Origin of the sequence: Enterococcus sp. DIV2379, assembly GCF_050542965.1 — a bacterium.
GTDB lineage: Bacteria > Bacillota > Bacilli > Lactobacillales > Enterococcaceae > Enterococcus_D > Enterococcus_D entomosocium.
The window spans coordinates 1,117,501-1,175,171 of record NZ_CP172938.1; the positions used below are offsets into that span (position 1 = coordinate 1,117,501).

Sequence of the window (57,671 nt, forward strand, 5' to 3'; positions counted from 1 at the left end):
CTTCACTTCTGTTGTCTGCTCGGTATGGTTTAAGAAAAAGACGAGTGTATAGCCAGCACCTTTGCGACAGGTAACGGAGATTTCAGTAGGAGCAGCCAAGAAGTGCTGGGCATGAGTCGTTAATTTGTGATTTTCCAGAATGGTCGCTAAAAATGTAGTTAGTCCTTCAAGAGACAATTCTGTTCCCACGTAATACGCATACCCATCGTCGATCCGGTTCATGGTAATGGCGGGCTTATCGGTCAAATAACCGGATTGGAAGGTTGCCAAAGCTTTCGCACCTTTTAGATGAATGACTTCCTCCCATAGAGAATTGTCGTTCCGATGACCTTGAAAGTCAATCTGATGCTGGGTAGCTGCTTTCATTGGGTAAAACTCTTCTACAATGATCCCTAATGTGTCTCTAAACAAGCCTGGATAGCCCCCAAGATAGACTTGGTCATTTTCATTGACGATCCCACTAAAGAAATTGGTCAAGAAGATACCGCCTTGTTGCACGTAATCATGGATCTTCTTACCGAATGCTTCGGGTGCTGAATAGAGATTTGGGGCGATCACTAAAGGATAGCCATCTAGGGATTCGGAAGGATGGACAAAGTCTACGCTCAAATTTAACGCCCTTAGCGCGGCATACAGGCTGCGTAACTGATGAATGTACTTTAAGGTTCTTGGTTTGGCATCCAATTCCAGCGCCCACCAATTTTCCCAGTCGAAGACAACCGCGACATCAGCCAAGAAGCGCGTCCCAACGATTTCGGATAGTTGCGAAAATTCGTTGCCTAATTGTGCACATTCACGAAAGATACGGCTTGACTGAGGATCTCCGTGAGGCACCATCGCACTATGAAATTTTTCCGCACCGCCACGAGACTGTCGCCATTGGAAGAACATGATACCATCAGCACCATGAGCTAGCGATTCATAACTCCAAAGACGCAACTGGTTGGGTGTCTTGGCCCCGTTGATTTGTCGCCAATTAACAGCGCTTGTGGCTTGCTCCATGATCAAGAATGGCTTTTTCTTCAAACTGCGGGTTAAATCGTTAGCAAGAAATTGCGGGTAAGGGATTTTTTCAAAGGGATTCGGGTACGAATTCCAGCTGACCACATCTATTTCAGGTGCCCATTTAAATCCATCTACGTATTTGTGTAAGCCCATAAGATTGGTCATATAAGGAATTTCATGGGAATATTTTGCGATCGCCGCCTTTTCAATTTGATAAAGTTCCAGATTCATGTCGGAAAGAAACCGACGGTAGTCTAATTGCTGTGCAGGATTTTTGAAGGTTGGCATTGCCTCTGGTAAGAAAATTTCCTCCCAGCTGCCATAGGATTGACTCCAAAACTTCGTTGACCAAGCATCATTCAATCCAGCGATGGTCAGATATTTCTCTGCTAACCATGTCTGAAATCTTTTCCGACAATGATCGCAATAACACTCGTGGATGTGACAGGTATATTCATTATTGATATGCCACATGACCAGCCCTGGATGATTAGCATAACGGTTTGCGACTGCTTCAGACAAATCGGCGGCATATTGACGATAGATAGGGGAAGTCGGACAGTAGTGCTGGCGCGCACCATGAACCAGTCGATTGCCATGAATGGTCACAGGCAGCATCTCAGGGTGTTTTTGAACAAGCCAAGCGGGAGGAGAAGCTGTTCCATTGGCTAGGTCGATCATGATATTGTTTTCATATAAAAGATCCATCAACCAGTCCAGAAAGTCAAAATCATAGGTGGATTCATCTGGCTGCAGATTGACCCAGCCAAAAATATTGATACTTACATAGTTCACACCTGCTTCTTTCATTAAGCGCATATCTTCAAGAATGACTTCTTTAGACCATTGTTCAGGATTGTAGTCGGCACCATAGTAAAGCTGACGTTGCGTTTTCATCAAATCGCTCCTTTATAGACGTTTCTTTAGTATCAAGATACTTGAATCATATCAAATATTCATCTGTTTGATAGCGATATCATTTGAAAATCATGAAATGATCCAAAAAAACAAAGATAGTTCAATCTGGTTTCGCAACTAGGGCTATAGTCCGCCAGTTCTTTTGCCTTGCTGTTTTTTTAACAAAAATATACAATTGAAAAAGGCGGTAAATTAAAACATCTAAAATTTATCTCTCTAAGTAGTTGTTTTTTTATTAATAGTTTCTTTATAAAAAAATGCATGTTTATAACCAACAGATCAAAAAAACTATTAAACATTAGCAGAAGATTACTATGAGTCAAAGAAATGAATAATTATGTGTCGAGGAGTCATAAACGAGGAATGACATAAGTTATTCCACAAAAAATGCGAAAAAGGAGAGACACGTCCATGAACCAGCCAATACAGATCTTTTCTGAGATTGCGCCCTTAAAGCGGGTGCTGTTGCATCGTCCAGGAGCAGAATTGGAAAACTTGATGCCGGATTATCTTGATCGCTTGTTGTTCGATGATATTCCTTTTCTAGACCAAGCACAAAAAGAGCATGATTTTTTTGCCGAGACGTTAAGAAACAGAGGGGTGGAAGTCCTTTATTTGGAAGATCTTGCTGCAGAGACATTGTCGACGACCGGTGCCAAAGAAGCTTTTTTAGAAGATTATTTAAATGAGACAACGATCCTTGATGAAGAGATTCGCAACGAAGTGCGCAATTTTTTCCTGTCGATCAAAGATAATCGCTCCTTTATCGATCATACGATGGCGGGCTTGAAAAAAAGTGAGGTAGAAATTCCAAGAGCTAGCAAGTTAACGGCGATCGTTGAAACGGAATATCCTTTTTTGATCGATCCAATGCCAAACTTGTATTTCACGAGAGATCCGTTTGCTACGATTGGTCATAGCGTTTCCTTGAATCGAATGTATTCTGCAACGAGAAGACGAGAAACCCTCTACGGAAAACAAATTTTTACGCACCACCCGATGTTTTCCCGCAATGAGACGAACTTTTTGTATCATCGGGACGAAACGACGCGGATGGAAGGCGGCGATCAGCTGATTTTATCTGATAAAATCGTGGCGATCGGTATCTCTCAACGAACCGAGGTTGCTTCTATCGAAAAAATTGCCGAAACGATTTTTGCTACAGAACCGAGTTTTGAACATATCTTGGCATTTAATATTGGTGAAGAACGAAAATTTATGCACTTAGATACGGTCTTTACGATGGTGGATCATGATAAGTTCACGATCCATCCAGAAATCGAGGGAGAACTTTCGCTGTATTCAATCACTAAACACAAGGACGGTGTGCGAGTATATGAGGAAAAAGATACGTTGGAAAACATTCTTTGCCGTTATTTAGATTTGCCTGAAGTACACTTGATTCGCTGTGGTGGTGACGACTTAGCGGCAGCAGCCAGAGAACAATGGAATGATGGTTCCAATACATTGGCGATCGCCCCAGGGGAAGTCGTGGTCTATGACCGCAATACCATCACCAACGGGTTGTTAAAAGAGGCAGGCGTCAAGTTGAATGAGATCTCAGGAAGTGAATTGGTTCGCGGACGTGGAGGTCCACGCTGTATGAGTATGCCATTTATTCGTGAGTAGGACGAATCTTTGTTATTTTAATTACGGATTTTTGCTTTGAAATTATGAAAGTTAAGAAATAGAAGAGAGAAAAATAAAAGAAAGATTTGAAACGGCATTCTGTTTCTAATCTTTCTTTTTTGTCATCATTTAACCCCCTATAAATTGAAAAGGATTTCTTTTTGTGAAAATGTGTAATTTTTGTGACTTTTATATGTAAAGACTATAAAAAAACGCTAGGAACCTTGTTCTATCGCTAAATTTATGGTACGGTTATATTAGAAAACGGAAATAGGTGAAGGTATTTGCCACTTATTGATTTTTGACACCCTACGATCAGCGAATGCCATATGCTTGATTTGTAGTGGTTTTTTTTGCGGAAAAAAAGGGAAAGCAGGTGAGAAAATGGCAGTAGATGCAATTCGATTATTACAAGAAGCAGAGCAATTTGCTGAAAATAAAAACCAAGAAGCGGAAGCAGAAAAAAAACAATTGGCACAAGAACGCGAAGAACGGTTGAAGGCGTTTAAAAAAGAGTTGGCAGAAAAAGAAGCCCAACAAAAAGAAGCAATCAATCAAAAAATCGCAGCTGAGTTAACACAGTCAAAAGAACCGCTCATGGCTAAAACGAAAGCAGAAGTGGAAACACTACGAACGATCCCTAATGAGTTAAAGGAAGAAGCATTGGCAATAATAATAAATAAGGTTGTGACATAAATGGCAATTGCAAAAATGCAAAAGTTCAGTCTGTTGACCTTTTACGATCAGAAAGAAGCTGTTTTAGAGCAGCTGCAAGACTTTCAGGGCGTAGAACTGCTTTCTTCGGAGAAATACTACGATTCTGAAGAAACGACGGGTGTTTTGACACCGGTTCGCGAGGAACAGTCTGAAGAAGAAATGGAGAACCAGTTTGGTCAAGTCAACTGGAGCTTAAATTTTTTAGAAGAATATGTACCCAAAAAAGGAATGCTGGCACAACTGCGGCAACCAATCAAAAAATATACCCTTCAAGAATTGGCTGAAACAGCCCACACCTATCCCTGGCAAGAATTATGCCAGACCCTTCGTAAACAAGACAAACGTCTTCGCTTGATCGATCAAGAAAAACGCGATGTATTAGCACAAGAAGCAGAGCTGTCGATTTGGAAGTATTTTAAAGAGCGTCCAGCGGTTTTAAAGGAATTAAAAAAATCAGGTGGCTTGCTAGGTTCGATTCCCACTTCTGAAATGGCTGACTTTACGACGAACAGTGAGAAGCTGCCGCTCGTCTATGTGGAAACTGTTTATCAATCACAAACAACCACTTATTTACTGGTCCTTTTCCACAAAGATGTAAAAGAAAAAGTAACTTCACTTCTTAAAAAAGTAGCCTTTGAGCAATACATCTACCCTTATGAGGGCATCCCAGAAGAAGATCTGCAAACGATGAAAGAAAAATCCCAACGTTTAATTGATGAAGAAAAAGAGATCAAAGCCTCTCTTCGTGCAATGACAAACGAGCAAGAAACTTTGCGGATCGTTGCCGAGTATTTAGATGGAGCAATCACCCGCTTAAAAAGCAATAAGATGCTTTTACGTTCTACTCATGCGGTCTCGCTTTCTGGCTGGGTTCCTGTTGATGGAACGGCCGAATTAGAAAAACGCATCAAAAAAGGAACCTCGGATAACTATTACCTCGAATACCAAGAAGTGACGGAAAAAGAGATTAGTAATGTGCCGATTTTATTAGAAAACGCACGTTGGATCAAACCTTTTGAAGGACTTGTTCGGATGTACAGCTTGCCGCAATATGACGAGTTAGATCCGACACCATTTATGGCGCCTTTTTATATGGTGGCATTCGGGATGATGGTTGCCGATTTTGGCTATGGTTTGCTTTTGTTTCTGGCGACGTTTCTTGGGAAAAAGCTGTTCCACCTCAGCAAAGGGCTGGAACAAAACTTGACCCTCTTTCAGTTATGCTCGATCCCCACGATTATTTGGGGCTTGATCTATGGCAACTTCTTCGGATTTGAATTCTCATTCCAACTGTTGTCTGCCCAGGATGATGTCAACCAGATCTTAGTCTTATCCGTGATCTTTGGGTACATCCAGATCATGTTTGGTTTGGCGCTGAAATTCTATATTCTATGGAAGAAAAAAGACCAGAAACTGGCTGCGATGTTCCAAGCCGGTTCATGGATCGTCTTTTTGATCAGTGTGGCTTTTGTTGCCGCAGGAATGCTGCTTTTACCTGACACACCGTTACAAATGATTGGGATCGTAATGATCGCTGCCAGTCTATTAGCAGTGGCCATCGGAGGCAGTTTAGAAGGTAAAACCTTAGCAGGAAAAATCGGTTCTGGATTGTACGGATTGATGGATGTGACCAATTATGTTGGTGACTTGATCAGTTACACCCGTCTGATGGCGTTAGGGGTTGCCGGCGGAAGTATCGCCTCAGCCTTCAACTTGATCATCAGCTACCTGCCGCCAGCAGCCCGGTTTACGGTTGGTATCTTATTATTTGTGGCATTGCATGGCCTAAATATTTTCTTAAGTTACCTTAGTGCGTATGTTCATGGTATCCGTTTGCAGTATTTAGAGTATTTTGGAAAATTCTTTACGGGGGGCGGACGTGCCTTTGACCCCTTCAAATCAAATGAAAACTATGTAGAGATCATCTCAGAAGAGAAGTTACAGGAGGACAATAATGGAAAATTGGATTAGTTTCTTTTACGAAAATGGTGGAATTGTTTTTGCAGCTTTAGGTGTAGCGACCGCAACGATTTGCGGCGGTATCGGATCAACGATTGGTGTTGGGATGACCAGTGAAGCAGCGTCAGGCTTGATCTCAGAGCAGCCAGAGAAATTCGGACAAGCGTTGATCTTAGAGTTGCTGTCTAGTACTCAGGGGTTATACGGGTTCGTAATTTCCTTCATGATCTTTGGTCAAATCAGCGGTTCGCTCTCATTCGATCGCGGATTGTACTTGTTTATTGCTTCATTGCCAATCGCATTAACAGCGATCGTAGCCGGAAAATGGCAAGGACGTGCCGCAAGTGCTGCGATGCAGATTTTAGCCAAAAAACCAGAACATGTGACCAAAGGAATTATCTTGGTAGCGATGATGGAAACGTATTGTATTTTAGGGTTCGTTATTTCCTTCTTGCTTGTCTTGAATTAAGAGGAGGGAAAAGTGAATGTCTGATATTACACGTTTAACTGACAAAATAACCGCTGATGCGGAAAAGAAATACCAGCTGCAAATCAAAGAAGCGAAAAAAGAAAGTGAAAATCAAGAAAACTTGAAGCGAACGCAATTAGAAAAAGAGCTTAGTGAGCGGTTAGCTTTTTATGAAAAAGAAAAACGTGCGGCGATGTATTTGGAAATCTCAGATGTGCATATTCAATCAAGAAACAAGGTCTTGGCAGCAAAGCAGTCGGTCTTAGATGAGCTGTTTACTGAGGCTTTGACCCGTTTAAATACGATGGATCAAGCAGCATTTTATGCGTTTATCGCTAATGGCTTGGCGAATGCAAGGTTAACTGGTGAGGTTGAGTTGCTTTTAGGTGAGAAGACCCGCCATTTAGTGGATGAGGAGCTCCTCGCTAAATTGCAGGCATCTGCCCCAGATGTTCAGCTGAAACTGGTAAATAAAACGATCCCTCGTAAGGGTGGCTTTTTGTTGCGACAAGAAGCGATCGAGTTGAATTTTACTTTTGATGCGCTACTAGAAGCCAACAAAGAAGAGTTAAGCAATACGTTACTGCAATTGATTTTTGAACAGTAAGCAGGTGCAAACAGATGAATGACATCAAATACAATACCTTAAATACGAGAATTCGGACGTATGAATCGCAATTATTCGATCGCAGCCGCTATGAGCGGATGCTCTCGGCTGCTAGCGCAGAAGAAATCTACGGTATGTTGCAAGAAACGGTTTATGGTGACTTCATCAACGAGGATGATCGTGTACACGACTTTGAACATGTGTTGATGGCGGAGTTGAAACGGGTATACGACACGATGTATCAGCTGACACCGGAAAAAGCGATCGTTGATTTCTTTGCTTTGAAATATGACTATCAAAATCTGAAAGTCTTGGTAAAAGCGGCGTACATGCAAGAAGATTTTTCTGAATACCTTGTCCCAATTGGTACCCAGCCGCTTTCCGTCCTTAAGGATCTGGTCAAGACCAGAAAAAGCAATCTTGTTGCCAAAGAGATGGTTGATTGTGTGGAAGAAGTCTTCTCTTATATTGAGAACTACCATGAGGTCCAATCGATCGACATCATCTTTGATAACCACTATTGGGAACAATTGTGGACGATTGGCAAAGAATACGACGACGATCTGCTGCAAAGCTTGATTCGTCGACAAATCGATATTTTCAACATTTCAACAACGTTGCGCAGTTACGCGATGAAACGCAAGCGCGGCTTTATCAGCGCAGTTTTAGCCGATCATGGAAACCTACCTGCAAAAGAATTGTTAGCTGAGATCACGACTTCCCTTGAGGCATTTGTGGCATATTTGCAAGGGACTCCTTATAAAGAACTGATCAATCACAGCTATGAAGAGTTGGTAGAGAAGAAGACCTTGAATACCTTTGATATACGCAAAGACAATTTTCTAATGGCGAAGCTCAAAGAACATAAAATTGTTCCTTTTGGCCCTTCAGCATTGGCAGGGTACTTGTACGCCAAGGAAATTGAAAGCAAGAACTTGCGTATTCTCCTGATTGGGAAAATCAATAAGGTGCCGGAAGAGATTTTAAGAAGTCGGGTGCGTGATAGTTATGCATAAAAAAATAGCAATGATGGGTGGTAAGAACTCGATCTTGCCTTTCAAAGGGCTAGGGATCGACATCTTTCCAGTCAGCGATTTGGATGAAGCCGCCCAACAACTAGAAGAAATGGCTGAAGCCTATGGGGTAATCTTTTTGACTGAGCGACTGATCGAACAATTAGAACCGATCGTTCGCCGCTATGAAGAAGCACCGACACCAGCGATCATTCCGATTCCAAGTAGTACGGGTAGTTTAGGGATCGGCATGGCACGAATTCAGCAAAATGTGGAAAAAGCGGTAGGAATGAATATATTAGATTCATAACAGACAAGTCAGCCAGCTAGGAGGAATAAATGTGGCATTTGGCACAATTGAAAAAGTATCGGGACCACTGGTCACCGCCTCAGGATTAAGTGGCGCAAAAATCCACGAAATCTGCAAAGTCAGTGACAAGGGCCTTATCGGTGAGATCATTGAGATCAAAAAAGGGCTGGTTTCGATCCAAGTATACGAAGAAACAGCGGGAATCGGACCAGGCGAGCCCGTGGAAACGACAGGCGCACCATTGTCTGTCGAACTAGCACCAGGTTTGTTGACTCAGATGTTTGATGGGATCCAACGACCATTAGATACGTTTATGTCGCAAACAGAAAGTGATTTTTTGGAACGAGGGGTTACCATCGATCCACTGAATCGCCAAAAGAAATGGACCTTTGTCCCTCAAGTACAAGTCGGTGATACCGTACAAGGTGGCGACATTTTAGGTTCAGTACAAGAAACATCGGTGATCGAGCATAAGATCATGGTGCCACCAAACTATGAAGGAACCGTCAAAGAAATCATGGTAGGGAATTTTGCTATTACTGAAGTGATCTGTGTCTTAGAAACCATTGAGGGTGAAAAAAACTTGACGATGGTTCAGAAATGGCCGGTTCGTCAACCACGTCCCGTTACTGCTAAATTAAATCCAGGCGAACCGCTGGTCACTGGTCAGCGCGTCATCGACACCTATTTTCCAGTGGCAAAAGGCGGCTCAGCTGCCGTTCCCGGACCATTTGGTGCCGGAAAAACGGTTGTTCAGCACCAAATTGCTAAATGGTCGGATGTGGATATCGTGGTCTATGTCGGCTGTGGCGAGCGAGGCAATGAAATGCGGGATGTTATGAATGAATTTCCTGAACTGATCGATCCAAATACCGGCAAGTCAATCATGGAACGAACGGTCTTGATCGCCAATACGTCGAATATGCCAGTTGCTGCTCGGGAAGCCTCAATCTATACAGGAATCACGATTGCAGAATATTACCGTGACATGGGCTATAGTGTTGCTATCATGGCAGACTCAACATCACGTTGGGCAGAAGCGCTGCGGGAAATGAGTGGACGATTGCAAGAGATCCCAGGAGATGAAGGCTATCCGGCGTACCTTGGAAGTCGAATTGCGGAATACTATGAGCGAGCAGGGCGTTTCCATTCATTAGGCACACAACCTCGGGAAGGAAGCATTACCGCAATTGGTGCGGTTTCACCTGCTGGTGGAGACATCTCAGAACCGGTCACCCAAAATACCTTACGAATCGTGAAAGTCTTCTGGGCATTGGATAGTATGCTGGCGCAAAAACGGCATTTTCCTTCCATCAACTGGATGAATTCCTATTCCCTTTACGAAGATCAAATCAATTCTTATTTAGATCAATTATTAGGCGATCGCTGGTCGGAGCTAGTCAATGAATCAATGGCGATTCTCCAAGAAGAAAGCCGTTTAGAAGAAATCGTTCAATTGGTAGGGATGGATTCTCTTTCTCAAAGAGACCGTTTGACAATGATGACAGCCCGTTCTTTGAGACAAGATTACTTGCAGCAAAACGCCTTTGATGACGTTGACACGTATACATCTCGCAATAAGCAGTTCAAAATGTTGGAGAATATTCTTTACTTTAATGAACAAGCCCAACGTGCACTGCAGCTAGGTGCTTACTTAGATGAGATCACAAAAGGAACGGTTGATCTGCGTGAGCGCATCGCCCGCAGCAAATACATTCCTGAAGAAGAATTGACCCGCTTGGATACGATCAAGCATGACATCAAAGAAAAGTTACAACGAATCATTGAAACTGGAGGTGTTCATTGATGTTAAAAGAATATCGTACAGTTTCCGAAATTGCCGGCCCTTTAATGGTGGTCGAAAATGTTCGAGGCGTTAAATTCGACGAACTCGTTGAGGTCCGCATGGACACAGGCGAGATCCGTCAAGGACAAGTACTGGAAGTCAGTGATGACAATGCTGTTGTCCAAGTATTTGAGGGTACAAGTAATTTGAGTGCTGAAGAAAGCAAAGCAAGGTTTCTAGGAACTGGTTTAACTTTAGGGGTTTCTCTAGATATGATGGGTCGGGTTTTTGACGGTTTAGGAAAACCAAAAGATAATGGCCCGAGAATCTTGCCCGAAAAACGCATCGATGTAAACGGTGAAGCCATCAATCCGATGGCACGGGACTTCCCGGATGAATTTATCCAAACTGGGATCTCAACGATCGATCATTTAAATACATTAGTTCGTGGACAAAAATTACCAATCTTTTCTGCTTCTGGTTTGCCTCATAAAGAGATCGCTGCTCAAATCGCACGACAAGCAACAGTACCCAGCCAAGAAGGCAATTTTGCGATCGTCTTCGCAGCAATTGGGATTCCGTTTGAAGAAGCTGAATTTTTCGTGGATGAATTCCGCAAAACCGGTGCATTAGATCGATCTGTTTTGTTTATGAACCTTGCCAACGATCCAGCAATCGAACGGATCGCTACTCCTAAGATGGCATTGACTGCAGCAGAGTATTTGGCTTTTGAAAAAGGCATGCACGTCTTAGTGATCATGACCGATATGACGAACTACTGCGAAGCATTGCGAGAAATCTCCGCTGCCCGCCGAGAAGTTCCGGGACGTCGCGGCTACCCAGGGTATCTATACACCAACTTAGCTACACTGTATGAACGGGCAGGACGTTTGATGGGCAAAGAAGGATCGGTCACACAGATTCCGATCTTAACGATGCCAGATGGCGATAAAACCCACCCGATTCCTGATTTGACTGGCTATATCACAGAAGGACAAATCATTTTGTCGCGGGACCTTTACAAACGCAATATCAATCCGCCAGTGGATATTTTGCCAAGTCTTTCTCGGTTGAAGGACAAAGGAACGGGAGAAGGTAAGACCCGTGCAGATCATGCGGCAACGATGAATCAAATTTATGCCGCCTATTCCGATGGGAAAGCTGCCAAAGAGTTATCGATCGTTTTAGGAGAGTCTGCCTTGTCTGATCTTGATAAAAAGTACGCGCGTTTTGCAGATCTTTTCGAAAAAGAGTATGTCAACCAGGGATTTGAAACCAACCGGACGATTGAAGAAACGTTAGATTTAGGCTGGAAGCTATTAGCTACCTTGCCAAAACAAGAGTTGAGCCGTATCAAAGAAGAATTTATCGACGCCTATTACCCAACGGACGAGGATGTGAGTTCTTAATGGCGATCTTAAATGTCAATCCAACTCGGATGGAACTAAGTCGTTTGAAAAAACGGCTGACGACGGCAACCCGTGGTCACAAATTATTGAAAGACAAGCAAGATGAGCTGGTGCGCCAATTCATTCAGCTAGTAAAGAAAAACCAGGAGCTTCGTAAAAAAATGGAAACTGCGCTGCAAGCAGGGATGGAAGAGTATGTGCTGGCTTCTAGTAGTATTCCCGATGTCGTTTTGCAAGAAGCATTTATGATCCCTTTAAATAAAGTGACCCTAGATGTACAAAGTCGGACCATCATGAATATGGATGTGCCAGTGTTAAATCCTGTTTACGAAGAAGAGAGCTCCGATGATGACTTTTCCTACGGTTTTGTAAGTACCACCAGTGAGCTGGATCTCTCGTTGTCTCATCTTGATCAGATGCTGCCAGTGATGCTTCAGTTGGCCGAAATCGAGAAAACCTGTCAACTGATGGCCAATGAGATCGAGCGGACGAGGCGAAGAGTCAATGCGTTAGAGTATATGACGATTCCCAAGCTGACGGAAACCATTCAATACATCGAAAGCAATCTGGCAGAAGACGAACGAGCAACATTGACCCGCTTGATGAAGGTCACAGATATCATTGCGGAAAATGAAGCAAAGTAAGGATTTTGCCAATCATTTGGAAGAATCAAAAAAGGCACGTAGAAGGGGGTTCCTTTCTACGTGTCTTTTTGCTTGTTAAGAGCGTAAGAGCAGTTGGTCATCTTTTAATTCAGCACCACTATTTTGATGGAACATTTCCATCAATTCAGGGACTGTTAAATGTTGCTTTTGCTCACCGGCAATATCCACGACGATCTTGCCTTGATGAAGCATGATCAGGCGATTGCCATAGCGAATGGCATCTTCCATATCATGAGTAACCATGAAGGCCGTCAACTGCTGTGAACGAATCAATTGATCGGTCAATGCCATGACAGTCAACGAGGTTTTTGGATCTAGGGCAGCGGTATGTTCATCTAATAAAATCAATTTAGGTTGTTGCAATGTTGCCATCAAGAGGGTAATCGCTTGACGCTGTCCGCCTGATAACAAACCGATCTCGGCAGAAAGACGATTTTCTAAGCCTAAGTTTAGACTGGCTAATTTTTCTTGGAAAAACGCGCGATTTTTTGCTTTGACGCCTGTCGCAAACCCTCGGACTTGGCCCCGTTTGTAAGCAAGTGCTAAGTTTTCTTCAACAGTCAAACGAACCGCTGTCCCCATACGTGGATCTTGAAAGACTCGGCTAATATCCTTTGAGCGTTTCGTAACGGATAAACGGGTGATGTCTTTCCCATCTAAGGTGATTTTTCCTTGTTCTGTTGGGATCGTTCCTGCAATACTGTTTAAAAGGGTCGATTTTCCGGCACCATTGCCACCGATGATCGTGATAAAATCTCCGGCATTCATCGTCAGGTCAATGCCTCGCAAGACATGGTTCTCATTGATCGTCCCTTTTTCAAAGGTTTGGTGTAGATTTTCGATTGTTAAGACTGAAGTCATTAGGATTGGCCTCCTTTGGTTTTTGGCAGCATCTTTTTAAGTCCTAGTTTTGAACGAAGCTGCGGTAACGAGAGGCAGATGACTAAGACGATTGCGGATGCCAGTTTGATATCATTGGCTTCGACATTGAACTCGAAAACGACGGCCAGGATAAAGCGATAAACGATCGCTCCAATCACGATGGTGATCAACCGCAAAAGCAAAGATTTATTGGCAAATAAAACTTCTGCAATAATGATCGATGCTAAGCCAATCACGATCGTACCGATTCCGGAGTTTAGGTCAGCAAAACCGTTGTTTTGGGCTAAAAGAGCACCTGAAAGGGCGATACAGCCATTAGAGATCATGTAACCGATGATCTTCATATTATCGGTGTTGATGCCGTTGGCTTCACTCATAGCTAAATTATCGCCTGTTGCGCGCAATGCTAAGCCGATCTCTGTACGGAAAAAGAGGAACAAGCACAAAATGACGATAGCTGCGAAGAGAAAGCCCGCAAGAATCACGGCATTGTTTTTGGTCAGACCCATTGCTTGAAATTGGGTGAAGACCGTGTCTTGTCCTAACAAGGCAATGTTGGGAGCACCCATCACACGATTTGTGATGGAATAAAGCCCAGTCATCGTGATGATCCCGGCCAACAAGGCTGGGATCTTTAGTTTTGTATGCAGTAGTCCGGATACCAAGCCGGCTAACATGCCACCGCCAAAGCCCATCAAACTGGCTAGTATGGGGGAGACGCCATTCGTAATACTGATTGCAGCGATCCCTGCACCTAATGGAAAACTTCCTTCTGCAGTTAAATCAGCGATATCCAGAATACGGAAGGTCAAAAATACTCCGATTGCCAGCAATGCCCAAAGGATCCCTTGAGAGGTGGCAGATTGTAGTAATAGTAAGAACGTGTCGACTAAATTCATATGATTTCCTCAAATCTAAAATAGTATGGTTATTCTGGGGCAGTGATGCTGGCAGGATCAATCCCTAAAGCTGCAGCCATTTCTTCATTGACGACTAACTCTAAATTCTCCGCTGTTTCAACGGGTGTGGTAGCTGGTTCTGCATCGCCATCTAAAATTTTTGCTGCTAGTTTTCCTGTTTGAATGCCTAGTGATTTATAGTCAATACCATAAGTTGCTAGAGCTCCATCATCGACTTGTTCCACGGAACCTGCGACGATCGGTGTTTTGGTTTCTTTCGCCACTTCACCGACGATTGCAGCAGCAGAGGCAAAGGTATTATCTGTTGGAATATAAATGCCATCGACATCTTTTGCCAGGCTAGTGGTCACTTGCTGCACATCATTGGTGGTATTGGCGGTCAATACTTTAACGTCGACTCCAGCAGCTTTTAAGGCTTCTTCTGCCAAGTCTGCTTGAATTTTCGAGTTAGCTTCACCTGCATTATACATAATGCCGATCGTCTTGGCGTCAGGGACGATGCTTAACAGCAAATTGATCTGCTGCTCAATGGGTACCATGTCTGACGTACCGGTGATGTTGCGACCGGGTTCTTCATTTGAGTCGGCTAATTTTGCCCCAACTAAATCAGTAACTGCGGTAACCACGATTGGGGTATCAGTGGTTTCATTTGCTAACGAAACAGCAGCAGGGGTAGCGATGCCCAATAAAAGATCAGGGTTGGCATTCACTAGGCGTTCGCTCATACTTTTTAAGTTGTCTTGACTGTTTTGCGCATTTTGGTATTCGATCGTCAGGTTTTCACCTTCTGTGTAGCCCGCTTCTGCTAAGCCTTCTTTAAATCCTTCGTAGGCGGCATTCAAGGAGCCATGTTCCACGAGTTGCAAGACACCGACTGTTTTTGATCCGTCGTTTCCCTCAGAAGCATTGTTTGATTCCCCACAAGCTGCCAGTGCCAGTAGTGAAGCCGTTAATAATCCAGTTGTGATCCATTTTTTCATTTTCATTGTAACTCCTCCTATAAACGTTTCTTTTTTAATTGGGGTTTACCTGAACAAAAAAATCCATTCAGACAATCGTCTAAATGGATTCGATCCTATACCAAGCGTAAACGTATATTGGCAACCATTTAGAAGATTTTCTACATGGCTGCAAGTTCAAGTTAAAATGCTTTAGCCATCATAGATACAAACAAAACTCGTTTTGCGGTTTGCATCCATAATGTGTTATGAATACAAACTATCTAAAGTAGCTAAAGTAAAAGATATTCAGTTGTGGGGACACGGTCGTTTTTAACATAAAAAAGTTCCTCCATACTTGAATTGTTTTTAGTATAGACAAAAAAAAGCGGACTGTCAAATGTTTTTCCTGAATTATCTGAAAATTTTTGAATAACAATCAGAAAAAGTCTGAAAAAGATGCTTTGTTTCAACAAATTAAAAAGAAAGAAAAAAACTTTGTTTCATCAAGCTTTCTTGCTTGAAAATAAACAAAGTTTTTCTTAACATCACTCGTTTTCTTCTTTATAATAACGAATGGTATTTTTTATTTCACGAATACTGTAAAGCAGATCATCCTCAAAGGATTGATCTTGATCAATATCGATGGTCTCATTGAACATTGCTTCGTATTCAGCGATCGTTAGTTTTTGACGGGCATCAAGTAACGTTTGGTGAGCAGCTTGTGCTAACTGTTTTTCATAACCGGGTACCAATACGCCGCTGAAAAATTCAGCAACCGCTCCTGAGCCGTAACTAAACAGTCCTATCCGATCATTGGCTTGCAAGCTGGAGGAATTTTCCAATAAAGAGATCAAGCCTAGGTACAATGAACCCGTATACAAGTTGCCGGTACGACGACTGTAAACGATCGATTCTTCATAGCGAGCCATCAGGCGTTCTTGTTGCGTTTCTTCTTCTTCGGCAAAAACAGCCAATAAGGCTTTTTTTCCCATTTTTGTATAAGGAATATGGAAACTCAATGCAGCGTAATCTTTTGCTGTGCGTTGCGTTTTTTCGCAATGGGCTTGCCAAACTTGTTTAAAGGAATCGATATAGACGGCATTTGACAAGTGGCCATCTACCATTGGATATTGATGACCAACGGGACGCCAAAAATCATAAATGTCTTGCGTCAACATCAAATTATCGTTATCCAACTGCAAAATCGCTGGATCTGCAGAGATCAGCATAGCAACTGCACCTACGCCTTGAGTGGGCTCTCCACCGGAAGCTAAGCCATACCGGGCGATGTCTGAAGCCACCACCAAAACTTTGCTTTGTGGATTGGCTTGTACGTGGGCTTTAGCAAACTGTAAGCCTGCTGTTGCGCCATAACACGCTTCTTTGATTTCAAAGGAGCGGGCAAATGGTTGAATACCCAATAGGCGATGCAAAACCACTGCCGAAGCCTTTGATTCATCGATGCCGGATTCTGTGCCGACGATCACCATATCAATTGCTTGTAAATCTTCTTTTGTGAGGATATCTTTTGCCGCATGCATGGCAAAGGTGACGATATCTTGCGTTTTTTTATTGACCGCCATTTGATCTTGACCGATCCCGATCGTAAATTTATTTGGGTCGACCTCTCGGGCGTGAGCTAGATCAACCATATCTATAAAATAGGGGGGGACATAAAAATTTATTTTATCAATACCAACGTTCATTCCGTCGCTCCTTTATGTTCTACGTACTTAGTAGGCTACACGTTCTAAGGTATCATATTTTTTGAAAAAAATGAAAAAGAATTGATTAGAATTTAAACTTTATTAAAGAAAGTAGAAAAGGGCACAGCAAGCTGATGTGGGGTATTCTTTTTTGGAGGATTTAATGATATATTTCAAGAGGAGGTGACGTACGTGGAAGAAGTTGTCATTATCGACGCACTAAGAACGCCAATTGGCAAATACCATGGGTCATTAAAAGAATATTCAGCAGTAGAGTTAGGAACAATTGCTGCGAAAGCCTTGTTGGCAAGAAACCAACAAGCAAAAGAACATATCGCACAAGTGATTATCGGAAATGTCCTGCAAGCAGGCAGTGGGCAAAATCCAAGTCGCCAAGTTTCCCTGCAAAGTGGGCTTTCTTCAGATATTCCAGCCTCAACGATCAACGAAGTTTGCGGTTCGGGAATGAAAGCGATTCTAATGGGCATGGAGCAAATTCAGTTAAACAAGGCATCAGTCGTCTTGACTGGTGGGATCGAAAGTATGACGAATGCGCCGCTATTCAGTTATTATAACAAGGCGGATGATCAGTATTCAAATCCAGTATCAACAATGATGCATGATGGCTTAACAGACGCTTTTAGCAGCAAACCGATGGGCTTAACGGCTGAAACTGTTGCAGAAAGATATGGCATCACTCGACAAGAACAAGATGAATTTGCCTACCACTCCCAAATGAAGGCTGCCAAAGCACAAGCGGAAAAGAAATTTGAGCAAGAGATCGTACCCGTGACCGAAAAGTCTGCTACCGTTTCCCAGGATGAAGGCATTCGCGCCGCTACGACAGTCGAAAAATTAGCTGAACTAAAAACGGTTTTCAAAAAGGACGGTACGGTGACTGCTGGGAATGCCTCAACCATCAATGATGGGGCTGCCATGGTCTTGATCGCCTCAAAAAGCTATTGTGAGGAGCATCAGATTCCTTATCTGGCAGTGATCAAAGAGATCGTTGAAGTTGGCTTTGCCCCAGAGATCATGGGAATCTCACCAATCAAAGCAATCGATACTTTGCTGAAAAAGCAAGCACTGTCGATTGAAGATATCGGTATTTTTGAAATCAATGAAGCCTTTGCAGCTTCCTCGATCGTAGTAGAACGTGAACTTGGTTTGGATCCCAAGAAAGTCAACCGTTACGGTGGGGGCATTTCCCTTGGCCATGCGATTGGAGCAACCGGTGCTCGGATCGCAACGACCGTCGCTTATCAGCTAAAAGACACACAAGAACGTTATGGGATCGCCTCTTTATGTGTCGGTGGCGGGTTAGGGCTAGCGATGCTGTTAGAAAACCCTTCGGCGGCAGCAAGTCAAACCGATTTTCATGAAGAGTCGGCATCAGAAAAAACAGAAAAAAAAAAGTTTTACGCCCTTACGCCTAACGAACGACTAACCTTTCTTGAAGCACAAGGGGCGATCACAGCAGCCGAATCCTTGGTTTTTCAAGAAATGGCATTAGACAAGGAAATTTCCAATCACTTGATCGAAAACCAGATCAGTGAAGTGGAGATTCCCTTAGGTGTGGGGTTGAATCTGCAAGTGAATGGCAAGAGATACAATGTCCCGTTAGCCACAGAAGAACCTTCTGTGATTGCAGCGATGAGCAATGGAGCAAAAATGGCTGGGCCCATTACAACGACCAGTCAAGAACGTTTGCTTCGAGGCCAGATCGTCTTTATGACTGTTCAGGACCCGGATGCCATTTTGGCAAAAGTCAACACAGAGCAAGCGGCGATTTTTGCAGTGGCGAACGCGGCGTATCCCTCGATCGTAAAACGCGGTGGGGGCTTACGACGAGTGATTAGTCGGAACTTCTCGCCAACAGAATCTGAATTAGCAACAGCCTATGTCTCAATCGATTTGTTGGTTGATGTCAAAGATGCCATGGGCGCCAACATCATCAATTCGATTTTAGAAGGAGTGGCCGACCTCTTTCGGAAGTGGTTCCCAGAAGAAGAAATTCTCTTTAGTATTTTAAGTAATCTTGCCACGGAATCGTTAGTAACAGCCACTTGCTCCGTGCCTTTTGACAAACTGAGCAAGATCGGAAAGGGTAGACAGGTTGCCGAAAAAATCGTTCATGCAGCTGATTTTGCCAAGATTGATCCATATCGTGCCGCCACCCATAACAAAGGGATCATGAATGGCGTTGAAGCGCTGATTTTGGCTACCGGAAATGACACTCGCGCCGTTTCGGCAGCTTGTCATGGCTATGCTGCCCGTAATGGTCGCATGCAAGGGCTGACTTCTTGGAAAATAGTAGAAGACTGTTTGATTGGTAGTATCACACTTCCGTTGGCGATCGCCACAGTCGGGGGTGCCACAAAAGTATTGCCAAAAGCCCAAGCGGCGTTGGCTTTGACCGGTGTTGAAACGGCGAGTGAGTTAGCTTCGCTGGCGGCAAGTGTCGGGTTGGCTCAGAATCTGGCAGCTTTGCGGGCATTGGTTTCAGAAGGAATTCAGCAAGGCCATATGAGCATGCAAGCCCGTTCATTAGCTATTTCAGTTGGGGCAAAAGGAACTGAGATCGATCAGCTGGCAGCTAAGCTGCGAGCGGCGAGTCAAATGAACCAAGAGCAAGCCCGTAAATTTTTAACAGAAATACGCAACTAAAAAAGGTTCTCTAGGGAAATTCCTAGAGAACCTTTTGTTTATCGTTTAGAAATCGCCGTGTGGGCATACGCCTCGATCAATGGAATGACTTCTAGTTTTACTTTGTATTTGCGTTCTAGAGCGGTTTCGATGGTAAAAGTATCACTTTCTGTTTCAGAAATTGTTGCTAGAACACGATCTTCTTTCGGGGAAGCTTCGATCACGGTCGTTTCTCCTGAAGATTGTTTTGCAGAAAATTTAGGGAATGCTGCGATTTTTTCGGCAAATGCTGAAAAAGTCATGGATTCGTCAGAATCATCAGCCGTTGATTTTTCCACTTCTTTAGTTTTAGTTGATGCAGGTATAGTTGGTGCCGTTTCTTCCTTCACTTCTGCTGGTTCTTTCGCAGGAGCGGAGGTAGGTGCCGCACTTTCTTGCGGATTGGTCGGTAACCAGTAAGCAGCGATCTCATCGACTAAGTTGTCGCTGAAACGATCAAGTAAGCCAGCTTCTAAGCGTTGAATTCGTTTCACGACGATTTTGAAGTTCTCATCTAAAGGAACAGCGATTTTTTGTTCTTTGGGTGTTTCCTTCAACAATTCAATCAATAATTCCTCTTGATTTTTAGGATTGATATAAACAGTTGTCGGAAGGTCGAACTTATCTGCTGTTTTGCGCTCGATCGCTGTAAACAACTGTTGTCGAGCTGTTTCATAAGACGGGCGGAATTGTTGTTTCAATTTTGCTAATTGTTTCTTTTTCATAATCTTCTCCTCTCGATCACTATCGATTATAAGGAAAATTTGCAGAAAAGAACAGTCATTCTCATGAAAAAATACAAAAAAAATTATATATTTCCTGAAAAAACGCCAGCGCTGCTAAAGAAGCGGCGTTGGCGTTTCTACTAGATCATTGATTTGATGGTACTTAGGCATTAGGATCAAAAGCTCCTTGTCTCCAGTGGCGACTAAGTAGTTTTCCCAAAGAAAAAAGCGTACTTCCCCAGTGAGTTTCTCAGCCAGCATCTGCTGATAGTCGCTAGACGACCATTGACGCGCCGGAAAATGTTGGACTTTGTCTGGCCATACAAGAAAAACAAAATCAGCATGTAAGGCTTTTTGAACAGCAGGGGAGAGGTGAATCAAATCAGTTGTCTTCATAGGCTTCTCCTTATAGAGAGTAAAATTAAAACCCTGTCGTATCTGGATTGGTCGCTTTCCCAACGACACCATCTAATTGATCGATCGTTTTCATGTCTTCTTCAGATAGCTCAAAATCAAAGACATGGATGTTTTCTTCGATCCGACTCGATGTGACTGATTTTGGTAATGGCAAGAAACCATGTTGTAAAGACCAGCGTAATGCAACTTGAGCGATTGATTTTTGATGCTTTTCAGCTAATGCTTTCATTTCTGGTACATCAAATATCTTCCCGGTACCTAATGGGCTGTATGCTTCAAGCAATACATCGTGTTCTTGGCAATAAGTTACCACTTCTTCTTGTAACTCGCCAGGTGCAAGGAAAATCTGATTGACCATTGGGAAGATGGTCGCTGTTTTTTTCAATTCTTCAAAATGATGAGGCAAGAAGTTGCTGACCCCGATCGCTTTGATTTTGCCTGCCTGATACAGTTCTTCAAAAGCGCGCCATGTTTCTGCATTCGCTGTTTGCCAGTTGTCACGAAAGGCTACTGGGTTTGGCCAATGGATTAAGAAAAGATCGATATAGTCTGTTTGTAGTTTCTCTAAGGACTCTTCAAAAGAAGACATCACAAGATCATAGGAATGGTTCGCATTCCACAATTTTGTAGTCAAAAAGAGTTCTTCGCGGGGAATGCCGCTTTCTTTGATCGCTTGACCAACACTGGCTTCATTTTTATAGCCTTGGGCTGTATCAATATGGCGGTAACCTACTTCCAGTGCTTTTTTGACTGATGCTACGGCAACGTCGCCGTCTGGTGTTTGCCATGTGCCAAAACCTAACTCAGGGATGGTTACATTGTTTGATAACGTATAGCTGTTCATGTTCATTCCTCCGTTTTCTGTGATACCTTTAGTTTAGCAGACGAGGACGGATTTTCCAATGAATGCATCTTTCAAAAAGGAAGTGGCCAATAAGAAAAATGACGTTTGGCTCTTGTCAGTTCGCCTATTTTTTTTGTACACTAGACAAATGGATAAGGAGCGTAACTAATGGATATTTATTTGAAACATGCGATATTACACATTATTGACCGTCAAACTGGTGATCCGGTTTTTTCTCAAGTTGAACTCGATTTGACCACGGAATACATCCGCGATTATTTGACGAAAAAAATACAGAAACTTGCAACACCGCAAACCAAAACAGGGCGTTTACTCGAAACATCAATGATCGCTCAACTGGTCAAACAAGCACCCAAAGACTTTGTCGCAGCCAGTGAAGCGATCGTCCAACGGTGGTATGAAGCGTACAAGGAAAGTGAAGATGCACCAAGTGCGGATGCCTTTGTGGTCTTGTATGAATTTGATACAAGAATGCAGTTGGCGTTTTTGAAGGTCAACTATCAAGACGGCTATACGCACTTTATTGATAATGGGGAAGCTGGGATCGAAAACAATCTGATTTTGCATCGTGCCTTACTAGCAGGTAAAACTCAAAAGGCCGATGAAGGGATCACAATTGATGTGGAGAGCTTAGACTTTGAACTGATTGAAAAGAAATATAGCTTTTCAGGTGAAAAATATGCCTACTTTTCAACGAAAGTCATTGATGCCGAACCGATTCCCTCGTTAGAAGAAAACGTCAAAGTCATCAAAAAAGTAGCGGAAAAAATTGGTCAGAAATTTGAAACACCTACCTATAACGTTGTTGCCGATCTAAAAGAAGCGGTTTACGACACGATCGAAGAGTCAGGACACATTGATGTCAGTGAAGTGGCGCAAAAAGTCTTTAAAGACAATATTACCGCTCAGCTTTCTTTTCAAGAAGAAGTGGCTGAAAAAGGATTTGTCAATCAGGCACCAATGATGCGGGATGTCCGTGAGATCTCAGAGAAAAAATTCGGGAAACAAAAACTAAAATTATCTAACGGGATCGAATTGATCGTTCCTTTGGATGTTTACCGAGATCCAAATTTGATCGAATTTATCAATAATCCAGACGGAACGATTTCCGTAACGATCAAAAATGTAGAAGAAGTAATTAATCGGATGTAGGACAAAGGTCTTATGTGTGGATGATGCGGAGCTAACAACATAGAACGAGCACAAAAAAGCAGAGATTCCTCTTTAAGTAATGAGGAGTCTCTGCTTTTTTTCTGGATATCTTTGATCAATATCAGCAATTATTGATCGGTCAGTTTCTCAAGGGCGGCTTTGGGAATGTCTTCTTCAGAAACTTCTTCCCAGCTCAGAACACCTTTATTAGGATTGACCAATAATTTCAAATAGGCACCTTCTCTTAAAGGCGCGGAACGGTGCTCATTCATTTTGACCGTTTTGACTTCTCCAGAGGAACTGTAAGCGTCTTGTGTGTAACGGTAGACATCTTCGGCAACTCCGTTATCACTAATTTCCGTGTCGTGCTCGCCGGCATCCCTGATGACTGTATAGTAGTCACTTCCACCATAGTAATAATGATAAGTAGCAAAACAGCCACCAAGGAAAATTGCTGCAAAAACCAGCGTTGCAATGATTTTTTTCACATTTCTCACCTCATCTTCTATTATTCATAAAAATTGTCCTACGTCCAATAGATCGAAAAAAGCAAAGAAATTCTTAGGGATTAGCAGACGAGACATCTCACTTGACTTTGACTAATTTTGACCTATAATAAGAGTAGATTTAAACTTACAAAAAATAAGTTGATACTTATGAATTTGGAAGCGTAAATCGCAAAATATGATTCGAGTCAAAGAACGACTCAACTTTCTCTAGGAGGGAAACAATATGGCAAAACAACATTATGATCGTAGCAAACCCCATGTTAATATCGGAACGATAGGACACGTCGACCATGGGAAAACAACCTTGACTGCTGCTATTACCACAGTTCTTGGGAAAAAAGGACTTGCCAATCCGCAAGATTACGCAAGTATCGACGCGGCTCCTGAGGAACGCGAACGTGGTATCACCATCAATACTGCCCATGTAGAATACGAAACAGAAAAACGGCACTATGCCCATATCGATGCACCAGGACACGCGGATTACGTGAAAAATATGATTACAGGGGCTGCCCAAATGGACGGCGCAATCTTGGTCGTATCAGCGACAGATGGCCCAATGCCGCAAACCCGTGAACATATTTTGCTTTCTCGTCAAGTGGGTGTGAAACATTTGATCGTCTTTTTAAATAAAACAGACCTTGTCGATGATGATGAGTTGATCGATTTAGTTGAAATGGAAGTCAGAGAATTGCTGACTGAATATGATTTTCCAGGTGATGACATTCCTGTGATCAAAGGCTCTGCCTTAAAAGCCTTGGAAGGTGACCCAGAGGCTGAAGCAGCGATCTTAACGCTGATGGATACGGTAGATGAATATATCCCAACACCTGAACGAGACACTGATAAACCATTATTATTGCCGATCGAAGATGTCTTTTCAATTACTGGACGGGGAACCGTTGCTTCCGGTCGGATCGATCGCGGAACAGTAAAAGTCGGTGATGAAGTAGAAATCGTCGGAATCAAACCTGAAACACAAAAAGCAGTCGTGACAGGAGTAGAAATGTTCCGTAAGACGATGGACTTTGGGGAAGCTGGTGATAACGTAGGGGTATTATTACGGGGAATCACCCGGGATGAAATTGAACGGGGCCAAGTGTTAGCAAAACCAGGTTCCATCACACCACATACGAAATTCCAAGCAGAAGTCTATGTGTTGACAAAGGAAGAAGGCGGTCGCCATACCCCATTCTTTAATAACTATCGCCCACAATTTTACTTCCGTACAACGGACGTAACTGGGAATATCGTTTTACCAGAAGGAACGGAAATGGTTATGCCTGGTGACAACGTAACGATCGATGTGGAATTGATCCATCCAATCGCTGTGGAAAATGGAACGACCTTCTCCATTCGTGAAGGTGGACGAACAGTTGGTTCTGGTATCGTGACCACGATCGAAAAATAAAAAACAGTGAAACAGTGCTTCCATTATCTGAAGGAGCACTGTTTCCTTTTTCATGTCAAACCAGCAACAATTCCTTCATCAGCTTAGGATTGCTTGTTTTTTTCTAAATAATCTTGTGATTTTATTAAGGATTTTTTAGGAGAGAAAAAATTCTAGTCAGCCTGTTCATTTCATAGTACGATAGATTCTGACTTAGAAAAGATGGGATGTATTTGATGAGAAAAATTCGACGTTTCCTAGGATTTGTACTGAAGCTTGCACTCTTGGTGCTGCTGATTGGAGCAGGGGTTTGGGGCTATCGAAACTACACGGCATTGAAAGCTGTCTATGCGTATGAAGCGGAAATCGCACAGCAGACACAAGCCCACGACATCTCTGAATATCAGTCTTTAGCAATGAGTATCATGCTGACGGAGTCAAAAGGACAAGGCAATGATCCGATGCAAAGTTCTGAAAGTGTATATGGAAAACAAAACCAATTTGATACGCCAGAACAAAGCATCGAACAAGGGGTTTCTTATTTAGCCGAGTTGATCGAAAAAGCAGAGCAAATGAACTGTGATCTTTGGACCGCAGTCCAGGCTTATAATTTTGGTACAGATTATATTGATTATGTCGCTGAACGGGGTGGCGTGAACACCTTAGAATTAGCAGAAACATATTCCAGAGAGGTTTTATCCCCGTTATTAGGCAATGATACAGAACAAACCTATCGTTATTGGGGCATCCAATCGGTCTTTTATAATGGCGGTCATTTGTATCACAATGGCGGCAACATGTTCTATGCGGATCTAATAAAATTGAACCGATGGAAAATCGATGTTACGGCAGGGTTCTTTTCCTGATCGTCACAAAATAACTGAAGTAAAAAAGCTTGAAATACAAATAGAATATGGTAAAATCATTATGAGTGATTCCGTCTAATTATTCTTCGCACTGATACCTATTAGTGCGTTTTTTTACCTAGTAAACGATGAATACTTACCAAATGGAGGTGAGTGGATGGCACGAATTCCTCAAACGATCATTGACGACATTCGCGAACGTAGCAATATTGTTGATATCGTGGGACAGTATGTCCAGTTAAAGAAATCTGGAAAGAATTATTTTGGTTTGTGTCCCTTCCATAATGAGAAATCACCTTCTTTTTCCGTTGCAGAAGACAAACAAATTTTTCATTGTTTTGGTTGCGGTCGTGGGGGCAATGTTTACGGTTTTTTGCAAGAGCTTGAAGGCATCAGTTTTCCTGAAGCAGTCGTCAAAGTAGCAGAAATGAACGATATTCCTCTTGATCCGCAATACCAGCAATCAGAAGGCATCAATGAAGCGACCTCACAAACGAGTCAATTGATTGCGCTGCATGAAAAAGCCGCCGAGGTCTATCATCACATGTTGGTGAATACGGCTGCTGGCCAAGAAGCGCTTGATTATTTATTGGATCGCGGATTGACGATGGCATTGATCGAAGAATTCAATATTGGTTTTGCGCCGAATGAACGCTCGTTTTTGGAGAAAGTCTTTTTGAATGAACAAGCCAAAACTGAATTTTTTCCTGATACAGGGCTCTTTGTTCAACGAAACGATGGCTCATTGGCAGACCGCTTTTACCAACGAATCATGTTTCCGATCCGTAATCCTCAAGGAAAAACAATTGGTTTTTCTGGTCGTTGGCTAGCAAGCGAAAAAGTTGGTGATCAAGACCAGCCGAAATATTTAAATAGTCCAGAAACGATCCTTTTCAACAAGCGCGAGGTTCTGTTCAACTTTGACAAAGCACGCCGTGCGATGCGCAAAGATGGCCAAGTGTATTTATTTGAAGGATTTATGGACGTGATCGCCGCTTGGCAGGCAGGAATCGAAAATGGGATCGCCTCAATGGGGACCAGCTTGACCAATCAGCAGATCGCCCATATCGAGCGAGTGGCACAAGAAGTGATTCTTTGTTACGATGGAGATAGTGCAGGGGTTGAAGCGACAAACCGCGGGATAGAGCTTCTGCAAAACAATAGTCGTTTGAAATTATCTGTGGTGCGAGTGCCGGAACGGATGGACCCAGATGAGTATTTGCGCAAATATGGGACAGAAGCTTTTTATAAACTAGCTGTCCACGGCAAAGAAACCGTTTTTGCCTTCAAGATGGATTATCATCGGATGAATCGCAATTTAGCCAATGAGAAGGAGCAACTGGACTATGTCCAAGTTGTTTTAAATGAATTGCAGCGTGTGGATTCTTTGTTGGAGCAAGACCGCTATTTGACTCAGTTGTCTACAGAGTTCAATTTGAGTCGTGAGACCTTGCAGCAGCAGCTCAAGCAAAACCGGCAAGAGCAACGGACGATGCAAGATGTAGCGCCACCGCCGCCAACAGACACCCCTGTGGTCTTTACGCCGCCTACACGGCAGCAGCCCAAAACACAGGTGGAAAAAGCGCAAGAATTATTATTGTACCGTTTATTTCATGACAGTACGTTAAACCATCGCTTTCGAGCGAGTGGTATATCCTTTATCCATGATCGTTATCAACAACTGTATCTGCTGTTTGATGCGTATATGGAAACAGAAGAACACTTTGTTTTAGCAAAGTTCTTAGATTTTTTAAAAGAAGATTCAATGAAAAAAATGGTGATCGATATTGCAGATCTTAAAGCTTCTGAGGAAGGGTCTGAACAAGAATTTCAGGACATTCTGCAGGTCTTTCAAAAGTCGGGCATTGCTGAAGAAATCAATCAAAAACGAATCCAGCAGCAAGAAGCAAGACAAATAGGAAACCAGCAATTAGAACTTGAACTTGCAATCGAAATCATTGATTTGACCAAACGGTTGAAACAAGCTAAATAGCGAACTGAAAGGGGCTTTCTTTCATGGCAGAAGAAACAAAAAAAACGTATGACAAAGCAGTTGCCGAATACATCCGAGAAAACAAAACAAAGGGGCAAGTTGTTTACGATGACATTACCAATCGTTTAGCAACGCCTTATACTTTGGATGCTGATGCAATGGACAAACTAATTCAAAAACTGGAGGATTCCGGCATCAGTGTCGTGGATGAAAATGGAGAGCCTTCAGTCCATAGTTTAAAGAGTAATGAAAAACGACAAGAAACCCAACCTCAAGAAGATTTGTCTGCACCGACTGGTGTGAAAATCAATGACCCTGTGCGGATGTACTTGAAAGAGATCGGTCGGGTACCGCTTTTGACCGCAGAAGAAGAAGTGGCTCTCGCTCTGAAAATCGAAGAAGGCGACCAAGAAGCGAAACAGCGTTTGGCAGAAGCCAACTTACGTTTGGTAGTCAGCATCGCCAAACGTTATGTGGGTCGGGGAATGCAATTTCTTGATTTGATCCAAGAAGGAAACATGGGCTTGATGAAAGCCGTTGAGAAATTTGATTATCGCAAAGGGTTTAAATTCTCGACCTATGCGACCTGGTGGATCCGTCAAGCGATCACTCGTGCCATCGCTGACCAAGCTCGAACCATTCGGATCCCAGTGCATATGGTGGAAACCATCAACAAATTGATTCGTATCCAACGGCAATTATTGCAAGACTTAGGACGCGAACCGACACCAGAAGAAATCGGCGCAGAAATGGATTTGCCAACGGAAAAAGTTCGTGAAATCTTGAAGATCGCTCAAGAGCCCGTTTCATTAGAAACACCAATCGGTGAAGAAGATGATTCTCATCTAGGTGATTTTATTGAGGACCAAGATGCTACAAGTCCGGCAGAGCATGCGGCTTATGAGCTTTTGAAAGAGCAATTAGAAGATGTATTGGATACGTTAACTGACCGTGAAGAAAATGTGCTACGCTTGCGTTTCGGAATCGATGATGGCCGTACTCGGACCTTAGAAGAAGTCGGCAAAGTCTTTGGGGTAACCAGAGAACGGATTCGTCAAATTGAAGCAAAAGCGTTACGGAAACTACGCCACCCATCTCGTTCAAAACAATTGAAAGATTTCTTAGAATAATTAAGGTTTATTGACTTTCCAAAGGCTCCCTTTGGAAAGTCTTTTTTGTTCAGGTTTTGTCATCTCTCCATAGGATAAGTAAAGAACTTAATAAAAACGTAACCAAGCAAGTGTTGGCTAATTGCCTAGAATGTGATAAATTTAATTTTGTGCATCTGCACAATTGAGTAATAAAAAAGAAATGCGAAAAAAGACCCATTATTTGTCGGTCTTTGAAATAGGAAGCAGTGAGCGCGTCAAGCGTTTGATCTGGTAGGGTACTGCTTCATAGAAGGAAATGCAAAAAACAAAAGGAGTCAGTTTGAATCAATGAAGAAGACATGTCCTGAATGTGGATTTCAAGCAATAGAAGAAACACCCGTTTGTCCCAATTGCGGGTTTCAATGGAACCAAGCAAAGGAGAATGAACAGGAACTATCATCTGACTCTTCCGTTACGCCAGAAGAGCTACAAAACAAAAACGATGATATTCGCTGGTCTGACTTTAAAAATGTTCCGATTGGAAAAATGGAGGAGCACTTAGGTGATCGGCCATCCTCGAATGAAGAAACGATCGACCTTGCACAGCAAGAGGCTTTTTCTGATGAGAAAAAAACAACACTTGAATCAGAGTCTAAACAAGAACCAAAAACAGTGGAAAACTCTGAGTCTACAGAAGAACACACAATTTCAGCCAGTGAAGAAGTTAATGAGACCGATGCACTGAGTACGGATGAACAGCATGACTCTGAGATTTTGGCCGCTTATATCCGACAGCACAAACTTGATGAAGAAGCAAAGGCAGCAGCTGCTCTAGAAGCAGAAGAAACCGCCATTGATCTTTCCTCTGCTGAAGAGGAAAGTCAGATGCAAGCCAGCGAGGAACCTCTGCCGTCAAGCGAGGAGGAAGTGGTGACGGAGCCAGTTATTGAAGAAGTTGAGAAGCAGCCAGAACCAGTCATCGATCCAATTCCTGAACCAATCACCGCAGCGGATGAAACGCCACAAAAGGCGACTGCTGAAGAAGAAACGTCTTCTTCCAGTGAAAGCAATAAGAGCCCTCGCAAAGCACTCTATATTACAGCGGCTTGTTTGTTAGTGGCAGCGGGTGGTGGTTGGGCTTATTACTATCAACAGCAGCAACAAGAAACTGCCCGACAAACGCAACTGGCGCAAGAGAACCGTACATTAGATCAGATCGAAAATGAGTTGAATGATTTTTATACAAATGATGAGCGAGTGTTCATTAAAAGCGACAAAACAGCAGAACAGCTGACGGCTGTGACGAATCAGTTGGCAGATTTTCAAGACCACGAACGATACGATATCTTGTCACAAGAAGCAGAGACAATTGCTGACAAATTAGCAGCTTTGACAGAGATCAATAGCTATTTCAGCAGTCCTGCAGTTGTGGAGGATCAGTTGGAAGAAGTCTCGTTGAAAGAAGCTGCTGCTGTCACAATGGCGAAGCGTGAGAACGGGGATGCCTTTGATGAGTTGATCAATCAAGCCATCGACATGGGACAAAAAGAGTTCAGCGCGATCGAGGAAGTTCAAAATGCAGTGAAGAGCATGGTGGCTTTAAGTGGTGACGGTGAAGCACCGGCGAGTGTCACTCGTGAGAACTACAATGCCTTGATGAAAAAAATCCAAGCTTTGCCAATCGATTCACTGGTTGAAAGTCTTACGACGGAACTACGTAAAGTCGATACTGCCTTGACGAAGCGTGAAACAGCTACCCAACAAGCAGCGGCGCAACAACAAGCTGCCCAAGAAGCAGCACAAGCGGCGGCTTCCGAGAACAACGCTTCCGCTTCGAGCAGCGGATCTACAAGCGCTGCGACGCCCGCGCAAAGTACTTCTGAAGAAGAGTATGTGCTTTCGCCGAATACACCAACAAATACCAACAATCAGCCAATTATTCCAGCCCGCCAAAGTGATTTGAATGATGTAAACAATAGCGCCTGGGTGTGGGCAGATGGTGTCCAAGAAAAAATCATCGCCACAGCGATTGCTCGCGGTTATGTGGTAGAAGGCGGCTATACTTTTGAACGTGTACGAATCGTCAATGGTGAAGGCTATTACAATTTTTATGCGACAAATGCCCAAGGCAGCTTGCTTAAAGGAACGGATGATTCAGCGTTCCCGCTATACTTATTTACGGTAAACGCCAAAACTGGCTATTTCAGAGGCAATGGGAACGATCACACCATTCGCTAAGTCTCCTGAGTCACTAGAAAATTTTCAGAGTTATTACATGCACATGTGAAAAATACTTGTTTCCCCTCCTTGTTTTCGATATGATGAGAGATAATCGTTCAAACAAGGAGGGGTTTTTGTGCAGAAAATTGAGAGATATGATCGGTTTGAAGACGGGGTCATTGCTTGTGTACCAACGATTCTTGGGTACCTGGGCATTGGTTTTGCAATGGGGGTTGTGGGAAAAGGCGTTGGGTTGTCTATTCTAGAAATTATTTTAATGTCTATTATTGTCTATGCTGGCAGTGCTCAATTTATCATTTGCGCCTTACTAGCGATTCAAGCACCTTTCATGACAATCGTCGCAACAGTTTTTTTAGTGAATTTACGACACTTTTTAATGAGTTTGTCAGTAGCTTCCTATTTTAAAAAGACACCGTTGCTTTCTGCCATTGGTATCGGGACACTTTTGACTGATGAATCCTATGGCGTTTTGACGACGGCACTGCAACAAGACAAACCAGTCACAGCAAAATGGACCCACGGGTTGAACGTAATGGCTTATTTGAGTTGGATTTTTGCGACGTTTTTGGGTGGTTTATTGGGTTCATTTATTCCAGATCCAGAAGCGTTAGGCTTAGATTTTGCCTTAGTAGCTATGTTTGTTGGTCTTTTTTTATTTCAAGTAGAGCGACCGCTTAAGAAGAAAACCCAGCAAACGCTCTTGATACTAGGGACAGTTGTGGGGACCTTGATTTTATTTATGCGTTTTTCGACCGCAGAGATTGCGGTAATTGCGGCGACACTGGCAGGATGTTTGGTTGGGACGGTGACACACCATGACTAATTTTGTTATACTGATGCTAGTATGTGGATTGGTTACTTGGCTTCCGCGGATCGTTCCTTTTTTATTTTCGAAAAAGCTCATATTTCCGGAACCTTTCACCATCTTTTTGAGTTACTTACCGTTGTGTATTTTGGCGGCATTGTTGGTGCAAAATTTGCTGATCTTTCGAGAAGGCCAATTCCCCATTTTGAAAGTTAAAGAAACCATTGCCTGTATCCCGGCATTATTGGTGGGGTATTATACCAAAGATTTGATGAAAATCGTTATCACAGGCGTTATTGCTATGGCGCTGTTGCGTTTCTTTTTATAGGAACGAGCAGTTTTAAAGAAAAAGGAGAGAATAGATGAAAGACTTATTAGCATCCGTATTCAGCGGATTGATCATTGATGAAAACGAACAGAATTATTTTGTTCAAAAAGGCGGGGTTACCTTCCGACTAGCCAAGGAAGAAGGCGAACATCATTTAGGTGAAGCCGTCGAAGGGTTTGGCTATCAAAATCAAAAGCAAGAAAATGTGCTCACTACGAATATTCCGAAAAGCCGCAAAGGGCATTATGCCTTTGGTACAGTCACAGGAAGCCGTCGCGACTTAGGCGTTTTCGTCGATATCGGTTTGAAAGACAAAGATATGGTGGTTTCATTAGATGAATTGCCAACAATGCGGGAACTTTGGCCCAAAAAAGGCGACCGTTTGATGGTCAGCTTGCGGGTCGATGACAAAGAGCGTATTTGGGCTTCATTAGCAGATGAGAAAATTTTTAAGGCATTGAGCAAAAATGGTACGGAGCAAATGAAGAATCAAGATGTTACAGGTAGCGTGTACCGTTTGAAGTTAGCGGGTACTTACTTGCTGACGGATGATTTTTATATTGGCTTCGTCCATCCATCAGAACGGTATCAAGAGCCGCGCCTTGGGGAAGTGGTCAAAGGGCGAGTGATTGGGATTCGTCCAGATGGTGTCTTGAACCTTTCATTGAAACCAAGAGCCCACGAGGCGATCTCAAATGATGCCGCCATGGTTCTAACCTTTTTAGAACGAGCGCCTGAGAACAAAATTCCTTTCACGGACAAATCAGCCCCAGAAGAGATTTTGCAAACATTTGGTATTAGTAAAGGCCAATTTAAACGGGCATTAGGAACCTTGATGAAACAGCGTTTGATTGAGCAAAAAGACGGCTTTACGATTCTTATCAAAAAACCTAATTGAGAATACTTGTTTCTTTTATCGTTCTAATTTATAATGATTACAATGTTTGTCTTGAGTGATTTTCACTCAGATTAGAATCGTTATAAATTAACGGCATACGGAGGCAACTATGAACACAACAGCAGCGTTAAAAAAGACCAAGAAACAATTGCACGAGTCGGGGTTTAAATTAACTCCTCAGCGAGAAGCGACGTTGTTGGTCTTATTAGAAAATGAGAAAGACCATTTATCCGCAGAAGAGATTTTCTTTTTTGTGCGAAAAAAAAATTCTGAGATTGGCTTGGCAACCGTCTATCGAACATTGGAGATCTTAACGGATCTGAAAATTGTCGATAAAGTCAGCTTTAATGACGGTGTCGCTCGCTATGATCTACGTAAAGAAGGTGCCAAACACTTTCATCATCACTTGTTGTGTTTGGAATGCGGCAATATTGAAGAAGTCGAAGAGGATCTGCTGGGCAGTGTCGAAGAGATCGTTGAACAAAAGTACCATTTTTTAGTAAAGGATCATCGGTTGACCTTTCATGGTGTCTGTCAAAAGTGCCAAAGCAAAGCCGAGTGATTGTACTTTGGCGATCTTAAATAAACGTTTGTTATCACCCGAATGATAGTCAGATGGTTTCCAATAGGAAGAGTGCTCTTTTTTCCGATTTGAAAGAAACCGAAAAATCTGCTATGATTCGGGTGTTTCCTTGGGCAAAAGATACGGGTAGATGCCTCTTTTTTATTGGCAAGCTACTATCTTAACGAGCCAGAATTTGATATGATAAAAAAGCTGAAAGTAGAGGAAGCCCATGAACGAACAAATCATTGATTATCTTCATTATTTGACCATTGAGCGCGGGCTATCCCAAAATACCCGTGCCAGCTACCAGCGAGATCTGCAACAGTATCTTGCGTTTTTACAAAAAAAACAAGTCACTCAGTGGCAGCAGATCGACCGAGTGATCGTTTTGTCTTTTTTGCAAAGTCTGCAAGAAGCGGGAAAATCCTCGGCAACCGTGATTCGGATGGTTTCCAGTTTGCGAAGGTTCCATCAATTTTTGCGTCAAGAACGGTTTACCGATCATGATCCAATGCAGCATATTGATTCACCAAAAAAACAGCAGAAGCTGCCTGATACCTTGAGTTTACAAGAAGTGGAGCGGTTGATCGAAACACCGGATACGCGAGCAGTTTTGGGCATCCGTGACCGAGCGATTTTGGAAGTGATGTATGCGACGGGCTTGCGCGTCAGTGAGTTGATCGGGTTAAAATTAAACGATCTGCATTTAAGTATGGGATTGTTGCAAACAACCGGAAAAGGCGACAAAGAACGGATCGTTCCATTAGGGGACTTAGCGATTCAATGGATCGAAACCTATCTCAGCGATGCGCGTCCGTATTTGACGAGAAAAACGCCGGATGAAAGCCATCTGTTTGTAAACAACCATGGTACGCAACTGTCTCGTCAAGGGATCTGGAAAAATTTAAAAGCCTTGGTTCGACAAGCTGGGATCACCAAGAATGTGACTCCCCATACGCTGCGCCATAGTTTTGCGACCCATCTATTAGAAAACGGGGCAGATCTACGAACGGTTCAAGAGTTGCTAGGGCACGCAGACATCTCGACCACTCAGATTTACACGCATATAACGAAGAAACGGATGACGGAAGTGTACAAGCAGCACTTTCCGCGCGCCTAGAAATCGAGGATGGAATGGAAGAAATCAAAATAAAATTAGCTGTCTTTGAAGGACCGTTGGATTTGCTGCTTCATTTGATCAAAAAACTGGAGATCGATGTTTATGATATTCCAGTTGCTACCATCACCGAACAATACATGCAGTACATCCATGCCATGAAAATTTTAGAATTAGAAGTCGCTGGAGAGTATTTAGTCATGGCGGCGACTTTGATGGCGATCAAAAGCCAGATGTTGTTGCCTAAACAAGAGTTGATTGCTGAAGTCGAAGAGTACGAAGAAGATCCGCGGGATATGCTGGTGGCACAACTGCTAGAATACCGAAAATTTAAGTACGCAGCCGAACAGCTTTCAGAAAAAGCGGAAGAGCGCAGTTTGTATTACACGAAAGATCCGATGGATGTCGATGAATACAAAGAGGAAGAAGATCAATTAAGAGCCAATCAATTCAACACGATCGATCTCTTTTTGGCTTTTCAAAAAATGATCGAGAAAAAGAAAAATCGCCAAGTACTAGAAACCAAGATTTCTCCTGATGAAAGCACCATCGATGAAAAGATGGCGGCGATTCAGTTGGAGATGCAACATGTGAGTGCTAAAAAAGGCCGCAGCTTTGATTCGTTTTTTACTTCTTACAATAAAACAGAAGTTGTGGTAACCTTTATGGCACTGTTAGAATTAATGAAAAAAGGAACGATTCGAGTAGAGCAATCAGACAATTATGCGTCGATTCTGCTCTATCCAACAGGTAAAGAAGATGAGTAAATATAGTGAATTAGAAGCGATCTTATTCGTCGTCGGTGATGAGGGGATCGGACTTGAAGAACTGAGTTATTTAGTCAAAAGTAATACTGCCAGTGTCTATCAGCATTTGCAGGAACTAAATCAGCAATATGAAGAAAATGAACATACCGCGTTGCATATTCTAGAAGTTGGCAATCATTTTATTTTAACCACTAAAAAGCAATTTGCCCCTTTATTGAAGAAATACGCCGAATCACCGATGGGGAGTTCATTGTCGCAAGCCGCTTTGGAAACTTTGTCGATCATTGCTTATAAGCAACCGATCACTCGGATGGAAGTAGAAGAGATTCGCGGCGTTCAATCCAGCGGTTCGGTCCAAAAACTGGTGGCAAAGCGGCTGATTGAAGAAAAGGGACGCGTGGACGGACCAGGACGAGCGATCCTATACGGTACGACGGAATACTTTATGGATTATTTTGGCTTAAAAAGTTTGGCTGAATTGCCTGACATCCAATCAATGGAAGATGAACTTGAAGAAGATACACCGTTTGATCTTTTTTACGACCGCTACAAACAAGCAGAAACAGAAGGAGAATGAAGATGGAACGTTTGCAAAAAGTGATTGCCCATGCCGGCATCACCTCAAGAAGAAAAGCTGAAGGACTGATAACCGAAGGCCGTGTGCGAGTCAATGGACAAGTAATCAAAGAATTAGGGGTCCAAGTCGGTTCAAAAGATGTCGTTGAAGTGGACGGCGTTCCGATCGAACAAGAACAACATGTCTATTATCTGTTCTATAAACCTCGTGGCGTGATCTCAGCTGTAACAGATGATAAAAAACGCAAAGTCGTTTTGGATTATTTTGCTGAAGTCCCTGAACGGGTGTATCCAGTCGGCCGCTTGGACTATGATACCTCCGGTTTGCTGCTACTGACAAATGATGGGGAATTGTCACAGACACTGATGCATCCAAAACACGAAGTCGAAAAAGTGTATGTTGCCAAGGTCAAAGGCATTGCGGATAAAAAGCAACTGCTCCCATTGACAAAAGGAATTCGGATCGAAGGGCGTAAGACCGCGCCTGCTCGCTTTGAAATCTTATCGACAGACCAAACGGCACAATCTAGTATTGTGCAATTGACGATCCACGAAGGTCGCAATCATCAAGTCAAAAACATGCTAAAAGCAGTTGGTTTGCCTGTGCAAAAACTAAAACGGGAAAACTATGGTCCGTTAGATTTAAAAGGTCTTCGTCCAGGGGAATACCGAGAGTTGTCGAAGAAAGAAGTCAGCCAGCTGAAAAACAGTGCAAAATAGTTGAAAAGTATCTGAAAACGTAACTATTGTTAATTTTTAGATTTTGTGTATAATAGAACATGTAATAAATAGAATAAAGGTTCGTCTTCAGGGGCAGGGTGCAATTCCCGACCGGTGGTTATAGTCCACGACCTATTTCTTCGGAAATAGCTGAATCGGTGAAATTCCGATACCGACAGTACAGTCTGGATAAAGAAGATAGAGCGTATTTGATTTGCTTATGGCTATTTCGAATGCCCTCTTTTTTCCCTGTGGAAAAAAGAGGGCATTTTTTGTCTGGCGCCGACAAGAAAGCCGAGGAAATTTAATAGGTTCGTTTGAAGAGGAATCCTGAACTTAGGAGGATTTATACTGATGAACAACAAAACAAGAAAAATGGTGACGATCGCCATGTGTGCTGCTATGGGAACAATTTTGCAATTTATCGCTTTTCCAATTTTTCCGGCATTCAGCTTTTTAAAGATCGATTTTAGTGATATTCCCGTGATGATCATGATGTTTTTATTTGGTCCTTGGAGTGGGGTAGTGACTGCCTTCATTCGTTCGGTCCTGCATTTGTTCTTATCTGGTTTTTCACCTGCTGATATGGTGGGAGATACGGCAAGCTTTTTAGCATCATGTGCCTTTACTTTGCCAATGTACTACTTTTTCCGCAAAGGTATCCACACCAAAAACAAAATGGTTGGTGTCATCAGCGGTATCTTGTCGGTAACGATTTTTATGAGTGTGGCGAACCTATTTGTGATCACACCGCTTTATCTACGCTTTTTCGGGGTCACAGCCGATCAATTTTTAGGGATGTCTTTGCCGCAATATGTGGCGATCGGGATTTTACCCTTCAATTTGGTTAAAGGAGCGATCGTCAGTGCCGTCTTTTTAGCACTACATGCCAAACTGCTCCCATGGTTGGCTCGTAAGCAGCCCCATCATTCTGCTATAGGAAAATAAAAAATGAGCCGACTTGCTGTGGCAGACGAAAGGTCTGTTAATGGCAGGTCGACTTTTTTATTTTTCTATAAGGATCGCTCTGGTGGGGCATTTGCGATAAGCAGTTTTGACTTTTTCTTGTTGTTCTTCTATGATAAACTGTTGCCGTGCACTCGGTTCTTGGGCAAATAAAACGATCCCATCTTCATCATAATCGAAGATCTCGGGAGCATAGATCGCACATAGTCCACAAGCAATGCAGCGCTCAGGAACAATTTTACAGCGTTGTGACATTTTTTAGTCCTTTCTGGGAGGAAGATATGGATTCTTTTATTTTAGCGCTGTTTTCTGATACTGACAAGTTGCGTCCATCGACACTTTATCAAATTCTCATTGGTAAGCGCACTAGCTCTGTCTTGAGTTATGCCTTTTTTTATGATCGATTAGGTCTTTTTCAAGCGTTGCCACAGTTGAATGAGAGGGAGTATCAACAGACGATCGCTGACTTGATCCAACAAGGGATGCTAAGTCGAGATTCAGATGGTCTGCTGCTCAAAAGGACCGCTGCAAATTATGAACAGTCAAGAGAAATGTTGTTGCATCATACGGATTATTTTCGGTATGGACGAACGACGGAGGAGGCGTGGCGTTTTGTCCGACTGCTGGTTCAAGCAGCTGCATATCAAGAGGTGACGAATCAGTATATTCCTGTTGAGAACACGCCTTTATATACAGAACCTGTGCGTCGACTGATCCATCAATACCCTGAAATCAAAAAGATCACTCATCGAGAACTTTCGGCAGTTTTTGCCCAACTTCCCGCAGAAGTCGCAGATTTTTTAGCGGGTACCTTATCTGGTCCTGATCTTCTGGGGCAGGCGTTTTTCCAACTTTTGCCAGAATCTGTACAAGGTAAGCCTTGGGACAATCTTTATGTAGGAGCTGCGATCCATCAATTTTTAGCCCTGGTTGAAAAAGAGTCTCAGATGGTTCTGTTTCAAGGATTGTCGCCTTTTCTAAATAGGAATCTGAATCAAAGTATGCTGGAAAGTCGTGCATTGTTCTTGCAAGGAGCTTCTGTTGAGCAGATCATGGAAAAAAGAAGGATCAAACGAGGAACCGTTAATGATCATTTGATTGAGTGGGCACTGCTTGATCCGACATTTCCGTATCAGCGCTTTGATACATCATTGCTGAATAAGCTGCCAGAAACTTCTTGGAAAAACAGCTATCAAGAATTACAGGAGCTTCTTACGACTGATTTTTTGACGATCCGTTTGTTACAGATTGCTCAGAAACGGGGGATTCGATGTTAGAAAACGCACTGAATCAGTACTTTGGCTTCAAAACATTTCGTCAAGGACAAAAAGAAGTCATCGAAAGTGTTTTAGCGCAGCAAGATACGTTGGCGATTTTGCCTACCGGGAATGGCAAAAGTCTCTGTTATCAGCTGCCAGGGTACCTCATAGATGGCATCGTAATCATTATCTCACCGCTTGTTTCTTTAATGGAAGATCAAGTCTATGGCCTACAAAAGCAAGGGGAAAAACGCGCGATTGCGTTTAATAGTCAACTGGACCTTGCCGATCGTCACTATGTGATGCAGCATTTATCGCAGTACAAATTTTTGTTTTTAAGTCCAGAAATGATCGTGCAAGAAGCCATTTTGCAACAACTCGAACGAGCTAAGATCGCTATGCTCGTGGTGGATGAAGCTCATTGTGTTTCCCAATGGGGCATTGATTTTCGACCAGAGTACTTGCAGCTTGGTGAAGTAAAAAAACGGTTGAAGGCACCCGTCACATTAGCATTGACGGCTACTGCCACGGCGCAAGTCGAAGCAGATATTCGGCAAGTGTTGTTAGCAAAGAACGCCAATGTCTACCGTTATTCGATGAACCGCAGCAATATCGGCTTGTTCGTAGAGAAAACGTCAGACAAAGATGCGGCATTAGCAGACTATCTCAGCCGCTTAGGCGGGGCTGGGATCATCTATTGTTCCACAAGAAGCAAAGTCGAAGAAGTCTATAACAAACTGCGTCAGCGCTATTCGGTAGGCTATTATCATGGTGGTCTAGCGAACGATCAAAGAAAAACGTTGCAGCAGCAGTTTTCTCAGAATAAACTTAAATTGCTCGTCGCAACCAATGCGTTTGGGATGGGGATCAATAAAGAAGATATTCGTTTTGTGATCCATTATGACTTGCCTGATTCGCTGGAAAACTACAGTCAGGAAATTGGTCGAGCAGGCCGCGATGGCAAACAAAGCAGTGCGATCTTGCTTTATCAGGAACACGATGAGCAGATTCACTACTTCTTTCAGCGAGAAAACAAAGAAGAACGCCGTGCTTTAGAACGAATGGATCAGAAAAAGATGAAAGGACCTTTGACACCGCTGCAAGAAAAATGGCAGAAGAAGATGAAGGAGTTGGGGGCTGCGTTTTGGCTGGAAACGCTAAAACAAAACGAACAGCAAAAGCAAGAACAATTACAAAAAATGTTGGCTTATATTCATTTTACCGGCTGTCGTCGCCAGTTTTTATTGGCGCACTTTGGGGAAGAAGCATCAGCAAATCCTTATTGTTGCGACAATGACGGGATCGAATTGGCAGTGGAAGAAGAGCTTTTAGAAAAAAAAGTCATCCTTCATTGGCAAGAACGTTTAATAAAAATTTTTAAAGATATAAATTGAATCGTATTTTGCAGGACAGTTTTTATTTACCTATGGTATAATACATCGGAAGGAAACTAGGAGGGAATACGAGTGAGCAAGAAAGACAATGACTACAATTCAGAAAATCAAGAACCGTGGGAACAACCAATCTATGATACAGAATACGATGATTCTGCATCAAGATCCCAACAAAGAAAACAAAAGCGTGGGAATTCACTCTTTTTGACGATCGTTTTAGTTTTGCTTTTCTTGATCGTGGCAATTCCGGTTGGTGCCGGTATTTGGGTATTGAATCATAACAGTGATGCCCCGACCGCAGCAAGTTCAAGCAGTACAGTAGAAAGTACGACAGAATCTTCGACAACCGAGTCATCAACAACGGAATCATCAACTGCTGAATCGACAAGTGAAACGAGTTCGTCAACAAGTGAATCAAGTTCTTCATCAAGCAGTAGCAGTTCTGCACCAGCTTCAACGACGCCATCAAGTAGTAGTGAGCCGGCTCAACAAGAAAACAATGCAGGGCAAGACACTACGCAAAATAATCAAGGGCAAGGAGCGACTGGTACCGAGGAATACACGACGGTGCAAGCAGGTGAAGGTCCTGAACAAGTGGCAGCCCGTACAGGCATCTCAGTTGAAACTCTATATCAATTAAATGGGATTGATCCAAACAACTACATGCTATACCCTGGCGACACATTACGAATTAAATAAAAAACCGCTTTGGCGGTTTTTTTTCTTGGTAGGAAGAAGCCAAGGTGAACGATAAGCAGAAACGATGAAGGAATACACATCGTTGGGAAACGAGGAGTAAGAAAAATGAAAAAAATCAACATCGCTATTGATGGTCCGGCGTCATCTGGGAAAAGTACCGTGGCAAAAATCATCGCCAATGATTTAGGGTTTATTTATACAGATACCGGGGCCATGTACCGCAGCATCACGTATTTGGCCTTAAAAAGCGGCTGTTCATTAGAGGATGAAGCGGCGATCGCTGCTTTGATCGATCAATACCCCATCACTTTTGAACCGACTGAACACGGTCAAGAGGTCTTTGCAGGAGGAGAGCAAGTCACAGAAGCGATCCGTCAGCCAGAAGTAACCAACGCAGTTTCGAAGGTATCGGCATACCCTGCGATCCGCGAAAAACTAGTCCAACAACAGCAGATGATCGCTAAAGATGGCGGTGTCGTGATGGATGGCCGCGATATTGGTACGGCGGTTTTACCACAAGCAGAAGTCAAGATTTTTCTGGTAGCAAGTGTGGAAGAACGGGCGCAGCGCCGTTTCAAAGAAAATCAGCAAAAAGGGATCGGTACCGATTATGAAACTTTAAAAGAAGAGATTCAGCAAAGAGATTACTTGGATTCTCATCGGGAAGTCTCCCCTTTGAAACAAGCAACAGATGCCGTTCGAATTGACACCTCCGGTTTAACAATCGAGCAAGTCGTAGAAGCGATCAAAAAAACGATCCAAGAAAAGATCGACTAGCGAAAACAATGGGTGTTCCCCATTGTTTTTTTATTTTTCCTACGAAAAAGATGAAAGCAAGCAAGAAAACAGACGTGAAAAGACTTTTTCAACGAAAAAACCGTAGTTTTTTAGGAAAATAAGAGAAATCGCTTTATTTTTTTTTCATTCTATTTTAAACTAAAAGATGTAGTGCAATTATTGCAGAATTGTTGGTTAGGAGGACATGAGAGATGACAGAATTTGAAAATAATCAGGTTGAGAGTGGAAATGAATCAATGGAAGCCGCTTTAGACAATTTCCAAGAAGTAAAAGTTGGAGATATCGTTAAAGGCGAGGTATTGGCCATTGAGGATAAACAAGCGATCGTAGGGATCGAAGGCGCCGGTGTCGAAGGCGTTGTTCCTGCAAAAGAATTATCGACTTTACCTGTTGAAGACATCAACGAAGCAGTCAAGGTAGGGGATGTCTTAGAATTAGTTGTGATTTCAGCAATTGGGAAAGACAAAGAAAATGGCAGCTATCTCCTTTCTAAACGTCGCTTAGATGCGAAAAAAGTTTGGGAAGATATCGAAAAAGATTTCCAAGAAGGAAAAATCATCGAAGCACCAGTCACCAACGTCGTTAAAGGCGGATTAGTGGTTGACGTAGGGGTTCGTGGGTTTGTTCCAGCATCAATGGTCGAAGATCATTTTGTTGCGGATTTTGAAGATTACAAAGGGAAAACATTGACCTTTAAAATCGTTGAGATCGAACCTTCTGAAAACCGCTTGATCCTTTCTCATAAAGCTGTTGTTGAAGCAGAAAAAGCAAAACAAAAAGAAGCTTTACTAGCTGATTTATATGATGGACAAGAAGTAGAAGGGAAAGTAGCTCGTTTGACTGACTTTGGTGCCTTCGTGGACCTAGGCGGCATCGATGGACTTGTCCATGTCTCTGAAATTTCACATGGGCATGTTGGCAAACCGAGTGACGTTTTGTCTGTTGGAGATACCGTCAACGTCCGTATCTTATCTGTTGATGCATACAAAGAACGTGTGTCTCTTTCAATCAAAGACACATTGCCTGGACCTTGGACCAATATTGAAGAACAAGCGGCTGTTGGCAGTGTCTTAACTGGGACTGTTAAACGTTTGACAAGCTTCGGTGCGTTTGTGGAAGTCTTCCCAGGTGTTGAAGGGCTGATCCATATTTCACAAATCTCCCATAAACACATTGCGACACCACATGAAGTCTTACAAGAAGGCGATGAAGTGCAAGTGAAAGTGCTCGAAGTGAACCCTTCAGAACACCGAATCGCATTAAGTATTAAAGCATTAGAAAAAGCCGAAAACACCAATGAAACACAAGAAGTTTCAGAGGATGATTATCAATTGCCAGAAGAATCAACTGGGTTTACCATGGGTGATATCTTAGGCAATGCCTTAAAAGACAGCGACGAAGAGTAATTGTATGCCATCAGCTTATAACGATTCGATGTTTGAATTTGTTATAAGCTGATTTTTTGTTTGCCGAGAAAGCTTGCAACTTTCCATGGCTTTAGGTAAACTAAGTAAGATTGAATACAAGAAGCAGCGTACAAGGACTGCTTTTTTAAATGGAGGGTAAAAAATGTCAAATCCAACAATAGCGATCGTTGGACGTCCGAATGTGGGGAAATCGACCATTTTCAACCGGATAGCTGGAGAACGAATTTCGATCGTTGAGGATACTCCAGGAGTGACCAGAGATCGTATTTATGCCACTGGTGAATGGCTAGGCCGTGAGTTTAGCGTAATCGATACTGGTGGGATCGATTTAAGTGATGAGCCGTTTATGGATCAAATCAAGCATCAAGCAGAAATCGCCATCGATGAAGCAGATGTCATTGTTTTTATTACGAGTGCTCGTGAAGGAGTAACAGATGCTGACGAGCTTGTGGCTCGTTTGTTATACAAAAGCAACAAACCCGTGATTTTAGCGGTCAACAAAGTTGATAATCCCGAGATGCGCAACGATATCTATGAATTTTATGGTTTAGGTCTGGGCGATCCATACCCAATCTCAGGAAGTCATGGATTAGGGATCGGTGATGTCCTAGATGAAGCAGTCAAACACTTTACCAATGAAGCGGAAGAAGAAGACGATTCCATCATCAAGTTTAGTTTGATCGGTCGACCAAACGTCGGGAAATCCTCTTTGATCAATGCGATTCTTGGAGAAGAGCGAGTAATTGTTTCAGATATCGAAGGAACGACTCGTGATGCGATCGATACCCATTTTACCAGCGAAAGCGGTCAAGAATTTACCATGATCGATACCGCCGGCATGCGTAAAAAAGGGAAGGTCTACGAATCTACTGAAAAATACAGTGTCATGCGAGCAATGCGGGCCATTGAACGCTCAGACGTCGTCTTGATGGTCTTGAACGCCGAAGAAGGAATTCGCGAGCAAGACAAACGGATCGCTGGCTATGCCCATGAAGCAGGCCGTGGAATCATTATCGTTGTCAATAAATGGGATACATTGAAAAAAGAAACGAATACGATGCGTGATTTTGAAGAAGAAATCAGAGATGAATTCCAATATTTGGATTATGCACCAATCATTTTCGTTTCCGCAGTGACGAAACAGCGCTTGAATAAGTTGCCGCAGTTGATCGAAGAAGTCAGCATGAATCAAAACATGCGTATTCCATCTGCGTTGTTGAATGACGTCATTATGGATGCGGTGGCGATCAACCCAACACCAACAGACAAAGGCAAACGTTTGAAGATTTTTTATGCGACGCAAGTGGCTGTCAAACCGCCAACTTTTGTTATTTTTGTCAACGAAGAAGAACTGATGCATTTCTCTTATGCGCGTTTCTTAGAAAATCAAATCCGCAAGGCATTCACTTTTGAAGGAACGCCGATTCGGATCATTCCACGCAGAAGAAAATAGAGATTTTATCATACTTTGTTTCTTTTTACAAAGAAATCTGTCCTTTTCTAGAAAAATGGGAAAAAACCAAAAAAAAACCCCCTAAAAACGTTAAAATCCTTGATATTACAAGGTTCTTATGATAACGTTATATCAGAATATTGATGGTAATCAATATTTGACAAAAACCTTGGACCACTCAAGATTTTTGTTGATGCATGACATCAAAAAAAATATCAGGAGGTGAAACCATCCATGGCAAATAAAGCAGAATTAATCGAAAAAGTTGCAGCAGCTACTGACTTAACTAAGAAAGACGCAACTGCAGCAGTAGACGCTGTATTCTCAACAATTCAAGACGCTTTAGCTAACGGTGAAAAAGTTCAATTGATCGGCTTTGGTAACTTTGAAGTTCGTTCTCGTGCAGAACGCAAAGGACGCAACCCACAAACTGGTGAAGAAATCAAGATCCCTGCTAGCAAAGTACCTGCATTCAAACCAGGTAAAGCTCTTAAAGACGCAGTGAAATAATTGAGTCTTGTAGAAACCCTTGAGTAATCAAGGGTTTTTTCTTTTGTCTAACTAGGGACTGCCACCATGCAGGCGGAACGAATGGGAAAAGAATCGGTTGTTATTGTCAGAAAATTCAAAATTATTTTTTGTTTTTCTTTTGATCTTAAAAAAACATGGGTTGCTGGCACACTTTAATTCTCAAGCAAGAATAAAGGTGATTTAAAAGTCATTTTTATCAAAACAAGCAAGTGATTAAATGACATCTGATGTGAGAAAGGGTTCCTTAGAATTGTCATTATTGAAAAAAAATTCAGAAAATTCGTTGACAAGTGATTTTGCAAAGGGTATATTGGTAAACAATTACAAGAACGTTACTATTTCTAATGAAGGAGCCATTTTCTATGCGCAATTTTAATCAATATTTATTAGTCATTATTATTGATACCAGGACTTAGAACACGGAAGCAAAAATTATCCGTTTGTTTGAGTCCTATTTGCGTAAGTAAAATGGGATTCTGGCAAAGCATCCCAGTTTTTTATAACCGGGATGCTTTTTTTTATTCCAAAATGCAGGAGATGATGAGTGTGAGAAGTGATCAAATTAAAAAAGGGATCGATGCAGCGCCAGCTAGGAGTCTGCTCTATGCCACAGGACAAGTTAAAAATATCCATGATATGAACAAGCCATTTATTGCGATATGTAATTCCTATATCGATATCGTGCCTGGGCATGTGCATTTACGGGAGTTAGCAGATATCGCAAAAGAAGCGATTCGTGAAGCTGGCGGCATCCCTTTCGAGTTCAATACAATCGGCGTAGATGATGGCATTGCTATGGGACATATCGGTATGCGATATTCGCTACCTAGCCGAGAATTGATCGCTGATTCTGCAGAAACCGTCATCAATGCCCACTGGTTTGACGGCGTATTTTATATCCCAAATTGTGACAAGATCACTCCTGGCATGATCTTAGCAGCCATGCGGACCAACGTACCAGGAATTTTTTGTTCCGGCGGTCCTATGAAAGCCGGCATTGATCCTCGGGGACATCAAATAACCTTATCTTCCATGTTTGAAGCCGTTGGGACGTACAAGACGGGTAATATGACAAAAGAAGATTTTGAGTTTATGGAACAAAATGCCTGTCCGACTTGCGGTTCCTGTGCAGGGATGTTTACTGCCAATTCAATGAACTGTCTCTTAGAGATCTTAGGATTGGCAATGCCAGGCAATGGTACGATTCTTGCCGTGTCTGAAGAACGACGAGAACTAGTTAGACAAGCCGCCTTTAAGTTGATGGATCTTGTTGAAAAACAAGTGAAACCTCGAGACATCGTGACCAAAGAAGCTATTGATGATGCCTTCGCTTTAGACATGGCGATGGGGGGTTCCACCAACACAGTGCTGCATACATTAGCGATCGCCAATGAAGCTGAGATCGATTATGACTTAAGACGGGTCAATGAAATCGCTAAAAGAGTGCCTTATCTCTCAAAAATCGCGCCATCATCAGCCTATTCGATGCACGATGTTCATGAAGCTGGCGGCGTTTCAGCGATCATTCGGGAGCTATGTGATATCGAGGGAGCGATTCATCCCGATCGACCGACTGTTACCGGTAAGACGTTGCGAGAAAATGTCGCTGAAGCGAAGATCCACAACGAAGAAGTTATCCATCCGAAAGAAAACCCGTATAGTCCAGTTGGCGGTCTATCGATCTTGTACGGAAACATCGCCCCAGAAGGCAGTGTCATCAAAGTTGGCGGGGTCGATCCAAGTGTACAAGTATTCAAAGGGAAAGCGATCTGTTTTGATTCTCATGATGAAGCAGTTGCTGCCATCGACAATCATACCGTACAAAAAGGACATGTTGTAGTGATCCGCTATGAGGGACCAAAAGGAGGACCAGGTATGCCAGAAATGTTGGCGCCTACCTCAAGCATCGTTGGTCGTGGGTTAGGCAAAGATGTCGCCTTGATTACAGACGGCCGCTTTTCAGGAGCGACGCGGGGGATCGCAGTTGGACATATTTCTCCGGAAGCTGCAGCCGGTGGTCCATTAGGACTAGTCAACGATGGCGATGAGATCATTATTGATTTGCCAAATCGAACGCTAAATCTGCAAGTTTCAGAAGAAGAGCTTGCCAAGCGTGCGCAAGAACGACCGAAGTTTCGTTCAAAAGTAAAAAAAGGATGGCTTGCACGTTATACCGCTTTAGTGACCTCTGCGAATACGGGCGGGATTATGCGAGTACCTGATGAGGAGGAGTAGCAATGGAAAACATCGACTATCAAGCATCGCATCTAAGGACTGGCGCGCAAGTGTTAGTGGACAGCTTGCAAGAGCAAGGCGTCGAAATGATCTTTGGCTACCCGGGTGGCGCCGTCTTACCGTTATATGACCAATTATATGATGCAGCGATTCCGAATATTTTGACGCGTCACGAGCAAGGCGCGATCCACGCCGCTGAAGGCTATGCCAAAGCTACTGGCCATGTTGGGGTCGTTTTAGTGACTAGCGGACCAGGTGCTACAAATGTCGTCACGGGCATTGCCGATGCTATGAGCGATTCCGTACCGTTGGTGGTTATCACGGGGCAAGTGGCCGTACCAGGAATTGGCAAAGATGCTTTTCAAGAAGCGGATATTCTAGGTATCACGTTGCCGATCACGAAACACAATTACCAAGTCCGTTGTGTGGATGACTTACCGAAAGTGATCGCTGAAGCCTTTCACATCGCTTCAACTGGGCGTAAGGGACCTGTTGTGATCGACCTTCCGAAAGATATTACATTGCAAGAAACCGCTGAAACCTGCTCATTGCCGATCACAAGGAAAAGTTATCAACCGAATGCAGAGCCTTCCCGTCTGCAAATTGAAAAATTGATGCACGTTTTAGAAAAAGCACAGCGACCAGTGGTACTGGCTGGTGCAGGCGTGATCGCGGCTGAAGCTGCGGCTGAATTAAATGCATTTATTGCCAAGTACAAGTTGCCGACAGTCACAACGTTGCTCGGCTTAGGCTTACTGCCAAATGATCATCAATTTTTCTTGGGCATGGGCGGTATGCATGGAACGTATGCGGCGAACATGGCTTTATCAGAAGCCGATTTGATTATCAATATCGGCTCTCGCTTCGATGATCGCTTAGCGACTGCCGGCAGTCAGTTCGGCAAGCAGGCCATCGTTGCTCATATCGACATCGACCCGGTGGAGATTGGCAAGATTGTAGAGACAAAGATCCCAATCGTCGGCGATGCCAAGGCTGCTTTGCAACAGATGCTACGGTATCCGCCAACTAGAGGAACGTGGTCTGCCTGGTCGGATCTATGCCAAAAACGGAAGACGGAAAAACCTTATCGCTATGATCGCACTCAAGCACAAGAAATCAAACCGCAAAAAGTCATCGAAGAAGTAGGGCGTTTGACCAAAGGAGAGGCTTACGTCATCACCGATGTTGGGCAGCATCAAATGTGGGTCGCGCAGTATTATCCGTTTCGCTTTCCTAAGCAGTTGATCACCAGTGGCGGACTAGGCACGATGGGCTATGGTATCCCTGCGGGAATTGGCGTCCAATTTGCTCATCCAGAAAAAATGGTCGTGGTGTTTGTTGGCGATGGCGGGTTCCAAATGACAAACCAGGAATTTGCTATTTTGAATGAGTATGGCTTGAATGTCAAATTTGTTTTGTTGAATAATCGTTCGTTAGGAATGGTCCGCCAATGGCAAGAAACATTTCATGGCAAACGACGCTCTGCCTCTGTTTTTGCACAGCAACCTGATTTTGTTAAACTAGCACAAGCTTATGGCATCGAAGGCTGTCGGATCGATGAACCCACTCAGCTTTCTGCTATGCTAGCGGAAGCTTTTGCACATACGGGGCCGCAACTGATCGAAGTAATGGTCTCGCCCTCAGAGCATGTGTTGCCGATGATCCCACCGGGGAAAGCCAATCATGAAATGATGGGGGTCTAAGGGGATGAAACGGGTATTAGCAGCAATCGTCCATAATGAAGCAGGTGTTTTGAGCCGCATCACGAGTGTCTTAAACCGCCGACAGGTCAATATCGAGAGTATTTCTGTCGGCACAACGGAACGGCCAGAGTTTTCACGAATGACGATCATTGTCAACGTGAACGATTTGGCAGAAACAGAACAAGTGACCAAGCATTTAAACAAACAAATAGATGTCTTGAAGGTTTCTGATATTACAGAAGTTCCTCATATCGAACGAGAGCTGGTGCTGATCAAAGTCAATGCACCAACCACTAGCCGCTCGGAGATCCAAGCAGTGATTGATCCGTTTCGAGCGCACATTGTCGATGTCGCACTGAAAACGATCGTTGTGCAAGTTGCCGGCGATACGAAAAAGGTAGAAGCATGCATCGAAGTTTTGCGTCCCTACGGAATCAAACAGTTGGCACGAACGGGTGTCACTGGCTTTACAAGAGGGTAAGTGCAATTTTGAATTGCTTAAAATAAAGAAAGAATTCGGAGGAAACAAGTATGGTAAAAGTATATTACAACGAGGAAGTTACAGATAATCTAGGAGACAAGAAGATTGCGATCGTCGGCTACGGCTCTCAAGGGCACGCTCATGCGCAAAATTTACGGGACACAGGTCATGAAGTCTTTATCGGCATTCGTGAAGGAAAGTCAGCAGAAGCTGCAAGAAACGACGGATTTGAAGTCTTTCCAGTAGCCGAAGCTACTCAAAAAGCGGACGTAGTCATGATCTTGGCACCCGATGAGATCCAAGGATCGTTGTATAAAAATGAGATCGAACCGAATCTTTCTGCCGGAAATGCATTAGCATTTGCGCATGGTTTTAATATTCATTTTGATGTGATCGCGCCGCCAGAAGAGGTGGATGTGTTCCTAGTTGCGCCTAAAGGACCGGGCCACTTGGTGCGTCGAACCTTTACCGAAGGGTTCGCGGTGCCAGCCTTGTTTGCAGTCTATCAAGATGCGACTGGCAACGCACAAGCGACAGCTTTATCTTATGCAAAAGGCATTGGTGCCACACGGGTCGGCGTTTTGGAAACGACCTTTAAAGAAGAGACCGAGACCGATCTTTTCGGGGAACAAGCCGTACTTTGTGGCGGTTTGACCAGCATGATCGAAGCCGGCTTTGAAACATTGGTAGAAGCCGGGTACCAACCGGAATTGGCGTATTTTGAAGTTTGTCATGAATTGAAACTGATCGTTGACTTGATTTATGAAGGAGGATTCAAAAAAATGCGCCATTCGATCTCGAATACGGCAGAGTATGGCGACTACGTTTCCGGTGCTCGGGTGATCACCGCACAAGCCAAAGAAAACATGAAAGCCGTATTGACAGATATCCAAAATGGTCAATTCGCGAAAGGATTCATTGAAGACAATCAAAATGGCTTCCCTGAATTCTATAAAATGCGTGAAGAAAACGGCAACCATCAAATTGAAAAAGTCGGCAGCGAGTTACGGAAAATGATGCCGTTTGTTGCGAAAGATTAGAGGTGGCGCGTTTGTTGGTGACAGTTTCTGCAATCGAGCAAGCATATGAACGACTGCGGGGAGCAGTTAGTCATACACCGCTGCAGTATGATCGCTTTTTATCTGAAAAATACCAAGCGACGGTTTTGTTGAAGCGAGAGGACTTGCAAAAAGTCCGCTCCTTCAAATTACGAGGTGCCTACTATGCGATCACCCAGGCAGATCCTGTGCAGACCAGTCGTGGCGTCGTCTGTGCCAGTGCCGGAAATCATGCCCAAGGCGTTGCTTATACCTGCCAAGAACAGCAGATCCATGCGGTCATTTTCATGCCAACAACGACGCCGCAACAAAAAATCGCGCAAGTTCTCTTTTTCGGCGGCGACTACGTCAAAATCGAATTGGTGGGAGATACCTTTGATGCGGCGGCGCAGGCTGCCAAACAATTTGCAAAAGAAAAGCAAATGGCTTTCATTGCTCCTTTTGATGATCCCAATATTATCGCAGGACAAGGAACAGTAGCCGTGGAAATGTTGGCGGATGCTGAAAAAAAACAAGTATCGATCGATTTAGTGGTGGCTGCCATTGGTGGCGGTGGTTTGATCAGCGGGACCGCAGCCTATTTGAAAGAAAAGCAGCCAAATATAAAAGTTGTTGGAGCAGAACCTGTAGGGGCCGCCTCGATGCAAGCAGCCTTTGATCACCAAGGACCGGTGGCTTTAGAGCATATTGAAACCTTTGTCGATGGTGCGGCAGTCAAACAAGTCGGAGCTCAGACCTATGCCCATGCCAAACGCTATGTGGATCAATTGGTAACGGTGGAAGAAGGTGCAATCTGCCAAACGATTCTAGAATTATACAGCAAACAAGCGATCGTCGCTGAACCAGCTGGTGCCTTGAGCGTGGCAGCCCTGGATGAGATCAAAGAGCAAATCAAAGGCAAGACGGTCGTCTGTATTGTGAGTGGTGGTAACAATGATAGTTCCCGCATGGCAGAGATCGAAGAGAAATCACTGATTTATCAAGGATTGAAACATTATTTTATCGTCAATTTCCCACAACGTCCCGGTGCGTTGAAGGAATTTGTTAGCCATGTATTAGGGCCTGATGATGATATCACGAGGTTTGAATATACGAAAAAAATCAATCGTGGAACAGGACCAGTAATGCTGGGAATCTTGTTGAAACAAAAAAACGATCTACCCGCATTACTGTCACGAATTGAACAGTTTGATCAAGGCTACATCAACCTTCAGCAAAATCAATCACTTTACTCGCTTTTGGTTTAGAAAAAAAACATGGTTTCCTTTGTAATACAGGAAACCATGTTTTTTGCTTTTTGGCATAGAATCATGGGACAAATCGGCGAAAATACTTCCTAATGGTTAGCGATTTAGTAGGTGTTTCAGCGGCTTCTTGCTATAATAGTAAGTAGTAGCAACAAAGGAGTGAGCCGATGGAAGCTGTTTTTTACAGAAATGAGCAAGAAACCCAGATCTCTTACGGGGAAACATTGGCATCGGTCATGAAAGGACAGTCGATCGAGCCGCAGCAGGTGATCATTTTGACGAATCAGCGTTATTATGACCGCTTTTCAGAAAAAGTAACCCGCCTGTTTTTGCCGCGCGAGGTCAATTGGTATATTTGTACCAACCAAATGTATTGCAACAACTTTAGTGAATTTAAGGCCGCAATGGATTTCTTCGGTCGCTTTTCAAAGCAAGAGTCCTTGTTGATCGTCGGGTTTGGGAATGAAGGTGTATTGGCACTGAGCAGTTTTATCCATGCGACTTCGGTCCTATCGACACAGCTTTGGTTGATTCCTGTTTCCTTGCGGGCCTTAGCCAAAAGTGTCAAAGAAACAGCGATCGTTGTGAAAAAGCCAGATATCCCGATGCTGGAAAATCCTAATGCACCACAATTTGTTATTTTCGATCAGACGATTGCCGAAAAGCAAATCGATGGGAAACTTGTCGACTTTTTGACCCTGATCCGTGGTGGCGTGCTTGCCGATAGCGATTTTTTAAAGGAACTTTATCGAACGTACCCCAGTCATCAGGCATTGATGAGACACTCGTTGGCAGCTTATACCAATCAGCTGATCCAATTGTATCAGCAGTCGGGACGCGAATTAGAGGAGTTTGGGCAACTCTTTGCCGATGCTGCTTATCAAACAGAAAATGGTCACTTGCTGTCTGATGCGATGAAATTGTTCTTTGGCTTTTTGTTTCATTTTATTTGGACAGTCCAGCAGCAGCAGTTGACTGTCGATCTGCCAGTATTTTGCCAATGGCTTGCACGATTAGGCTTTCCTATCGAATTGCCCGAGTCTTTTTCCTTAAGCGAATATTTCAGCCGTGTACTAGAATTGCAGCAAAAAGAAAAAAAACTGTTATTTTTGGCAAAAGTTGGTACAATAGGGGGCAGAACGGAAATCGAGGAGAAAGATCTTGTCCAAACGATGGAGACTTATCAGCGATTAATCAATGAGATTCGAGGGGTCTAAATGGAAACTTATAGTGAAAAAATGTTAAAAGCACTAGCCGCAGAAGAGTTGGCTGAAGCACAATTGAATTTTAACGAAGCACTGCAAAAAGATGATGATGAGACACTTGGCGCTTTAGGCGATGAATTACTGCAGATCGGTTTTTTAGAAGAGGCGAAAACGTTATTTGAAACCTTGCAGCAGCGGCATCCTGAAAATGAAGCTTTGCTGCTTCCTTTAGCGGAAATTGCGATGGAAGAAGACCAGATCGAAACGGCTTTTGCCTATATTGATCAAATACCACCGACCAGTGAAGCGTATTTGCAAGCCTTGCTATTGAGTGCGGATCTTTACCAATTGATCGGTATCCCTGAAGTTAGTGAAGCCAAACTAAAAGAAGCGCAAAGCCTTGTGCCAGAGGAACCCTTGATTCGTTTTGCCTTAGCTGAGTTAGCTTTTTCAACGGATCGCTATCAAGAAGCTGTTGACCTTTATCAAGGATTGCTGGAAGAAGATATTACGGATATTTCGGGGATTTCGATCGTTGAACGGACCGGAACGTCATTGAGTATGGCAGGTAAGTTTGAAGAGGCGTTGGAATATTTTGAAGCAAGCTTAGAAGACGAACAGACGGACGAGCGTCTCTTTCAAACGGCTTTAGTCTATTTGCAGCTGAAGGAAAATGAACAAGCGATTCGCTACTTGCAGCAGTTGCGGGTCATGAATCCCCAATACCGGGCCTTGTATCTTTATTTGGCTGAAGCATTGCAAGAAGAAGAACAGCTGGAAGAAGCGCAACGTGTGATCGAAGAAGGGATTCATGAAGATCCATATCAAGTGGATTTCTATCATTTTGCTGCCGAGAATGCTTACCGACTTCATGACAGTGAAGCAGCCGAGTCATTTTTACTTAAAGCACTGGAAACTGGTGAAAAAGAAGAGGATACATTACTGACTTTAAGTAATTTATACTTGAATGAAGAGCGTTGGCAAGAAGCGATCTTGGCGATCGAGCGAATGGAAGACAATGAACAGCCTCACGCTTTATGGAATCTAGCGCAAGCCTTCAATGCGTTAGAAGATTTTGATAAAGCAGCAAAATATTACGAAGAAGCCAATGCTGATTTGCACCATGAACCAGCGTTTATGAAGGAATACGGCATTTTCTTACGTGAAGAAGGACGTTTGCCTGAAGCTCTTCATTTGCTACAACATTATTTGGCACACGAACCAGGTGATTTAGAAGTACAGTCGATCGTGGAGGACTTATTAGAAAGATAGGTGAGAGAAATGAACATCAATGTACAAGAAAAGAAAAAGTTTCTTAATTGGTTAGTTTCGACCGTTTCCTTCAGCCGCCGAGAAGTCTCTTGGGTGTTAAACTATCTGGCGAACCATGAAGCGATCTTGACCAATGTTCATTTTGTAGAAGGGGCAGCCGCAGCCAAACGGGGCTTAAGTGTCCGCAGTACGGAAGTTGGAGGCGAACCCTTTGTCTTGAGTATCGAAGGACAGACCTTTTATGACATTGATCAGATTTTTCACGAGATTCGCATGAATTGGAAACAACCCTTGTATCTTGAATGTCTCTTTCCAGATTCTTGGTCGCAATCCTTTTATTTAGCAGTTTTAGAAGACAATCCTTATGAACGTTGGAACGACCACTTGGATCAAGAAATGACCCAACATGTTACCCAGTACCTTGAAAAAGAAGAAGCAAAAACCAAAATTGATACCTTGTATCGGCAGATCGATCTAGCATTGGAAAATGGGGATCGTGATGCCTTCTTGGAACTTTCCGATGAAGTAAATCGGCACTTGCTCCAACAAAAAGAAGAAAGCCGCTGAAAAATAAAAAAGCAGTCCTTTAACCGGGACTGCTTTTTTAGTCTTTATTTTGTTTTAGAGACCGCTGCTTTGCGCTGTAAGAACCGTGACTTAGGTCTTAAGTAGGTAAAGCCTTCGCCTTCGACTTCATGGACATTGATGACAGAAACAAACGCTTGCGGATCAAAGTCATGAACAATGCGCTTGACTTCAGAAATCTCCCGTCCGCTGACCACCATATAAATGATTTGTTTCGATACTCTTGAGTAAGCCCCTTCGCCCTGTAAAAACGTGACACCGCGTTCCAATTCATCCATTAAAACAGGAGCTATCTCTTCGCTGTGATTGCTGATCACTAAAATCCCTTTGGCTGAATAGCCGCCGTCTAAGATCGAATCGATCACACGAGTGAAGACATAAGAAAAAATCAAGGTATACATCATGCGGTTCAAATCTATATAGGTCAAAGAAAGCAACAGGACGAACACATCAAAGATCAAAAGCGACCGCCCGATCGTCACCCCAAAGTTTTTCTCTAAAATGCGCGCTAGTACATCGACGCCACCTGTTGTTCCACCGACTTTGTAGACGATCCCACTACCGATCCCTGCAATCAAACCAGCCAAGAGTGCGACGATCAGTAGATCATGCTGTAGATCGATCAACAGGGGAACACTCTGCCAAAATGCCAACCAAAAAGACAAACCAAAGGTTCCTAAAATCGTATACACTAATGAGCGTCGACCAAGAATTTTGCCACCGATCAAAATGATCGGAATATTTAAGATCAATGTACTAATGGCAGGATTGATTCCCCATAAGGCTCGCAGGATCAAGGTGATCCCTGTCACACCGCCTTCTGCTAAGTCATTTGGGATATTTAAATAGACTAGACCGAAGCCATAAATACTCGTACCGAAAATAATCAAAACAATGTCGCGAATCGTTCGCCATGAAAAAAATGCCCGCATCCTGTTTCCTCCGTTATTCAACTTCCACAAGTATCAATGTAGCACGAAATCATTGAATGTACAACAAATCCTGAGGGGGCTCTATCTAGGCAGGCAGCCATTCTTTTGGTAAGATAAACGAGAAAGGGTGAAGAAGATGACAGATAAACGTTCCTTGGCATCGATGCAAGAAGAAGTCGATGCCTATATTCAACAATTTAAAACTGGCTATTTCAGCCCCCTCGCCCAAATGGCTCGTTTGACTGAAGAAGTTGGCGAATTGGCGCGAGAAGTAAATCACTATTACGGGGAAAAAAATAAAAAAAGCGATGAAGTTGAAAAGACCGTGGCAGAAGAACTGGGTGACGTGCTCTTTGTGACGATGATCATGGCCAATTCACTAGACATCGACCTGACTGAAGTGTTTGAGGAAAATATGGCAAAATTCAATCAGCGGGATGCGTATCGTTTTGAAAGAAAAGATGGGAAAGTACATGAAGCTGACTAAACTACCAAAAGAATTTGCAGAAGCTGCGCCACTCCTAAAAAAAATCGAAGCCGCGGGCTATGAAGCATACTTCGTTGGCGGCAGCGTGCGGGATACGATTTTAGGCCAGCCGATCCATGATGTCGATATTGCTACCAGTGCATTTCCAGCCGAAATCAAGGCGCTTTTTCCTCGAACCATTGACATTGGTATCGAGCATGGGACGGTGCTGGTCTTGTGGGAACAGGCGCAATATGAGATTACCACCTTTCGAACTGAAGCCGCCTATCAGGATTATCGCAGACCTGACAAAGTTGATTTTGTCCGTTCCTTGAAAGAAGATCTAAAGCGGCGGGATTTTACCATCAATGCATTGGCACTTCAAGAAGATGGGGTCATCATTGATCTTTTCGATGGACTTGCAGATATCGACAATCAGATTTTACGAGCAGTGGGTCACCCGCAGGAACGTTTCCATGAGGATGCCCTACGAATGATGCGGGGGCTGCGTTTTGTCAGTCAATTGGGCTTTGTTTTAGAAACAGAAACATTGGCTGCTATCCATGCGAATCATGCCTTGCTGGGGAAAATCTCTGTTGAACGGATCATGATTGAATTCGTGAAATTGCTGTTAGGCAATCATCGGAACCAAGCACTGCGGGCGCTAGTAGAAACCGAATGCTATATCTATTGCCCAGGCTTACGGGAATACGGTGAGGCGTTACTGCGGATGGCAGACCTGCCAGCGATCCCATTAGAAAACGAAACGACGGCTTGGGTATTGCTCATTGACCAAATCGGTTTAGCTCCTGAGGCAGTCCGCAGCTTTTTAAAAGCTTGGAAATGTTCGAATGACTGCATCCGCCAAGTACAAACGGTCTATCAAGCACTGCTAATGCGTCGAAACGGCGAATGGAACGATCTGCTGTTGTATCAGTTCGGTTTAGAAGCAACCTGTTTAGCTGAAGGATTATTGCGTTATGACAAGCTGCCCAATGATCCTGCAAAAATCAGTCAGCGCTATCAGCAGCTACCGATCCATTCACTGAAGGAGCTGGCGATCAATGGACGTGATTTACTGCAGACAGTTGATCGTTCCTCTGGTCCGTGGCTCAAAGAAGTCTTGGCCGCTGCCGAAGCTGCAGTCATCATACGAAAAATCCCTAATGAAAAAGAAGCACTATTGGCGTTTGCCCAAGCATATTTAGCGAAGGAGGGATAACTGAAGAATGGAAAGCAAAAAAGACTTTCTCGTTGACCTTCAAGACACTGCGGCTGTTTTGGGTTCTGGCGGTTTAGCGGTTTTAGCAACCC

55 protein-coding genes and 1 riboswitch (2 of these 56 only partly in view) are annotated in these 57,671 nt (G+C 43.2%); of the genes, 44 read left to right on the forward strand and 11 right to left on the reverse strand.

What is annotated here, in order from left to right; genetic code table 11:
• Nucleotides 1–1,902: the 5' portion of a beta-galactosidase gene (locus IGI92_RS05170; protein ID WP_430608217.1), read on the reverse strand. Its footprint begins 96 nt before the window's first position; only the first 1,902 of its 1,998 coding nucleotides appear in the window; it begins with the start codon at nt 1,900–1,902; its stop codon lies off the left edge, out of view.
• A 432-nt stretch (nt 1,903–2,334) separates the two neighbouring features.
• Here IGI92_RS05170 and arcA point away from each other — a divergent pair, with 432 nt between their 5' ends.
• The 10 genes from arcA to IGI92_RS05220 all read left to right on the forward strand — a co-directional run bounded on the left by arcA (nt 2,335) and on the right by IGI92_RS05220 (nt 12,466).
• Nucleotides 2,335–3,552: an arginine deiminase gene (arcA, locus tag IGI92_RS05175; RefSeq protein ID WP_008380978.1), complete on the forward strand. Its 1,218-nt coding sequence runs from the start codon at nt 2,335–2,337 to the stop codon at nt 3,550–3,552.
• Between the two features lie 384 nt (nt 3,553–3,936).
• The gene (locus IGI92_RS05180; RefSeq protein ID WP_008380980.1) at nt 3,937–4,248 is read left to right on the forward strand and encodes a hypothetical protein; all 312 of its coding nucleotides are present in this window, start codon (nt 3,937–3,939) and stop codon (nt 4,246–4,248) included.
• Nucleotides 4,249–6,240: a V-type ATP synthase subunit I gene (locus tag IGI92_RS05185; protein WP_430608218.1), complete on the forward strand. Its 1,992-nt coding sequence runs from the start codon at nt 4,249–4,251 to the stop codon at nt 6,238–6,240. It begins immediately after the preceding gene.
• Nucleotides 6,224–6,697, forward strand: coding sequence for a V-type ATP synthase subunit K (locus IGI92_RS05190; protein WP_005237160.1), 474 nt, complete (start codon nt 6,224–6,226; stop codon nt 6,695–6,697). The genes IGI92_RS05185 and IGI92_RS05190 overlap by 17 nt, the downstream gene beginning before the upstream one ends.
• A gap of 16 nt (nt 6,698–6,713) precedes the next feature.
• Nucleotides 6,714–7,304: a V-type ATP synthase subunit E gene (locus IGI92_RS05195; protein WP_061053898.1), complete on the forward strand. Its 591-nt coding sequence runs from the start codon at nt 6,714–6,716 to the stop codon at nt 7,302–7,304.
• A gap of 14 nt (nt 7,305–7,318) precedes the next feature.
• Complete coding sequence (locus IGI92_RS05200; RefSeq protein WP_005237156.1) at nt 7,319–8,320, forward strand: V-type ATP synthase subunit C; 1,002 nt, start codon at nt 7,319–7,321, stop codon at nt 8,318–8,320.
• Nucleotides 8,313–8,627: a V-type ATP synthase subunit F gene (locus IGI92_RS05205; protein ID WP_005237155.1), complete on the forward strand. Its 315-nt coding sequence runs from the start codon at nt 8,313–8,315 to the stop codon at nt 8,625–8,627. Before IGI92_RS05200 ends, IGI92_RS05205 begins: the two co-directional genes overlap by 8 nt.
• Nucleotides 8,628–8,658: 31 nt before the next feature.
• The gene (locus IGI92_RS05210) at nt 8,659–10,434 is read left to right on the forward strand and encodes a V-type ATP synthase subunit A (RefSeq protein ID WP_008380990.1); all 1,776 of its coding nucleotides are present in this window, start codon (nt 8,659–8,661) and stop codon (nt 10,432–10,434) included.
• Nucleotides 10,434–11,822 (forward strand): V-type ATP synthase subunit B, encoded by a 1,389-nt coding sequence (locus tag IGI92_RS05215; protein ID WP_005237151.1) that lies wholly within the window; start codon nt 10,434–10,436, stop codon nt 11,820–11,822. The genes IGI92_RS05210 and IGI92_RS05215 overlap by 1 nt, the downstream gene beginning before the upstream one ends.
• Nucleotides 11,822–12,466: a V-type ATP synthase subunit D gene (locus IGI92_RS05220; protein WP_005229243.1), complete on the forward strand. Its 645-nt coding sequence runs from the start codon at nt 11,822–11,824 to the stop codon at nt 12,464–12,466. Before IGI92_RS05215 ends, IGI92_RS05220 begins: the two co-directional genes overlap by 1 nt.
• A gap of 75 nt (nt 12,467–12,541) precedes the next feature.
• Here IGI92_RS05220 and IGI92_RS05225 read toward each other — a convergent pair whose 3' ends face one another.
• The 4 genes from IGI92_RS05225 to IGI92_RS05240 form a co-directional block, all read right to left on the reverse strand.
• Entirely contained in the window at nt 12,542–13,348 is an 807-nt protein-coding gene (locus tag IGI92_RS05225) for an ABC transporter ATP-binding protein (RefSeq protein WP_005237149.1), read from the reverse strand.
• Nucleotides 13,348–14,268, reverse strand: a complete 921-nt coding sequence (locus IGI92_RS05230; RefSeq protein ID WP_005237148.1) for an ABC transporter permease — start codon at nt 14,266–14,268, stop codon at nt 13,348–13,350. Before IGI92_RS05230 ends, IGI92_RS05225 begins: the two co-directional genes overlap by 1 nt.
• A gap of 29 nt (nt 14,269–14,297) precedes the next feature.
• Nucleotides 14,298–15,275 (reverse strand): ABC transporter substrate-binding protein, encoded by a 978-nt coding sequence (locus tag IGI92_RS05235; RefSeq protein ID WP_005237146.1) that lies wholly within the window; start codon nt 15,273–15,275, stop codon nt 14,298–14,300.
• Between the two features lie 500 nt (nt 15,276–15,775).
• Nucleotides 15,776–16,936, reverse strand: coding sequence for a hydroxymethylglutaryl-CoA synthase (locus tag IGI92_RS05240; protein WP_005237144.1), 1,161 nt, complete (start codon nt 16,934–16,936; stop codon nt 15,776–15,778).
• Nucleotides 16,937–17,128: 192 nt separating this feature from the next.
• Here IGI92_RS05240 and IGI92_RS05245 point away from each other — a divergent pair, with 192 nt between their 5' ends.
• Nucleotides 17,129–19,603: a hydroxymethylglutaryl-CoA reductase, degradative gene (locus IGI92_RS05245; RefSeq protein WP_430608221.1), complete on the forward strand. Its 2,475-nt coding sequence runs from the start codon at nt 17,129–17,131 to the stop codon at nt 19,601–19,603.
• 38 nt (nt 19,604–19,641) lie between these two features.
• Here the strand turns inward: IGI92_RS05245 and IGI92_RS05250 are convergent, their stop codons facing one another.
• The 3 genes from IGI92_RS05250 to IGI92_RS05260 all read right to left on the reverse strand — a co-directional run bounded on the left by IGI92_RS05250 (nt 19,642) and on the right by IGI92_RS05260 (nt 21,613).
• On the reverse strand, nt 19,642–20,346 hold the full coding sequence (locus tag IGI92_RS05250) for a hypothetical protein (RefSeq protein WP_005237132.1): 705 nt from the start codon (nt 20,344–20,346) through the stop codon (nt 19,642–19,644).
• Nucleotides 20,347–20,460: 114 nt separating this feature from the next.
• The gene (locus tag IGI92_RS05255; protein WP_016613070.1) at nt 20,461–20,742 is read right to left on the reverse strand and encodes a hypothetical protein; all 282 of its coding nucleotides are present in this window, start codon (nt 20,740–20,742) and stop codon (nt 20,461–20,463) included.
• A 25-nt stretch (nt 20,743–20,767) separates the two neighbouring features.
• Nucleotides 20,768–21,613 carry an aldo/keto reductase gene (locus IGI92_RS05260; RefSeq protein WP_016613071.1) on the reverse strand — a complete coding sequence of 282 codons (846 nt, stop codon included), beginning with the start codon at nt 21,611–21,613 and terminating at the stop codon, nt 20,768–20,770.
• Between the two features lie 162 nt (nt 21,614–21,775).
• On the opposite strand from IGI92_RS05260, the gene IGI92_RS05265 reads away from it, so the two are divergent.
• Nucleotides 21,776–22,780 carry a nucleoid-associated protein gene (locus IGI92_RS05265; protein WP_430608222.1) on the forward strand — a complete coding sequence of 335 codons (1,005 nt, stop codon included), beginning with the start codon at nt 21,776–21,778 and terminating at the stop codon, nt 22,778–22,780.
• 128 nt (nt 22,781–22,908) lie between these two features.
• Here IGI92_RS05265 and IGI92_RS05270 read toward each other — a convergent pair whose 3' ends face one another.
• Entirely contained in the window at nt 22,909–23,268 is a 360-nt protein-coding gene (locus tag IGI92_RS05270) for a YxeA family protein (protein WP_086332196.1), read from the reverse strand.
• A gap of 244 nt (nt 23,269–23,512) precedes the next feature.
• Between IGI92_RS05270 and tuf the strand changes: the two genes are divergently transcribed.
• From tuf to IGI92_RS05340, 14 genes are all read left to right on the forward strand, one after another.
• Nucleotides 23,513–24,700, forward strand: a complete 1,188-nt coding sequence (tuf, locus tag IGI92_RS05275; protein WP_005237121.1) for an elongation factor Tu — start codon at nt 23,513–23,515, stop codon at nt 24,698–24,700.
• Nucleotides 24,701–24,915: 215 nt separating this feature from the next.
• Nucleotides 24,916–25,545, forward strand: coding sequence for a lysozyme family protein (locus IGI92_RS05280; protein ID WP_196044174.1), 630 nt, complete (start codon nt 24,916–24,918; stop codon nt 25,543–25,545).
• Between the two features lie 157 nt (nt 25,546–25,702).
• The gene (gene dnaG / locus IGI92_RS05285; protein WP_430608223.1) at nt 25,703–27,538 is read left to right on the forward strand and encodes a DNA primase; all 1,836 of its coding nucleotides are present in this window, start codon (nt 25,703–25,705) and stop codon (nt 27,536–27,538) included.
• 23 nt (nt 27,539–27,561) lie between these two features.
• The gene (gene rpoD / locus IGI92_RS05290) at nt 27,562–28,668 is read left to right on the forward strand and encodes an RNA polymerase sigma factor RpoD (protein WP_005229298.1); all 1,107 of its coding nucleotides are present in this window, start codon (nt 27,562–27,564) and stop codon (nt 28,666–28,668) included.
• 309 nt (nt 28,669–28,977) lie between these two features.
• Entirely contained in the window at nt 28,978–30,867 is a 1,890-nt protein-coding gene (locus IGI92_RS05295) for a cell division site-positioning protein MapZ family protein (RefSeq protein ID WP_430608225.1), read from the forward strand.
• A 118-nt stretch (nt 30,868–30,985) separates the two neighbouring features.
• Nucleotides 30,986–31,693, forward strand: a complete 708-nt coding sequence (locus IGI92_RS05300) for an AzlC family ABC transporter permease (protein ID WP_008381022.1) — start codon at nt 30,986–30,988, stop codon at nt 31,691–31,693.
• Nucleotides 31,686–32,003: an AzlD domain-containing protein gene (locus IGI92_RS05305; RefSeq protein ID WP_008381024.1), complete on the forward strand. Its 318-nt coding sequence runs from the start codon at nt 31,686–31,688 to the stop codon at nt 32,001–32,003. The genes IGI92_RS05300 and IGI92_RS05305 overlap by 8 nt, the downstream gene beginning before the upstream one ends.
• Nucleotides 32,004–32,037: 34 nt before the next feature.
• The gene (locus tag IGI92_RS05310) at nt 32,038–32,901 is read left to right on the forward strand and encodes a CvfB family protein (RefSeq protein ID WP_008381026.1); all 864 of its coding nucleotides are present in this window, start codon (nt 32,038–32,040) and stop codon (nt 32,899–32,901) included.
• Nucleotides 32,902–33,010: 109 nt separating this feature from the next.
• Nucleotides 33,011–33,463, forward strand: a complete 453-nt coding sequence (locus IGI92_RS05315; RefSeq protein WP_005237105.1) for a Fur family transcriptional regulator — start codon at nt 33,011–33,013, stop codon at nt 33,461–33,463.
• Between the two features lie 232 nt (nt 33,464–33,695).
• On the forward strand, nt 33,696–34,586 hold the full coding sequence (gene xerD, locus IGI92_RS05320) for a site-specific tyrosine recombinase XerD (protein WP_005237104.1): 891 nt from the start codon (nt 33,696–33,698) through the stop codon (nt 34,584–34,586).
• 14 nt (nt 34,587–34,600) lie between these two features.
• Nucleotides 34,601–35,350 (forward strand): segregation/condensation protein A, encoded by a 750-nt coding sequence (locus tag IGI92_RS05325; RefSeq protein ID WP_008381030.1) that lies wholly within the window; start codon nt 34,601–34,603, stop codon nt 35,348–35,350.
• On the forward strand, nt 35,343–35,927 hold the full coding sequence (gene scpB, locus IGI92_RS05330) for an SMC-Scp complex subunit ScpB (protein WP_016613078.1): 585 nt from the start codon (nt 35,343–35,345) through the stop codon (nt 35,925–35,927). The genes IGI92_RS05325 and scpB overlap by 8 nt, the downstream gene beginning before the upstream one ends.
• A gap of 2 nt (nt 35,928–35,929) precedes the next feature.
• Nucleotides 35,930–36,646, forward strand: coding sequence for a pseudouridine synthase (locus tag IGI92_RS05335; protein WP_034872188.1), 717 nt, complete (start codon nt 35,930–35,932; stop codon nt 36,644–36,646).
• A gap of 79 nt (nt 36,647–36,725) precedes the next feature.
• A riboswitch (FMN riboswitch) is annotated at nt 36,726–36,850 on the forward strand.
• Nucleotides 36,851–37,000: 150 nt separating this feature from the next.
• Nucleotides 37,001–37,594 (forward strand): ECF transporter S component, encoded by a 594-nt coding sequence (locus IGI92_RS05340; protein ID WP_016613081.1) that lies wholly within the window; start codon nt 37,001–37,003, stop codon nt 37,592–37,594.
• A 57-nt stretch (nt 37,595–37,651) separates the two neighbouring features.
• Here the strand turns inward: IGI92_RS05340 and IGI92_RS05345 are convergent, their stop codons facing one another.
• The gene (locus IGI92_RS05345; RefSeq protein WP_005237096.1) at nt 37,652–37,867 is read right to left on the reverse strand and encodes a ferredoxin; all 216 of its coding nucleotides are present in this window, start codon (nt 37,865–37,867) and stop codon (nt 37,652–37,654) included.
• Nucleotides 37,868–37,893: 26 nt separating this feature from the next.
• On the opposite strand from IGI92_RS05345, the gene IGI92_RS05350 reads away from it, so the two are divergent.
• From IGI92_RS05350 to IGI92_RS05420, 15 genes are all read left to right on the forward strand, one after another.
• Nucleotides 37,894–38,889 (forward strand): helix-turn-helix domain-containing protein, encoded by a 996-nt coding sequence (locus IGI92_RS05350; protein ID WP_005237094.1) that lies wholly within the window; start codon nt 37,894–37,896, stop codon nt 38,887–38,889.
• Nucleotides 38,883–40,265 carry a RecQ family ATP-dependent DNA helicase gene (locus IGI92_RS05355; RefSeq protein ID WP_430608229.1) on the forward strand — a complete coding sequence of 461 codons (1,383 nt, stop codon included), beginning with the start codon at nt 38,883–38,885 and terminating at the stop codon, nt 40,263–40,265. The genes IGI92_RS05350 and IGI92_RS05355 overlap by 7 nt, the downstream gene beginning before the upstream one ends.
• A gap of 72 nt (nt 40,266–40,337) precedes the next feature.
• Nucleotides 40,338–40,964: an SAG1386/EF1546 family surface-associated protein gene (locus IGI92_RS05360; protein WP_005237087.1), complete on the forward strand. Its 627-nt coding sequence runs from the start codon at nt 40,338–40,340 to the stop codon at nt 40,962–40,964.
• 105 nt (nt 40,965–41,069) lie between these two features.
• Nucleotides 41,070–41,741, forward strand: coding sequence for a (d)CMP kinase (gene cmk / locus IGI92_RS05365; RefSeq protein ID WP_005237085.1), 672 nt, complete (start codon nt 41,070–41,072; stop codon nt 41,739–41,741).
• Nucleotides 41,742–41,953: 212 nt separating this feature from the next.
• On the forward strand, nt 41,954–43,168 hold the full coding sequence (rpsA, locus tag IGI92_RS05370) for a 30S ribosomal protein S1 (RefSeq protein ID WP_430608232.1): 1,215 nt from the start codon (nt 41,954–41,956) through the stop codon (nt 43,166–43,168).
• Nucleotides 43,169–43,331: 163 nt separating this feature from the next.
• Nucleotides 43,332–44,642 carry a ribosome biogenesis GTPase Der gene (gene der / locus IGI92_RS05375; RefSeq protein ID WP_005237082.1) on the forward strand — a complete coding sequence of 437 codons (1,311 nt, stop codon included), beginning with the start codon at nt 43,332–43,334 and terminating at the stop codon, nt 44,640–44,642.
• A gap of 234 nt (nt 44,643–44,876) precedes the next feature.
• The gene (locus IGI92_RS05380) at nt 44,877–45,152 is read left to right on the forward strand and encodes an HU family DNA-binding protein (RefSeq protein WP_003126821.1); all 276 of its coding nucleotides are present in this window, start codon (nt 44,877–44,879) and stop codon (nt 45,150–45,152) included.
• Between the two features lie 567 nt (nt 45,153–45,719).
• Nucleotides 45,720–47,408: a dihydroxy-acid dehydratase gene (ilvD, locus tag IGI92_RS05385; protein WP_008381045.1), complete on the forward strand. Its 1,689-nt coding sequence runs from the start codon at nt 45,720–45,722 to the stop codon at nt 47,406–47,408.
• 2 nt (nt 47,409–47,410) lie between these two features.
• Nucleotides 47,411–49,111 (forward strand): biosynthetic-type acetolactate synthase large subunit, encoded by a 1,701-nt coding sequence (gene ilvB, locus IGI92_RS05390; RefSeq protein WP_430608234.1) that lies wholly within the window; start codon nt 47,411–47,413, stop codon nt 49,109–49,111.
• A 4-nt stretch (nt 49,112–49,115) separates the two neighbouring features.
• Nucleotides 49,116–49,592 (forward strand): acetolactate synthase small subunit, encoded by a 477-nt coding sequence (ilvN, locus tag IGI92_RS05395; protein ID WP_005229349.1) that lies wholly within the window; start codon nt 49,116–49,118, stop codon nt 49,590–49,592.
• Between the two features lie 50 nt (nt 49,593–49,642).
• A complete protein-coding gene (ilvC, locus tag IGI92_RS05400) occupies nt 49,643–50,632 on the forward strand; it encodes a ketol-acid reductoisomerase (RefSeq protein WP_008381047.1) in 990 nt (329 codons plus the stop codon).
• Between the two features lie 11 nt (nt 50,633–50,643).
• A complete protein-coding gene (gene ilvA, locus IGI92_RS05405) occupies nt 50,644–51,897 on the forward strand; it encodes a threonine ammonia-lyase IlvA (RefSeq protein WP_035007051.1) in 1,254 nt (417 codons plus the stop codon).
• A 167-nt stretch (nt 51,898–52,064) separates the two neighbouring features.
• Complete coding sequence (locus tag IGI92_RS05410) at nt 52,065–53,114, forward strand: hypothetical protein (protein WP_008381049.1); 1,050 nt, start codon at nt 52,065–52,067, stop codon at nt 53,112–53,114.
• On the forward strand, nt 53,115–54,374 hold the full coding sequence (locus tag IGI92_RS05415; protein ID WP_430608235.1) for a tetratricopeptide repeat protein: 1,260 nt from the start codon (nt 53,115–53,117) through the stop codon (nt 54,372–54,374).
• Nucleotides 54,375–54,383: 9 nt separating this feature from the next.
• Nucleotides 54,384–54,941 (forward strand): YpiB family protein, encoded by a 558-nt coding sequence (locus IGI92_RS05420; RefSeq protein ID WP_034878690.1) that lies wholly within the window; start codon nt 54,384–54,386, stop codon nt 54,939–54,941.
• A 44-nt stretch (nt 54,942–54,985) separates the two neighbouring features.
• Here the strand turns inward: IGI92_RS05420 and IGI92_RS05425 are convergent, their stop codons facing one another.
• On the reverse strand, nt 54,986–55,891 hold the full coding sequence (locus IGI92_RS05425; protein WP_005237068.1) for a YitT family protein: 906 nt from the start codon (nt 55,889–55,891) through the stop codon (nt 54,986–54,988).
• 136 nt (nt 55,892–56,027) lie between these two features.
• Between IGI92_RS05425 and IGI92_RS05430 the strand changes: the two genes are divergently transcribed.
• The 3 genes in view from IGI92_RS05430 to IGI92_RS05440 are tightly spaced (at most 7 nt apart) and all read left to right on the forward strand, a layout consistent with a single transcriptional unit that may run on beyond the window.
• Entirely contained in the window at nt 56,028–56,378 is a 351-nt protein-coding gene (locus tag IGI92_RS05430) for a nucleotide pyrophosphohydrolase (RefSeq protein ID WP_008381054.1), read from the forward strand.
• On the forward strand, nt 56,365–57,579 hold the full coding sequence (locus IGI92_RS05435) for a CCA tRNA nucleotidyltransferase (protein WP_430608236.1): 1,215 nt from the start codon (nt 56,365–56,367) through the stop codon (nt 57,577–57,579). The genes IGI92_RS05430 and IGI92_RS05435 overlap by 14 nt, the downstream gene beginning before the upstream one ends.
• Before the next feature lie 7 nt (nt 57,580–57,586).
• Nucleotides 57,587–57,671: the beginning of a thioesterase family protein gene (locus IGI92_RS05440; RefSeq protein ID WP_430608237.1), read on the forward strand. The gene runs 284 nt beyond the window's last position; the window shows 85 of its 369 coding nt (coding positions 1–85); the start codon lies at nt 57,587–57,589; its stop codon lies off the right edge, out of view.

Coding starts and splice junctions, on each gene's coding strand:
- IGI92_RS05250 (WP_005237132.1), bottom strand. CDS start 20,346: ATGAAAAAGAAACAATTAGCAAAATTGAAACAACAATTCCGCCCGTCT.
- IGI92_RS05205 (WP_005237155.1), top strand. CDS start 8,313: ATGCATAAAAAAATAGCAATGATGGGTGGTAAGAACTCGATCTTGCCT.
- IGI92_RS05240 (WP_005237144.1), bottom strand. CDS start 16,936: ATGAACGTTGGTATTGATAAAATAAATTTTTATGTCCCCCCCTATTTT.
- IGI92_RS05335 (WP_034872188.1), top strand. CDS start 35,930: ATGGAACGTTTGCAAAAAGTGATTGCCCATGCCGGCATCACCTCAAGA.
- IGI92_RS05220 (WP_005229243.1), top strand. CDS start 11,822: ATGGCGATCTTAAATGTCAATCCAACTCGGATGGAACTAAGTCGTTTG.
- tuf (WP_005237121.1), top strand. CDS start 23,513: ATGGCAAAACAACATTATGATCGTAGCAAACCCCATGTTAATATCGGA.
- rpoD (WP_005229298.1), top strand. CDS start 27,562: ATGGCAGAAGAAACAAAAAAAACGTATGACAAAGCAGTTGCCGAATAC.
- rpsA (WP_430608232.1), top strand. CDS start 41,954: ATGACAGAATTTGAAAATAATCAGGTTGAGAGTGGAAATGAATCAATG.
- ilvB (WP_430608234.1), top strand. CDS start 47,411: ATGGAAAACATCGACTATCAAGCATCGCATCTAAGGACTGGCGCGCAA.
- IGI92_RS05355 (WP_430608229.1), top strand. CDS start 38,883: ATGTTAGAAAACGCACTGAATCAGTACTTTGGCTTCAAAACATTTCGT.
- IGI92_RS05380 (WP_003126821.1), top strand. CDS start 44,877: ATGGCAAATAAAGCAGAATTAATCGAAAAAGTTGCAGCAGCTACTGAC.
- IGI92_RS05305 (WP_008381024.1), top strand. CDS start 31,686: ATGACTAATTTTGTTATACTGATGCTAGTATGTGGATTGGTTACTTGG.
- IGI92_RS05420 (WP_034878690.1), top strand. CDS start 54,384: ATGAACATCAATGTACAAGAAAAGAAAAAGTTTCTTAATTGGTTAGTT.
- IGI92_RS05325 (WP_008381030.1), top strand. CDS start 34,601: ATGGAAGAAATCAAAATAAAATTAGCTGTCTTTGAAGGACCGTTGGAT.
- IGI92_RS05180 (WP_008380980.1), top strand. CDS start 3,937: ATGGCAGTAGATGCAATTCGATTATTACAAGAAGCAGAGCAATTTGCT.
- der (WP_005237082.1), top strand. CDS start 43,332: ATGTCAAATCCAACAATAGCGATCGTTGGACGTCCGAATGTGGGGAAA.
- ilvC (WP_008381047.1), top strand. CDS start 49,643: ATGGTAAAAGTATATTACAACGAGGAAGTTACAGATAATCTAGGAGAC.
- IGI92_RS05425 (WP_005237068.1), bottom strand. CDS start 55,891: ATGCGGGCATTTTTTTCATGGCGAACGATTCGCGACATTGTTTTGATT.
- IGI92_RS05295 (WP_430608225.1), top strand. CDS start 28,978: ATGAAGAAGACATGTCCTGAATGTGGATTTCAAGCAATAGAAGAAACA.
- IGI92_RS05280 (WP_196044174.1), top strand. CDS start 24,916: ATGAGAAAAATTCGACGTTTCCTAGGATTTGTACTGAAGCTTGCACTC.
- ilvN (WP_005229349.1), top strand. CDS start 49,116: ATGAAACGGGTATTAGCAGCAATCGTCCATAATGAAGCAGGTGTTTTG.
- IGI92_RS05260 (WP_016613071.1), bottom strand. CDS start 21,613: ATGAACATGAACAGCTATACGTTATCAAACAATGTAACCATCCCTGAG.
- xerD (WP_005237104.1), top strand. CDS start 33,696: ATGAACGAACAAATCATTGATTATCTTCATTATTTGACCATTGAGCGC.
- IGI92_RS05435 (WP_430608236.1), top strand. CDS start 56,365: ATGAAGCTGACTAAACTACCAAAAGAATTTGCAGAAGCTGCGCCACTC.
- IGI92_RS05225 (WP_005237149.1), bottom strand. CDS start 13,348: ATGACTTCAGTCTTAACAATCGAAAATCTACACCAAACCTTTGAAAAA.
- IGI92_RS05195 (WP_061053898.1), top strand. CDS start 6,714: ATGTCTGATATTACACGTTTAACTGACAAAATAACCGCTGATGCGGAA.
- arcA (WP_008380978.1), top strand. CDS start 2,335: ATGAACCAGCCAATACAGATCTTTTCTGAGATTGCGCCCTTAAAGCGG.
- dnaG (WP_430608223.1), top strand. CDS start 25,703: ATGGCACGAATTCCTCAAACGATCATTGACGACATTCGCGAACGTAGC.
- IGI92_RS05230 (WP_005237148.1), bottom strand. CDS start 14,268: ATGAATTTAGTCGACACGTTCTTACTATTACTACAATCTGCCACCTCT.
- IGI92_RS05185 (WP_430608218.1), top strand. CDS start 4,249: ATGGCAATTGCAAAAATGCAAAAGTTCAGTCTGTTGACCTTTTACGAT.
- IGI92_RS05410 (WP_008381049.1), top strand. CDS start 52,065: ATGGAAGCTGTTTTTTACAGAAATGAGCAAGAAACCCAGATCTCTTAC.
- scpB (WP_016613078.1), top strand. CDS start 35,343: ATGAGTAAATATAGTGAATTAGAAGCGATCTTATTCGTCGTCGGTGAT.
- IGI92_RS05340 (WP_016613081.1), top strand. CDS start 37,001: ATGAACAACAAAACAAGAAAAATGGTGACGATCGCCATGTGTGCTGCT.
- IGI92_RS05430 (WP_008381054.1), top strand. CDS start 56,028: ATGACAGATAAACGTTCCTTGGCATCGATGCAAGAAGAAGTCGATGCC.
- IGI92_RS05190 (WP_005237160.1), top strand. CDS start 6,224: ATGGAAAATTGGATTAGTTTCTTTTACGAAAATGGTGGAATTGTTTTT.
- IGI92_RS05315 (WP_005237105.1), top strand. CDS start 33,011: ATGAACACAACAGCAGCGTTAAAAAAGACCAAGAAACAATTGCACGAG.
- IGI92_RS05265 (WP_430608222.1), top strand. CDS start 21,776: ATGGATATTTATTTGAAACATGCGATATTACACATTATTGACCGTCAA.
- IGI92_RS05415 (WP_430608235.1), top strand. CDS start 53,115: ATGGAAACTTATAGTGAAAAAATGTTAAAAGCACTAGCCGCAGAAGAG.
- IGI92_RS05255 (WP_016613070.1), bottom strand. CDS start 20,742: ATGAAGACAACTGATTTGATTCACCTCTCCCCTGCTGTTCAAAAAGCC.
- IGI92_RS05200 (WP_005237156.1), top strand. CDS start 7,319: ATGAATGACATCAAATACAATACCTTAAATACGAGAATTCGGACGTAT.
- IGI92_RS05215 (WP_005237151.1), top strand. CDS start 10,434: ATGTTAAAAGAATATCGTACAGTTTCCGAAATTGCCGGCCCTTTAATG.
- IGI92_RS05350 (WP_005237094.1), top strand. CDS start 37,894: ATGGATTCTTTTATTTTAGCGCTGTTTTCTGATACTGACAAGTTGCGT.
- cmk (WP_005237085.1), top strand. CDS start 41,070: ATGAAAAAAATCAACATCGCTATTGATGGTCCGGCGTCATCTGGGAAA.
- IGI92_RS05345 (WP_005237096.1), bottom strand. CDS start 37,867: ATGTCACAACGCTGTAAAATTGTTCCTGAGCGCTGCATTGCTTGTGGA.
- IGI92_RS05235 (WP_005237146.1), bottom strand. CDS start 15,275: ATGAAAATGAAAAAATGGATCACAACTGGATTATTAACGGCTTCACTA.
- IGI92_RS05310 (WP_008381026.1), top strand. CDS start 32,038: ATGAAAGACTTATTAGCATCCGTATTCAGCGGATTGATCATTGATGAA.